Source organism: Barrientosiimonas humi (assembly GCF_006716095.1).
GTDB lineage: Bacteria > Actinomycetota > Actinomycetes > Actinomycetales > Dermatophilaceae > Barrientosiimonas > Barrientosiimonas humi.
The window spans coordinates 2,039,359-2,094,582 of record NZ_VFOK01000001.1; the positions used below are offsets into that span (position 1 = coordinate 2,039,359).

Here is a 55,224-nt window from a genome sequence, read left to right on the forward strand (position 1 = left end):
GTCGACGTCGGGCGGGTCGGGCGGGTTGGCGAGCGCCCGCTCGACGCCGGCCGCGACGACCCTGGCCTGGCGCAGGCCGAGATCGGCGATGTTGCGCCGGATGGTCTCGGCCGCGCGGCGGTCGGACTCCACGAGCAGCACCGAGGCGGCGGCCCGCGAGGCGGCCTCGAGGCCGAGGGCGCCGGACCCGGCGTAGAGGTCGAGCACCCGCGCGCCGTGCAGCACGTCGAGGTGCTCCAGCCGGGAGAACATCGCCTCGCGCACCCGGTCGCTGGTGGGCCGGGTGCCGCGGCCGGGCGGTGTCTGCAGCCGCCGGCCGCCGGCGCTGCCGGCGATGACGCGGGTCATCAGCCCCGCTCCAGGAAGGCGACCTGCTGCTCGTCGAGCCGCTCGGTCACGGCCCGCTCGAGGCCGGGGTAGCGCAGCAGCTCGGGGTCGTCGCCCACCAGCTCGCCGGCGTCGCCGCGGGCCTGCTCGATGAGGTCGGCGTCCTGCTTGAGCCGCAGCATGCGCAGCTGCGAGCGCCGCCCACTCTGCTGGGCGCCGAGCACGTCGCCCTCGCGGCGCAGCGAGAGGTCGAGGTCGGCGAGCCCGAAGCCGTCGGTGGTCTCGGCGACCTTCTGCAGCCGGTTCAGCGCGGCCTCCTCGTTGCGGGTGGCGAGCAGGCACACTCCCCCGGCGTCGCCCCGGCCGACGCGGCCGCGCAGCTGGTGCAGCTGGGAGATGCCGAACCGGTCGGCGTCGAGGATGACCATCGCGGTGGCGTTGGGCACGTCGACGCCCACCTCGACCACGGTCGTCGCGACGAGCACGTCGACCGCGCCGGAGGCGAATGCGGCCATCACGGCGTCCTTCTCGTCGGTGGGCAGCTGCCCGTGCATCGACTCGATGCGCAGCCCGGCGAGCGCCGGCTCCTCGCGCAGCTGGGCGAGCACCTCGTGCACCCCGCGCATGGGTGGCGGCTCCTCGTCGTGCGGCGGCTCCGCGTCGTCGGCACCGTCCTCGACGGTGCCCTCTCGCCAGGCCCGCTCCAGCTCGGCGAGCACCTGGTCGTCCTCGGGCGTCTCCTCGCCGATGCGCGGACAGATGACGTACGCCTGGTGCCCCCGGGCGACCTCCTCGGCCACCCGCTGCCAGGTGCGCTGCATCCAGCGCTCGTTGGTCGAGGGCACGACGAACGTCTCGATGGGCTGACGACCGCGGGGCAGCTCGCGCAGGGTCGAGGTCTCCATGTCGCCGAACACCGTCATGGCGATGCTGCGCGGGATCGGCGTGGCGGTCATGACGAGCAGGTGCGGCGCGCGAACGGCCTTGTCGCGCAACGCATCTCGCTGCTCGACACCGAACCGGTGCTGCTCGTCGACGGCCACGAGCCCGAGGTCGGCGAACATCACCTCGTCCTGGATCAGCGCGTGGGTGCCGATGACGATGCCGACCGGGCCGGTGGTGATGTCGAGGAGGACCTTCTCCTTCTGCCTGCGCGTCATGCTGCCGGTGAGCAGCGCCACCTGGGTGCCCTGGGCTGAGCCGCCGAGCATCCCGCCCTCGGCGAGCGGCCCGAGCATGGCGCGGATCGACCGGGCGTGCTGCTGGGCCAGCACCTCGGTGGGCGCGAGCAGCGCGGCCTGCGCGCCGGAGTCGACGGCCGCGAGCATCGCGCGCAGCGCCACCACCGTCTTGCCCGAGCCGACCTCACCCTGCAGCAGCCGGTGCATCGGCACGTCGCGCGCCATGTCGGCGGCGATCTCGTCGGCGACCTCGCGCTGGCCGGTGGTCAGCTGGAACGGCAGCTGCGCGTCGAAGGCCTCGAGCAGCCCGCCCTTCGGGGCGGTGCGCGGAACCGCTTGCTCCGCAAGGTATTTCGCGCGTCGCTGCGCCAGGACGGTCTGCACGACCAGCGCCTCTTCGTAGCGCAGGCGCTGCTTGGCCGACTCGACCTCGGCGAGGGTGCGCGGCAGGTGCAACCGGCGGTACGCCTCCCGCTCGTCGATCAGCCCGCGCCGCTCGCGCAGGTGGTCGGGCACGGCGTCGGCGCCGACCTCGAGCTGCTCGAGCACCAGCTTGAGCGTCTTGGTGAGACCCATGTCGGTGATGCCCTTGGTGGCCTTGTAGATCGGCACCAGGCCACCGGCGTAGACGTCGAGGTCGCTGCCCTCGGCATCGGCGTCGAGCACGGTGTAGGTCGGGTGGGCCAGCTGCGGGCGCCGCCGGAACTCCCCCAGCTTGCCCCGGGCCAGCACCCGCCGCCCGGGCTGCAGCGCCTGCTCGTGGCCGTAGGGCCGGAAGAAGACCAGGCTGAACTCGTTGTCCTCGGCGTCGACCAGGGTGGCCTCGAACCGGCTGCCGCGGCTGGCCCGGTTGCGGCTGGTGGTGCCCGAGACGACGGTGGCCACGATCGCCACGTGGTCGTCCAGCGCGAAGTCGGTGATCCGCCCGGAGGTCTCGACGTCGATGTATCGGCGCGGGTGGAAGTCGAGCAGGTCGCCGACGGTGACGATGTCGCGCTCGGTCGCGAGCTTCTTGGCGGGCGCACCGACGACCTTGCTCAGCCTGGTCTCGCGGGTGATCGGGTCGGCCATCACTCACATCCCACGGCCAGCGCCGGCTGCGCGGCGCCGCTCTCCAGCACGGTCACCTCGGCATACTCCGCCACGGCACCGACAAGGTCCACGACGGCCCGCAGCTCCTCGGACCGCAGCGCCGCCCCGGCGACCACCGACACCAGCTCGGCGCCGGCGAGCGCGTCGGTGAGCTCGGCGCGGGCGACGGCCAGGTCGAACGGGTCGGGATAGCTCAGCACCGCGATCTCGCCCTCGAGGTCGTCGAGCTGCTGGTCCAGCGGCTTGGCCCGGCGGTCGCGCTCGAGCAGGTCGAGGGCCGCCAGCAGCGTCACCGGGTCGTCGCAACCGACGGTGACCCCCTCGCGCCCGGCCGCCGCCCGCTCGGCCGCGCGGCGCGTCTCGGGCGAGTCGCACACGACCACGACCGGCGGCGCACCCACGACCTCCTCCAGCAGCGCGGAGTCACCGGCCTCGACGGGGGTGCCACCGCGCTGACGCACGCGGTCGGCCAGGCCCGCGCCGGAGACCACGGCCGCGAGACGTACGTCGTCGTCGCCTGCCCGCGGCGCGTCACCCGGGCACGGCTCGGCCCCGAGACCCGGCTGGTCGGCGAAGCGGGTGACCGCGAACCGGTGCGGCCGACCGTTGCTCGCTCCCGCTTCGAGCGCGGCGGCGATGTCGTCAGTGTGCACGTGGACGGAGAACAGCGCGGGCCCGCCGGCGATGACGACCGAGTCGCCGATCGACTCCAGCTGCGCCGACAGCGACCGGGCGCGCTCGTCGTCGGTGTCGTCGAGGAGATACATGACCTCGTACGCCGGCCCCCCGGAGTCCGCGTGCGCGCCCAGCCCCTGGGCCGGCACGGCGCGCGCGGCGCCGGTCGCGGGCAGCCAGGCGGCGGGGCGGTCGGGGTCGGCCAGCCCGTGCTCGCCGCGCACCACCCGCAGCAGCGCCTCGAGCACGAGGAGATATCCGGCGCCGCCCGCGTCGACCACCCCGGCCTCGCGCAGCGTCTCGAGCTGGCGCGGGGTCGACTGCAGCGCCGAGCGGGCCGCGTCGACCGCGCCCTGGGTGACGTCGTCGAGCGACCCGCCACCGACCGCCTCGGCCCCCTCGGCCGCCGCGCGCGCGACGCTGAGGATGGTGCCCTCGACGGGGCGCGCGACGCCCGACCAGGCGAGGTCGCTGGCTGCGCGCAGGGCCGCGGTCAGCGCCGGACCGTCGAGGGGGCGCCCGCCGGTCTCCTCGACGACCGAGGCCAGGCCGCGCACGAGCTGGCTGAGGATGACGCCGCTGTTGCCACGGGCGGAGACGAGCATGGCCCGGGCCAGCACGGCGGCCGCCTCGGTGAGGCTGGTCGCGTCCGCCGCCGCGAGCAGGCGCACGGCCTGCTGCACGGTGACCCGCAGGTTGGTGCCCGTGTCGCCGTCGGGCACCGGGAAGACGTTGAGCCGGTCGAGCGCCGCGGCGTGGGTCGCGAGATCGGTGCGTGCCGCGACGAGCCACCGCCGCAACGCCGCCAGGTCCAGCTCGCTCAGGACCGCCACGACACCTCCGCCTGTTGCTTCGCACATCCGCCGTGCGCGAGGCTAACCGCCCGCGCGTGACTGTGCACGGCACGCCGTACGTCCTCGCGCGGCTGCCGGGTGTCCTGCACGGCCACGGCGGGGCAGCCGGCGGTGAGCGGGGCCGAGGTCTCCGTTTTGGCTTGTGCCAAGGTGCTCGGCTACGCTTGTCCGGTTCCCCCGCGTGGTCCGCTGCCATCAGGCGCGTCCGCATGACGGGCGGGCACCGAGACCAGAGCTTGACCAGAACGACGACGACACCGTCCCGACCTCAGGAGCAACCGTGGCTGCCACTTGCGACGTCTGCGGCAAGAAGCCGAGCTTCGGCCACAACATCTCGCACTCCCACCGCCGCACCAAGCGGCGCTGGAACCCCAACATCCAGCGTGTGCGCGCCAAGGTCGGTGTGAACGGCTCGACCCCGAAGCGCCTCAACGTGTGCACCTCCTGCCTCAAGGCCGGCAAGGTCACCCGCTGACCCTTCGCCCGCGAGGCGAGACACCAGGCCGATCCCCGGGCGCCGGGGGTCGGCCTCGTTGTTTCCTGGGGGTCGTGAGGACGCCCTACACCCACGGCCACGCCGAGAGCGTGCTGCGCTCGCACCGGTGGCGCACCGCCGAGAACTCCTGCGCCTACCTGCTCCCCCGGCTGCGCCCGGGCCTTGACCTGCTCGACGTCGGCGCCGGGCCCGGCACCATCACCGTCGACCTCGCCCGCCGCGTCGCCCCCGGCCAGGTCAGCGCCCTCGAGCTGGGCGAGGCCGCCGCGTCGGTGACGCGCGAGGGGGTGGCCGGCACCGACGTACGCGTCCTGGTCGGCGACGTGCACGCGCTCGCCCTGCCCGAGGCGTCCTTCGACGTGGTCCATGCCCACCAGGTGCTGCAGCACGTGCCCGAGCCGGTGCGGGCGCTGCGCGAGATGGCGCGGGTGACGCGGCCGGGCGGCACGGTCGCGGTGCGAGACACCGACTACTCCGCGTTCACCTGGTGGCCGCGACTGCCCGAGCTCGACACCTGGCTGGACCTGTACGTGCGCGCCGCACGCGCCAACGGCGGCGAGCCCGACGCCGGTCGCCGGCTGCTGTCGTGGGCGCACGCCGCCGGACTGCAGCAGGTCGAGCCGTCGGCCTCGGTGTGGTGCCTGGCCACGCCCGAGGACCGCGCCTGGTGGGGCGGCATGTGGGCCGACCGGATCCGCACCTCGGCGATCGCGACGCAGCTCCTGGACGCCGGCTGGGCGACCCGGGAGGACCTCGAGGGCATCTCGGCCGCGTGGCGCACCTGGGCCGCCGATCCCGACGGCTGGCTGATCGTGCCGCACGGGGAGCTGCTGATCACCGCCTGACGGACGAGACACCCACGCACGATCGAGCGTGTCTCACGGGTGGAAGTGGTCCCAGCCGCCGCCCGAGCGCGGCCGGCCGTCGACCGTCACGCCCTCGCCCGCGCCCACCTGACCGATCCGGCGCCACCCGTCGGGCAGCGCGACCTCGGGCGGGAAGCAGGCCAGCAGCGAGTGCTCCTCTCCCCCGGTGAGCACGCAGCCCAGCGCGGCGTCGTCGTCGAGCACCCCGGTCAGCCGGTCGAGGTCGGCGCGCAGCAGCTCGGTGCTCAGCTCGAGCCGCACCCCCGACGCCGCGGCGACGCGTCCCGCGTCGCGCACCAGGCCGTCGCTCAGGTCGATCATCGCGGTGGCGCCGGCCGATCTCGCCACCGGGCCCTGCTCGTACGGCGGGCGCGGGCGGACGTGCTCGCGCACCAGATCTTCGTCGTCGTCAGCCCGATCCTGTTGCAGCAGAACGAAACCCGCGGCCGAACGACCCAGCGTGCCGGCGACGGCGACCACGTCTCCCCCGCGCGCGCCCGAGCGCAGCACCGGGTCGCCGTCGACGTCGCCGAGCGCGGTGATCGAGACCATCAGCGTGCCCGCGGGCGCGGACGACAGGTCGCCGCCCGCGATCGGGACCTCGATCTCGGCCGCCGCCGCGCCGAGACCCGCGGCGAAGTCGAGCACCCACGCCACGGGGGTCTCCGGGTCGGCCACGAGCGTCACGAGCAGCGCGGTGGCGCGCCCGCCCATCGAGGCGATGTCGGCGACGTTCTGGGCGACGGACTTACCGCCCACGTCGGCGGGCGAGGACCACTCGTCGAGCCAGTCACGCCCGCGCACCATCGTGTCGGTCGTGGCCAGCACGCTGCCGTACGCCGTCCGCACCAGCGCGGTGTCGTCACCCGGCGCGACGACCACCGGGCCGCCGCGGGGCAGCAGCGGGAAGATCTGGGCGAGCAGCTCGTCCTCGCTGACGTCGCGCAGCCGGGGACCCGGCCCGTCCGTCCAACGGTTGGTCACGTGACTCCTCCGGCCTCGGGCATCAGCCCCAGACGGTAGCGTCTGCCCCGACACCACGGCTCCCACCTTGCGGGTGCCGCACCGACCCCGACGACGGAGGCGAGATGGTCCAGGCGTACATCCTCATCCAGACCGACATGGGCAGGGCCGGCGACGTGTCGGCCGCGTGCGCCGAGATCGACGGGGTCGTGAGCGCCGAAGACGTCACCGGCGGCTACGACGTCATCGTCAAGGTCGAGGCCAACACCGTCGACGAGCTCGGCAAGCTCGTGCTGGCCAAGATCCAGAAGGTCCAGGGCATCGTCCGCACCCAGACGTGCACCGTCGTCCACGTCTGACCGCCCTCGCGGTCGCCGCCGCGACCCTCGCCCTCAGCGGCTGCTCGTCGGCCGTCGAGGTCTCCGCCGCACCGAAGGCGTCAGATCCGTTGTGCGCCAAGGCTGCTCAGCAGTGGCCGACCTCCGTCTCCGGTGAGGAGCTGCGCGAGGTCAGCGTCGACTCCCCCACCGTGCGCGCCTGGGGAGACCCGGCGATCATCGCCCGCTGCGGCATGACCTCCCCCGGCCCGACCACCAACGACTGCATCGGCGTCTCCGGGGTCGACTGGGTCGCTCGCAAGCTCAGCGACGGCATGGCGTTCACGACGTACGGCCGCGAGCCCGCCATCGAGGTCCTCGTCCCGAAGGACTACGCGCCCGAACCGTTGGTGCTCGGCGCGTTCACCGAGGCGGCCCAGCAGATCCCCCAGGGCCCACGCCGCTGTTCGTGACTTTTTTGGCCTCAACTCCTCCTCCGGCAGCCCGTCGCACGCTACGGTCTGCCGGCATCGTCGCCGAGGCGTCCGTCCCGGGCAGAACGGGTCGATACCGACCCCACATGACACGCGAACGGCCCGATTCGCGGGCAGAACGGGTCGATATCGACCCCAGACGTACGCCCACCCCGGCCGACCGGGGCGGGCGTCAGCGCAGGCCGGTGCGGCGGTCCAGCGCCAGCTCGATCAGCTCGGTGATCAGCTGCGGGTAGTCCAGGCCGCTGACCTTCCACACCTGCGGGAACATCGAGCTGGGCGTGAAGCCGGGCAGGGTGTTGATCTCGTTGAGCACGAGCCGGCCACCGGGCTGGTAGAACCAGTCGACCCGCGCCAGACCCTCGCAGCCGGCGGCGTCGAACGCCTTGACCGACAGCTCCTTGACCTCGTCCGCGACCTCCGCCGGGATGTCGGCGGGGCAGGTGAGGCGGACGTCCTCGGCGTCGATGTACTTCGCCTCGAAGTCGTAGAAGTCGTGGTTGGAGACGACCTCGATCTCGCCGATCTCGCTGGCCCGCGGGAGGCTGTCGCCGCGGCCCTCGAGCACGCCGCACTCGATCTCGCGACCGTCCACCGCGGCCTCGACGATCACCTTGGGGTCGTGCTCGCGCGCGGCCTCGATCGCCGGCCGCAGGTCGTCGAACCGCTCGACCTTGGAGATCCCGACGCTGGAACCGGCGCGCGCGGGCTTGACGAAGACCGGCCAGCCCAGCGCCGGCACAGCGTCCATCGCGAGCTCGGGGTCGCGGCGCCACTGCTTGTCGGTGATGACGACGTACGGCCCCACCGGCAGCCCGGCCGCGGAGAAGACGACCTTCATGAGGTGCTTGTCCATCATCACCGCCGACGCGGCGACGCCCGAGCCGACGTAACGCACGTCGGCGAGCTCGAGCAGGCCCTGCAGCGTGCCGTCCTCGCCGAACGGTCCGTGCAGCAGCGGCAGCACCACGTCGACGCCCGCGAGCTCGGTCGGCGGCTGCCCCGGCTCGCGCACGATGAGGTTGCGCGGCCCGGACCCCGCCGGCACGACCACGTCGGTGTCGCCGGTGACCTCGGGGCGGTTGGTCGCCGTGAGCCGCAGCGGCTCGGGGTCGTCGGCCATGAGCAGCCAGCGGCCGTCGCGGGCGATGCCGATCGGCACCACCTCGAACCGCTCCCGGTCGATCGCGCGCAGCACGCCGGCCGCGGTCGCGCACGACACGGCGTGCTCGGAGGACCGGCCGCCGAACACGATGGCCACACGGGTCTTGGGTGCGCCCTGCTCGGAGCCCGTCGGGGCCGGCGGTGCGGCGTTGCTCTCAGTCATCGTGGTCGAGGGTAATGCCCGGATCCTGGTGCCCGGCGCAGGCTGCGCCGCGGCCGTGCGACGCTGCGACCATGCCCGACCTGCCCCTGTCCCCCGCCACCCGGCTCGTCGCCGGCGGCCGCCCCGCCCACCAGCCGGGCGCCTCGCTCAACGCGCCGGTCGAGCTGACCTCGACGTACGTCGCCGGCGCCCCCGTCAACTACGCGCGGGTCGACAACCCCACCTGGCGGGCGTTCGAGGACGTCCTCGGCGAGCTCGAGGGAGGGTCCGCGCTGGCGTACGCCTCCGGCATGGCGGCCATCTCGGCCGCCCTCGCCCTGGCGCCGGTCGGGGCGGTGGTGGTGGCGCCGCACCACGCGTACAACGGGACGGGGGCGCTGCTCGCCGAGCTGGCCGAGCAGGGCGTCGTGCAGGTGCGCCGGGTCGACATCGCGGACACCGACGAGGTGCTCGCCGCCCTCGACGGCGCGGCCCTGCTGTGGACCGAGTCGCCGACCAACCCGATGCTCGAGATCGCCGATCTGCCAACGCTTTTCGCTGCTGCTCGCGAGCGCGGCGTGGTGTCGGTCTGCGACAACACCTTCTCCACGCCGCTGCTGCAGCGCCCGCTCGAGCTCGGCGCCGACGTGGTGGTGCACTCGGTCACCAAGTTCCTCTCCGGGCACTCCGACGTGCTGCTCGGCGCCGCGGTCACCGCCGACGATGGCCTGCGCGAGCGGCTGCACACGCACCGCACGCTGCGCGGTGCGATCCCCGGCCCGATGGAGACCTGGCTCGCGCTGCGCGGGCTGCGCACGCTGCACCTGCGCCTGGAGCGCTCGTGCGCCAACGCGGCGGTGCTGGCCGAACGGCTGCGCGAGCACCCGGCGGTCGAGCGGGTGCGTTATCCCGGCACGGGCGCGATCGTGGCGATCGAGCCGGTCGGTGGCCGGGCCGCGGCCGAGCGGGTGGAGCAGGTGGTGCGCGTGTGGACGCCCGCGACCAGCCTCGGCGGCGTGGAGTCGCTGCTCGAGCGCCGTCGCCGCCACCCGGCGGAGCCGCCGACCGTGCCCGAGCAGCTGGTGCGGCTCAGCGTCGGGGTCGAGGACGTCGAGGACCTGTGGCGCGACCTGGACCGGGCGCTGTCCGACTGATCGCGACCGGGCGCTCGGCCCGCGTCAGCTGCGCTCGTGCTTGCGGCTGCGCGACATGAGCTGCTCGACGACGTCGGCGGGACGGCGCCCCTCGAACACCACGGCCGCGACGTTCTCGACGATCGGCACCTCGGCGCCGACGCTGGTGGCCAGCTCGAGGATCGACCGGCACGACTTCACGCCCTCGGCGGTCTGCTTGGTGCTGGCCTGCACCTCCTCCAGCGTCTGCCCCTGGCCGAGCTTGAAGCCGAACGTGTAGTTGCGCGACAGCGGCGAGGCGCACGTCGCCACCAGGTCGCCCACGCCGGCGAGACCGAGGAAGGTCTGCGGGTCGGCGCCGAGCCGGATGCCGAAGCGCGCCGTCTCGGCGAGCCCCCGGGTCAGCAGGCTGGCCATGGTGTTGTCGCCCATCCCCATGCCCTTGGCCATGCCGACGGCGAGCGCGATGACGTTCTTGACCGCACCGCCGATCTCAACGCCCACGACGTCGCCGTTGGTGTAGGGGCGAAAGTACGGCGTGGCCGACGCCTCGGCCACCCTGGCCCGGGCCATCGCGTTGGTGGAGGCGACCACGGCGGCCGCCGGCTGCTTGGCGGCGATCTCGCGCGCCAGGTTGGGCCCCGACACGACCACGATGCGCTCGGGGTCGACCGACGCCGCCTCGGCGATGACCTCGCTCATCCGGCGGGTGGTGCCGAGCTCGATGCCCTTCATCAGCGACACGACATAGGCGTCGTCGCCGATCGCGTCGCCCCACTGCGCGAGGTTGTCGCGCAACGTCTGCGAAGGCACCGCCAGCACCGCGACCTGCGCGCCCTCGGCCGCCTCGCGCGGGTCGGCCGTCGCGCGCACCGCGTCGGGCAGCTGCAGGTCGGGCAGATATCCGCCGTTGCGTCGGGTGCTGTTGATCTCGTCGGCGACCTCGGGCCGGCGGCTCCAGATCGTCACGTCGCACCCGGCGTCGGCCAGGATCGCGGCGTACGCCGTCCCCCAGCTGCCGCTGCCGAAAACCGTTGCGCGGGTCATGATCTCGCCTCTCCGTCCGCGCGTCCGGGGCCGGCCGGGCGGAACCGCTCGGCAGGTGCCCGCTCGCCACGGATCGTCTCGAGCTGGGTGGTGATGGCCGCCATCAGCCGCTCGGTCGCGGTGCGCAGGGTGGCGCTGTCGTACGGCCGCGCCAGGTCGGACAGGTCGACCGGCGGACCCGCCTGGATGCGGATCGTCTTGCGCGGCAACAGCTTCGGGACCTTGCCGCGATAGGGCCACAGCAGGTCCTGGGTCCCCCACATCGCGACGGGGATCAGCGGGCAGTCGGTCTCGAGCGCGATGCGCGCCGCGCCGGTCTTGCCGGCCATCGGCCACAGCCCGGGGTCGCGGGTGAGCGTGCCCTCGGGCATCACCACGACGCAGGCGCCCTCGCGCACGGCCTGGATCGCCGCGGTCAGGGCGTCGACCGCGCGCACGGTGTTGCGATAGACGGGGATCTGCCCGGTGCCGCGGATGACGTGCCCGAGGCCCGGCACGTCGAGCAGGCTGGACTTCGCGAGGTAGTGCGGGGCGCGGCCGTGGTCGACCAGGAAGTGCCCGAGCGTGAGCGGGTCGGTGTAGGAGACGTGGTTGGCGGCGAGCACGAACCCGCCCTCGCGCGGCAGGTGCTCGCCCCCGCTCCACTCCTGGCGCGTGACGCCCTGCATCACCGGGCGCAGACCGCCGATGATGCGTCGGAACAGGGGCGTGATCTCCTCACGCATCGGCTCTCGGGGCACCGGTCTCCTCCACGTGGCGGCGGGGTCCCGGTCATCCTGCCACGCGGCGCGCCGCCGGACCGGCCGCCTCGGACATACCCCTGCGTGTGTGTCGTCGCGGGGCTGTCACCGGGCGATGAGACCATGGCCGCGTGAGCGTCTCACCCCCGACCGCCGCCCGCACCTCGACCTGGCACGTCGTCGTGCCCGTCAAGAGCCGGTTCCGCGCCAAGTCGCGGCTGCACGCGCCCGCCGGCGTCGACAAGCCCGGCCTCGCACTGGCCCTCGCGCTCGACACCCTCGACGCCGTGCTCGACGTCGTGCGCACCGACCGGCTGATCGTCGTCACCGAGGACGACCTGGTCACCGCCCACCTCGCCGAGCGCGACGTGCGCACCGTCCCCGACCCGGCCCGCGGTCTCAACCCGGCCGTCCAGGCGGGTCTCGCCGAGGCCGTCCGGCGCGACGCGGGCCTGCCCACCGCCGTGCTGCTCGGCGACCTCCCGGCGCTGCGCCCGGCCGAGCTGCTCGCGGGGCTGCGCGCGTGCGCCGCGACCGAGAGCGCGCTCGTGCCCGACCACGACGGGCACGGCACCGTGCTGCTGACCCATCACGACCCGCGCGCGCTCGCGCCCCGGTTCGGTCGCGGCTCGGCCGCGCGCCACGCCCGGCGCTGCACGGTGCTCGACCTCGACCTGCCGACGCTGCGGCACGACGTCGACGACCTCGCCTCGCTCGACCGGGCCGCCGAGCTCGGTCTCGGCGAGCACAGCGCCGCGGCGCTCGGTGCCGAGCGACGGAGCGCCTAACGTGCAGGCCACCGTGCACACCTTCGACCTCGACACCGCCTCGGGCTCGGTGCTCATGGACAACGGGCGCGAGCTGCGCTTCGGGCAGACGGCCTTCGCCGCGAGCGGGCTGCGGCACCTGCGCCCCGGCCAGCGGGTCAGCGTCGAGATCGGCTCCGACGGCGGGGTGTCCCGGCTGTGGATCGTCGGCATCGGCGCGGGCCAGATCATCCGCTGACCTGACCTGACCGACCGGGCCGCGTACCCGAAATCACCACCTCGGGCCGCCGGACACGCCACGAGGGCGGCCCCATCGGGAGCCGCCCTCGCTGACGTACGGGGTCTGTGCCGCGCGCTCAGCGCTTGGCGGTGCGCGTGGTCTTCTTCGCCGGGGCCTTCTTGGCCGTGGTGGCGCGCGTCGTCGTCTTCTTCGCGGTGCTGCGCGCCGGGGTGGCCTTGGTCGTGGCCTTCTTGGCGGTCGACTTCTTCGCCGCCGTGGTGCCGGTCGCCTTCTTGGCGGTGGACTTCTTGGCCGCGGTGGACTTCGTCGCTGCACCCGTGGACTTGGCCGCCGACTTCTTCGCCGCGGTGGTGCCGGTCGCCTTCTTGGCGGTCGACTTCTTGGCCGCGGTCTTCTTGGTGGCGGCCTTCTTCGTGGTGGTCGACGAGCCGGCCGCGGTCGCGCGGCCGCCGGCGTTGCCGGTCTTGGGCAGGCTGCGCGGGTCGGCGACGACGGTCTTGAACGCGGTGCCCGGCTTGAACTTCGGGACCGCGGTCTTCTTGATGCGCACGCTCTGACCGGTGCGCGGGTTGCGACCGGTGCGGGCCGCACGGGACACCTTCTCGAAGGTGCCGAAGCCGGTGATGCCCACCTTGTTGCCCTTGGCCACCTCGCGGATGATCACGTCGAAGACCGCCTCGAGGGCGTCGTTGGCCGCCTTCTTGCTGCCGAGGCGACCCTCGAGGTTCGCGATGAGTTCTGCCTTGTTCACGATCCCAACCCTCCGGGGGATTCTGCCGGCGCCACCGCCGGACTCTCACACTGCCGGGCAGGTGCTCGGCTTGACATCAGACGGTATGACCGCGCGAGGCGCACGTCCACTACATCGCGCCGGAGATTCGTTGTGGCCGAACGACTTTGGGCGCTCGAGGCTGGGTGTCGCCCGACGGCAGCCCGCGCACCGACCGGTCCGCGTCGGCCCGACGCCCCCGGCTCCGACCCCGCACCGGCGGCTGCGGCGACGGGCGCGCGGAGGCGGCGAGGGCGTACGGCGGGGGGATGCGAAAGCCCGGGTCCCGTTGCGGCGCTACGGAACCCGGGCTTCGGTGCAGAGTCGGTCAGCCGGCGACCGTGGTGGTCGGCTTCCACGGGTGGCGCTGCGACTCGTAGTCGTCGATGGCGTCGGCGTGACGCAGCGTGAGGCTGATGTCGTCGAGCCCCTCGAGCAGGCGCCACCGCGTGTAGTCGTCGATCTGGAACGGGACGGTGAGGTCGCCGCCGGTGATCACCCGGCCCTTGAGATCGACCGAAAGCGGTGTGCCCGGGTGGTTCTCGAGCAGCTTCCACAGCAGCTCGACGTCCTCCTGGGCGACCTGCGCGGTGAGCAGACCGGCCTTGCCGGAGTTGCCGCGGAAGATGTCGGCGAAGCGCGAGGAGATGACCACGCGGAAGCCGTAGTCCATCAGCGCCCACACCGCGTGCTCGCGCGAGGAGCCGGTGCCGAAGTCGGGTCCGGCGACGAGCACCGACCCCTGGGCGTAGTCGGGGTTGTTGAGCACGAACGACTCGTCGCCCCGCCAGGCGGAGAACAGCCCGTCCTCGAAGCCGGTGCGGGTGATCCGCTTCAGGTAGACCGCGGGGATGATCTGGTCGGTGTCGACGTTGCTGCGCCGCAGCGGGACTCCGACGCCGGTGTGGGTCTCGAACTTGTCCATCGTGGGCTCCTCCTACAGGTCCGCCGGGCTGGACAGCGTGCCGCGCACCGCGGTCGCCGCCGCGACGAGCGGGCTCACCAGGTGGGTGCGGCCGCCCTTGCCCTGGCGGCCCTCGAAGTTGCGGTTCGACGTTGAGGCGCAGCGCTCCCCCGGCGTCAGCTGGTCTGGGTTCATGCCGAGGCACATCGAGCATCCGGCGAGGCGCCACTCGGCGCCCGCGTCGGAGAAGATCCGGTCGAGCCCCTCGTCCTCGGCCTGCAGGCGCACCCGGGCCGACCCGGGGACGACGAGCATGCGCACGCCCTTGGCGACCCGGTGGCCGCGGATGACGTCGGCCGCCGCGCGCAGGTCCTCGATGCGCCCGTTGGTGCACGACCCGAGGAAGACCGTGTCGACCGCGATGTCGCGCAGCGGCGTGCCCGGCTCCAGACCCATGTACGTCAGCGCCCGCTCGGCGTCCTCGCGGTCGCCGTCGTCGCCGAAGGACTCCGGGTCGGGCACCGTCGCGCCGAGCGGCAGGCCCTGGCCGGGGTTGGTGCCCCAGGTGACGTACGGCGTCAGCTGGGTCGCGTCGATGCGCACCTCGTGGTCGAACTCGGCGTCGTCGTCGGTGCGCAGCTCGGTCCAGGCGGCGACGGCGGCGTCCCAGTGCTGCTCGTCGGGAGCGTGCGGGCGGCCCTTGAGGTAGTCGAACGTGGTCTGGTCGGGCGCGATCATGCCGGCGCGGGCGCCGGCCTCGATCGACATGTTGCACACGGTCATCCGCGCCTCCATCGAGAGCGACTCGATGGTGCTGCCCCGATACTCCAGCACGTAGCCCTGGCCGCCGCCGGTGCCGATCTCGGCGATCACCGCGAGGATGATGTCCTTGGCCGTGACGCCCTCGGGCAGCTCGCCGTCGACCGTGATCGCCATGGTGCGGAACGGCTTGAGCGGCAGCGTCTGGGTGGCCAGCACGTGCTCGACCTCGCTGGTGCCGATGCCGAAGGCGAGCGCGCCGAACGCGCCGTGCGTCGAGGTGTGGCTGTCGCCGCAGACGATCGTCATGCCGGGCTGGGTGAGCCCGAGCTGCGGACCGATGATGTGCACGATGCCCTGCTCGGCGTCGCCCATCGGATAGATCGGCACCCCGAACTCCGCGCAGTTCTGGCGCAGCGTCTCGACCTGGGTGCGGCTCACCGGGTCGCTGATCGGCCCGGCCGTGGTCGGGACGTTGTGGTCCTCGGTGGCGAGGGTCAGCTCGGTGTGACGCACCCCGCGACCGGCCAGGCGCAGCCCCTCGAACGCCTGCGGGCTGGTCACCTCGTGGAGCAGGTGGAGATCGATGTAGAGGAGATCCGGCTCGCCCTCGACCCGGCGCACCAGGTGCTCGTCCCAGACCTTCTCGGCCAGTGTGCGTGCCATGACCCCTCCCGGAATCCGCTCTTCGTGCTGCGTCCGCCACATCCTGCGCCGCTGTTTTTGCGGTTGAACTTGCGTCTCGTCCTCTGAGACGGCAGTATCAACTCATGGACAAGTCTAGCGGTGTGGGCGTCCTGGACAAGGCGGCCATCGTTCTCTCGGCCCTGGAAGCGGGTCCCTCGACCCTCGCCCAGCTCGTGGCGTCGACCGGTCTGGCGCGCCCCACGGCGCACCGGCTCGCCGTCGCGCTCGAGCACCACCGACTCGTCGCACGCGACATGCAGGGGCGCTTCGTGCTCGGCCCGCGCCTGGTCGAGCTGGCCTCGGCGGCGGGCGAGGACCGCCTGCTCGCGGCCGCCGGCCCGGTGCTCGGCGCGCTGCGCGACCACACCAACGAGAGCGCCCAGCTCTTCCGCCGGCAGGGCGACCAGCGCATCTGCGTCGCCGCGGCGGACCGCCCGGTCGGCCTGCGCGACTCGATCCCGGTCGGCGCGACCCTGTCGATGCAGGCCGGGTCCGCCGCGCAGATCCTGCTCGCCTGGGAGGAGCCCGAGCGGCTGCACAAGGGGCTGCAGGGCGCGAAGTTCACCGCGACGATGCTGTCGGCCGTGCGCCGCCGCGGCTGGGCGCAGAGCGTCGGCGAGCGCGAGGCCGGCGTCGCGTCGGTGTCCGCCCCGGTGCGCAACCCCGCCGGCAAGGTCATCGCGGCCGTGTCGATCTCGGGCCCCATCGAGCGCGTGTCCCGCCAGCCCGGCCGGCTGCACGCCGCGACCGTGATCGCCGGCGCCAACAAGCTCACCGAGGTGCTCGCCCGCGCCCAGGCCCCGGTCATCCGCCACGAGAGTGCGTGACCCGCGCCCGACGTACGCCATCGGCCGGCACCGCACGCCCGCTCACTCCCGCGGGTCGAACACGTCCTCGATCGTGACGTCGAACTCGCGCGCGATGCGGAAGGCCAGCGGCAGCGAGGGGTCATAGCGCCCCTTCTCCAGCGAGATCACCGTCTGCCGCGAGACGCCCAGCGCCACGGCGAGGGCGGCCTGCGAGAGCCCCCGGTCGCGGCGCAGCTGCGGGATCCGGTTGCGCACTCAGGCCTCCGCGCGCCGGGCCTGGAGGTAGGCCAGGCCGAAGCTCGCCCCGGCGAGCAGCAGCACGTGCACGATCGTCACCGGCGCCAACCAGTCGACGCGCAGCGCCCGGCCCAGACCCTCGAAGAGCAACGCGCCGCCGATCGTGCAGCAGAACGCCGTCGACGCCGCGCGCTCGAACCAGGACCGCTCCACGTCGTCGCGCCCCGCCCGGTCGGTGGCCGCGACCTCGGCCCGCCCGAGCCACAGCATCCACGCCAGCCCGGCGACCGCCGGGCCGCACACGAGCGCGAACACCACCACCCACAGCACGGTCGCGTCGTCGCCGCCGCCACGCACCGCCGCGAGCAGCCCCAGCAGACCGCCGCCCAGCAGCCCGAGGCCGCCGGCCACCGCGACGCGTGCGCTCCGTGTCATGCCCTGGTTCATCGTGCCCCCCGAAGTAGTCAAGCGTGCTTTACGCCGCCACCCTGCACCGCGGGCGCCCGGCATGTCAAGCGTGCTTAACTACGCCGCGAGCACCTCGTCCAGCCGCTCCGGGGTCCACGTGGGTCGCACGCCGGGCGCCGGCAGCAGGTAGTCGCGGATCTGCGGCGTCGACAGGCCGTGCGCCTCGCGCAGGCCGGCCGCGATCATCGCGAGGTAGGCGCCGCTCGGCGCGTTGACGGCCGGCCGGGCGTCGTCGTCGGGGCAGGTGAAGGTGACCACCGGCTCGCCCTCGAGGTCGGCGACGACGGCGAGCGTCTCGTACCGGCCCGGCCCGAGCACCAGCCGCCGGGCGCCGATCAGCTCGTCGACGTCGAGCGCGTCGCCGGGGTCGCGGTGCATCTCCTGCGCGACGACGTCGGCGAGCTGCTCGTGGGTGATGCGGTACGCCCGCACCAGCGCCTCTCCCCCGGCGGCGAGGTCGAGGAACGCAATGCCGCCACCACCCCAGGTCGGCGAGTCCCAGCCGAAGAAGATCTCCCCGGGCACGTGCAGCGCGCGGTCCGCGACCGGCGGCGTGGCGTCGCGCGCCCCGGGGTAGGTCCGGCTCGCCCCGGGCGGGCGGCCGCCGGACAGGTAGAACCCGAACCGGGCGGCCGACAGGTTCGAGCCGTAGGAGGCGTACCAGATGTGGTCGGTGCTCATCAGGGGCAGCATGCCAAAGACACGAAGAAGCCCGGACCCTCCGAGAGGGTCCGGGCTTCTCGCGATACGTAGCCCCGACGGGATTCGAACCCGCGCTACCGCCTTGAGAGGGCGGCGTGCTAGGCCGCTACACAACGGGGCCGCACGTGGTGCTGATCGAGATCAGCGGAGAGAACCATACCGCGAGGAGTGGAACTTCTCCGAATCGCCTGAGCCGGAACGGCTTTCGGCGACTCGCTGGGGTACCAGGACTCGAACCTAGACTAACTGAACCAGAATCAGTCGTGCTGCCAATTACACCATACCCCAAGGGGGTATCACTCCATGCGCGCCGGGAACCGGCCTTCATGGGGTGAACCGAGGAGAAACCTTACCGGCCGCCCCCGCGTGGGCCCAAATCGGGGTGGCCCGTCGAGGCGCGGCTCACAGCTGGTCGCGCAGCGCCCGCAACCGGGTCATGGTCGAGTGCTTGCCGAGGATCTCCATCGACTCGAACAGCGGCGTCGAGATCTTCTGTCCCGCGATCGCGACGCGCAGCGGACCGAACGCGAGCCGCGGCTTGATGCCGAGCCCGTCGATGATCGCCTCGCGCAGCGCGGCCTCGATGCGCGGGGCCAGCCACTCCACCCCGGTGCCGTCGGGGTTGCCGATGCCGCCGTCGATCGGCTCCAGCGCCGCGATGGCCGCGTCGAGCACCTCGGCCGCGCCGTCCTTGAGCGTGGCGCGCGCGTCGTCGGCGATCTCCAGCTCGTCGTCCGCGACGTAGAACGGGCGCACCAGCGGCACGGCGTCCTGCAGCGTCGTGATGCGCGTCTGCACCTGCTCGGCGACCAGCTTGAGGCGCCCCAGCTCGGGCAGCGTCGGGTGCGAGCCGACGAGCCCCTCGGCGTGCAGGAACGGGATGAGCCGGCTCGCGAGGTCGCCCGCGTCGAGCTCACGGATGTAGTGCCCGTTGAGCCAGTTGAGCTTGTCGAGGTTGAACACGGCACCAGCCTTGTTGACCTTGGCCCACTCGAAGCGCTGCGTGAACTCCTCGAACGTGAAGACCTCGCGCTCGGTGCCATCCGCCTCGACGATCGGCGGATACCCCTGCAGCGCAAGGAAGTTCAGCAACGCCTCGGGCAGATAGCCCTGCTCCTGGAACCAGGTGAGCCGGGCGGCGGGGTTCTTGCGCTTGGAGATCTTGGCGCGCTTCTCGTCACGCAGCAGCGGCATGTGCGCGAAGCGCGGCGCCGGCACCTCGAGCCACTTGTAGAGGAGCAGGTGCTTGGGCGTGCTGGAGATCCACTCCTGGCCGCGCACGACGTGGGTGATCGCCATCTCGTGGTCGTCGACGACCACGGCCAGGTGGTACGTCGGGAAGCCGTCGGCCTTGAGGATCACCTGGTCGTCGGGCCGGGGCGCGCTCGTGCGCCCCATGATCAGGTCGTCCCACTCCAGCTCGACGTCGTCGGGGATCAGCATGCGCACGACCGGCTTGTCGCTGAAGCCGGGCAGCGCGGCCCGCTCCTCCTCGGTCTTGCCGTAGCAGAGCCGGTCGTAACCGGTCGGCTGCTTCAGCGCCTGCTGCTTCTCGCGCATCTCCTTCAGCCGTTCCGCGGAGCACCAGCAGTAGTAGGCCTTGCCCTCGGCCAGCAGCTTGTCGACATAGGGCTGGTAGGTATCGAGCCGCTCGGACTGCCGGTACGGCGCGTACGGACCGCCCACGTCGGGCCCCTCGTCGTGGCTCAGCCCGAGCCAGGCGAGGGTGTCGTAGACCTGCTGCTCGCTGCCCTCGACGAACCGCGCGCGGTCGGTGTCCTCGATGCGCAGCACGAACTGGCCGCCGTGCTTGCGGGCGTACGCCAGGTCGAACATCGCCATGTAGGCGGTGCCGACGTGCGGGTCGCCGGTCGGCGACGGCGCGACGCGCAGCCGTGGCGGGGCCACCGGGGCGTCGGGGTCGGGTGAGGAGGCAGCAGCAAGGGTGTCGGACGCGCTCATGATGCGGCGATCGTACCGAGGCGCCGACGGCGCGACCTCAGGAGAACAGCTTGCCCGGGTTCATAACCGCCTGGGGGTCGACGGCTCCCGCGGCGGCGCGCAGCAGCCGGATGCCCAGCTCGCCGACCTCGTCGGGCAGGTAGGCCCGGTGGTCGACGCCGACGGCGTGGTGGTGGGTGATGGTGCCGCCGTGCTCGACGATCGCGCGGCTCGCGGCCTCCTTGGCCCTCCCCCAGCGCCCCAGCGGGTCGTCGCCCGCCTCCCCGATGACGGTGAGATAGAGCGAGGCGCCGGTCTCGTAGACGTGCGACACGTGGGTCTGCACGACGCAGCGGGTGCCGTCGGCGACGAAGGCGTCGCTGATGGCGGTGCGCACCGCGGCGGCGAGCGGCACCAGGTTGCTCCAGCCCGTCGCGGTCTCGAGGGTCTCGACCAGCACACCGCGGCGCAGCAGCTCGTCGCGCAGGTAGGGCGCGCCGAACCGGTGCGCGGCCCAGGCGCGGGCGACGGCGCCGGGCAGCCGGCGGCCGTGGTGGGCGGTGAGCGCGGGCCGGGCGGCGGCGGCGCGCGCGTCGACGGTCTTGCTGTCGGGGCCGTCCCACAGCAGGATCACCAGGCACGGGTCGCCGAGGCGGCGCAGCCGGGTGAGCCCCCGCAGCGCGGCGCCCGACCGGCCCGCCATCCGCAGGGTCACCCGGGTCTCCTCGGCGTCGGAGGCGCGGCAGACGTCGGGCAGGGTGCGCGACTGCGCGAGCTGGCGCAGCGCGGCGGTCGCCTCCTCGAACGACGCGAACGCCCAGGCCTCGTGCCGGGTGGCCGCCGGGCGAGGGCGCGCGCGCACGGTCACGTCGGTGATCACGCCGAGCCGGCCCTCGCTGCCGAGCACCAGGTCCAGCAGCGCCGGCCCGGCCGCGGTGCCGGGGAAGCCGCCGACCCGCAGCTCGCCCTCGGGGGTCACGACGGTCGCGGCGAGCACCATGTCGTCGAAGCGGCCGTAGCCGGAGGACGCCTGGCCCGAGGACCGGGTCGCGGCGAACCCGCCGAGCGTCGCCTGCTCGAAGCTCTGCGGGAAGTGGCCGAGCGTGAGGTCGTGGGCGGCCAGCAGCCGCTCCGCCTCGGGGCCGCGCACGCCAGCCCCGAAGGTCGCGGTGCGCGACACCGGGTCGAGGTCGACGAGGCCGTCGAGGCGGCGCAGGTCGAGCGTGACGACGCCCGCGTGGTCGCCGCGCAGCGCCTGCACGCCACCGACGACGGAGGTGCCGCCGCCGAACGGCACGACGGCCAGGTCGTGCTCGGCGCAGACGCGCAGCACCTGCGCCACCTGGTCCGCGTCGGCCGGGAGCACGACGGCGTCGGGCGCCTCGTCGGCGTCGCCGCCGCGCGCCCGCACCAGGTCGCGATAGCTCTTTCCGCCGGCGTGCTCGACGCGCGCCTCGGCGTCGGTGCGCACGTGCTCCTCGCCGACGACGGCGGTGAGCGCCGCCCGGGCCGACGGCGCGAGCAGACGGTCGGGAAGGCGTACGGCGGGCAGGTCGACCGGCGGCTCGTCGACCGCGTCGACCGGCCGGCCGAGCTCGCGACCGAGCAGCGCCAGCCCGGCGCCGGACAGGCTCCGGTCGGCGTCGGCGGCACCCCAGCCCCACCAGACGGAACGGGGCGGGACGGGAGGCAGCTCAGACGTCATGTGTGACACAGTGTCACATGTTGTAACATCGCCACAACCGAGCTGGAGGTGTCATGGCGAAGCAGGCAGCGCAGGACCCCACGTCCGACGCGCCCGAGGCGCACGCCCCCGAGACGCTGGCTCCGGAGGCCGACGCCTCCGAGGTCGCGGCACCCGACCGCGCCGCGCAGCTGGTGCAGGCCGCGCGCGAGGAGGTGCTGGCCTACGGCGTACGCCGGGCCACCGCCACCTCCATCGCCCGCCGGGCGGGCGTCTCGCGGATGACGGTCTATCGCCACTCCGGCGGCATCGAGCAGCTGGTGCTGGAGGCGCTGTACGGCGAGTTCGAGCAGCTGGTCACCGCCTCCGCCGAGGGCGCCGACCTCGAGGCGTCGGCGCGCCCGCAGATCGTGCGCCGGGTCACCTCGGCGCTGCACCAGATCCGCCGCTCGCCGCTGGTGCAGGCGCTGCGCCAGCACGACCCGGAGCTGCTGCTGCCCTATCTGATCGACCACCTCGGCCGCGGTCAGGAGCTGATGCGCACGTTGCTGCGCGAGGGCATCGAGCTCGGGCAGCGCGACGGGTCGGTGCGCCGCGTCGACCCCGACGTGGCCGCGATCACCCTGCTCATGGCGCTGCAGGGGTTCGTCGTCTCCGCCACCGTCGTGGCCGATCTCGCCGACGAGCGCGCGATCGACGACGAGGTGGCGCTGCTGGTCGACCGCTACCTCGCCCCGAGGCTCGGGGCATGAGCGCGCCGAGCCCGGCCGGCGGGCGCGGCTCGCTCAACCGGACCCAGCGCCGGGGTGCGCTGGAGCGCGCGGCCGAGCGGACGTACGACGTCGTGGTCGTGGGCGGTGGCGTCACCGGCTGCGGGGTGGCGCTCGACGCGGCCAGCCGCGGGCTGAGCGTGCTGCTGGTCGAGCAGCACGACCTCGCCGCGGGCACCAGCCGGTGGAGCTCGAAGCTGGTGCACGGCGGGCTGCGCTACCTCGCGTCGGGGCACGTGGGCGTCGCGCACGAGTCGGCCCGCGAGCGCCACCTGCTGATGTCCCGGATCGCGCCGCACCTGGTCGCGCCGATGCCCACGCTCGTGCCGCTCGGGCGCGACGTCGGCCGGCGCCAGGGGGCGCTGATCCGGTTGGGCGTGACGGCCGGCGACGTGCTGCGGCGCAGCGCGCGCACGCCGTCCTCGCTGCTCCCCCGGCCCCGACGGATCGGCGCCGCCGCCACGCTGCGGCTCGCGCCGGGGCTCGCCGCCGACGGGCTGCGCGGCGGGGTGCTGTCGCACGACGGACGGCTCGAGGACGACGCGCGCCTGGTCGTCACGCTCGCCCGCACGGCCGCCGCGGCCGGGGCCGACGTGGTCACCCGCGCGCGGGTCGACGAGCTCGACGCCGAGCGGGTCATGCTGACCGACACGCTGACCGGCGAGCGCCTCACCGTGCGCGCCCGCACGGTCGTGAATTCCACTGGTGCCTGGGCGGATCGGCACGACGACCGGATCACCGTGCTGCCCAGCCGCGGCTCGCACCTGGTGCTCCCGGCGGCCGCCGTCGGGTCGCCCCGGGCGGCGCTGACCGTGCCGCTACCGGGCAGCACCAGCCGGTTCCTGCTGGTGCTGCCGCGGCCCGACGACCAGGTGCTGGTCGGGCTCACCGACGAGCCGGCGCCCGGTGTCGACCCGTTGGAGCCGCCGGTGCCCGAGGCCGACGAGCAGCTGCTGCTCGAGGGCGTCTCGCGGGCGCTGCGCTCCCCCGTCACCTCGGCCGACGTGGTCGGGCGCTTCGCCGGGCTGCGGCCGCTGGTCGTGCGCGACGACAAGCCGTCCGCCGACGTGTCGCGCGAGCACCTGCTGCTCGACGAGCCGGGACGGCCGCTCACCATCGCGGGCGGCAAGCTGACGACCTATCGCCGGATGGCCCAGGACACCGTCGACGCGGTCGTGCGGCGGCTGGGGCGCGGCGGGGAGTGCCGCACGGCGACGCTGCCCCTGCTCGGTGCGGCCGAGGCGGCCGACCTCGCCCACGTGGCGGCGCCGGCCCGGCTGGTGCGCCGGTTCGGCACGCTCGCGCCCGAGGTGGCCGCCCTGTCGGCGCGCCACCCGTGGCTTGCCGACCCGATCGCTCCGGGGAGCGCGACCACGGGGGCCGAGCTGGCGTACGGCGTGCTGGAGGAGGGTGCGCTGACCGTGGACGACCTGCTGGCCCGGCGCACCCGGACCACGTTCGACCCGGCGGCCGCGGCCGCCGCCGTGCCGGTCGCCGAGCGGGTGCTGGCGACCTTCGACACGGAGGTCACCGCAGCAACGCCTGGGCGACCGACTCCTGGAGCCAGGTGAGCAGGTCGTAGATCATCGCCGCCATGACGGCGGGGTCCTCGAAGTCGTCGGCCTCGGCGACGATCTGCTCCAGGCGGGCGGAGTCCTCGTCGGTGCGCAGGCCGAGGCGCTCGCCCAGCACGAGGCGCACGTCGGACAGGGCCATCATCAGCGCCTGCGCCTGACCGAGGTCGAGCTCGACCTTGTCGGAGGTGGCGCTGTCGAGCGCGGCGATGGCGGCGGTGATCGTGGCGACCTTGCGGCGGCGCAGCGAGTCCTCGGTCAGCGCGCGGAAGTCGCGCGCGAGGTCGTCGTCGTCGCGGCTGGCGGGGGGCAGCAGCCGGCGCAGCGCCGGGTCGCGCTGCTCGACCTCCTCGGGCGTGGCGGTCGGCGCGTCGAGCTCGCGGCGCAGCCGCTCCAGCGGGTCGGCGGTCTCGTCGGTGTCGCCGGTCTCGTCGGCGTCGGGGTCGAGCAGCTCACGGGTGCTGGAGAGCAGCCCGGCGACGATGCCGCGCTCCTGCTCGTCGAGCCGCCCGACCACGCGAGATCCCTTGCGGCGGAATGCCGTTGCCACTCACTCGTCCTTCTGGAAGGTGGCCCACAGGCTGTAGCCGTGCATGGCCTCGGTGTCGCTCTCCATCTTCTCCCGCGTGCCCCGCGAGACCACGGCGGGCCCCTCGTGGTGGACCGCCAGCATCAACTGCTCGGCCTTGTCTCGGGAGTAGCCGAAGTAGCTCTGGAAGACCCAGCTGACGTACGACATGAGGTTGACGGGGTCGTTCCAGACGATCGTCACCCAGGGCTGGTCGAGCTGCTGGGCGAGGTCTTCCTCGAGGCCGACGTCGGTGACGGCATCGGGCGTCGCTTGATCAGGTGGGGCCACGGACACGCCTCAACCTTAGGGTGGCGGCGTGACCTCGCAGAGCCCCTCTCCCGCCGCCACCGCCTCGACCGCGCTGCTGACCGACCACTACGAGCTGACGATGCTGCAGGCGTCGTTGCGCAGCGGCGCCGCGCACCGCCGGTCGGTGTTCGAGCTGTTCGCGCGCCGGCTGCCCGACGGCCGCCGCTACGGCGTGGTCGCCGGCACCGGGCGCTTCCTGGAGTCGCTGCGCCACTTCCGGTTCGAGGAGGCCGAGCTGGAGCGGCTGCGCTCGGCGAAGGTCGTCGACGACGCGACCGTCGACTGGCTCGCCGACTACCGCTTCTCCGGCGACGTGTGGGGCTACGCCGAGGGCGAGGCGTACTTCCCCGGCTCGCCGCTGCTCATCGTGGAGTCCTCGTTCGCCGAGGGCGTGATCCTGGAGACGCTGGCGCTGTCGATCTTCAACCACGACAGCGCCGTCGCGTCGGCCGCGTCGCGGATGACCTCGGCGGCCGACGGGCGCCCGTGCATCGAGATGGGCTCCCGGCGCACCCACGAGTGGGCGGCGGTCGCGAGCGCGCGGGCGGCGTACGTCGCCGGGTTCGCGACGACGTCGAACCTCGAGGCGGGGCGGCGCTACGGCGTGCCGACCGCCGGCACGGCGGCCCACTCGTTCACCCTGCTGCACGACGACGAGCGGGCGGCCTTCACCTCCCAGGTCGAGTCGCTCGGCAAGGACACCACGCTGCTGGTCGACACCTACGACGTGACCGCGGCGGTCGAGCTCGCCGTCGAGATCGCCGGCCCCGAGCTCGGCGGGGTGCGGCTCGACTCCGGCGACCTGCTGGTGCAGGCGAAGGAGGTGCGCCAGCAGCTGGACGAGCTGGGCGCGACCAAGACCCGCATCGTCGTGACCAGCGACCTGGACGAGTACGCCATCGCCGCGCTGCAGGCCGCCCCGGTCGACGTCTACGGGGTGGGCACGAGCCTGGTCACCGGGTCCGGCACGCCGACGGCCGGCATGGTCTACAAGCTGGTCTCCCGCGCCGACGACTCCGGCGAGATGATCGGCGTCGCCAAGGCGAGCAAGGACAAGACCAGCGTCGGCGGGCGCAAGTACGCCCTGCGCAAGATCAGCCCGCGCGGCCTCGCCGAGGCCGAGGTGATCGGCATCGGCGAGCGCCCGTTCGACGACGGCAACGACCGTGAGCTGCTGGTGCCGCTGGTGCGAGACGGCGAGATCGTCGGCGAGGAGCCGCTCGAGGCCGCCCGCGAACGGCACGCCGCCTCGCTCGCCGAACTGCCCCGCAAGGCCCACCAGCTCTCCCGCGGCGAGCCGGTGATCCCCACGGTCTATCTCGACGACCAGCCCTGAGCGTTAGCGTCGGACCATGACGAGCGCACTGGTGATCGTGGACGTGCAGAACGACTTCTGCGAGGGCGGTTCGCTCGCGGTCGAGGGCGGCGCCGAGGTCGCCGGCCGGATCAGCACGTACGTCGGCAGCGGCCTGGGTGGGTACGCCCACGTCGTCGCCACCGCCGACTGGCACGTCGACCCGGGCGACCACTGGTCGGACGAGCCCGACTTCACCGACAGCTGGCCGGTGCACTGCAAGGTCGGGACCGCCGGCGCCGACTTCCACCCCAACCTCGCGCCGGCGCTGGAGCAGGTCGAGACGGTGTTCCGCAAGGGTGAGCACGAGGCGGCCTACTCCGGGTTCGAGGGCGCGGCCGAGGACGGCACCGGCCTCGCCGACTGGCTGCGCGAGCGCGGCGTCGAGTCGGTCGACGTCGTGGGCCTGGCCACCGACTACTGCGTGCGAGCCACCGCCCTGGACGCCGTGCGCGCCGGGCTCAGCACCCGGCTGCTCACCGACCTGGCCGCCGGTGTCGCGCCGGAGACCACGAAGGCTGCGCTGGCGGAGCTGGCCGGCGCGGGCGTACAGGTCACCACCGCGAGCTGACCGCCCGCACGGCGGGCCTAGGCGTCGCGACCGCCCACCCAGCTCCAGGCGTACTTCCCGTCGTCCACGGCGACGCCGGCCTCGCCGAGGTCGAGCGGGCGGAAGGTGTCGACCATGACGGCGGTCTCGTCGAAGTAGTGCACGCCCACCGAGGCCTCGTAGGCGCCGGGCTGCGGGCCGTGCGCGTGCCCGCCCGGGTGCACCGAGATCGAGCCGCGCCCGATGCCCGAGCCCTTGCGCGCCTCGTAGTCGCCGGCGACGTAGAACATGATCTCGTCGCTGTCGACGTTGGAGTGGTAGTACGGCACCGGGATCGACCGCTCGTGGTAGTCGACCTTGCGCGGCACGAAGTTGCAGACCACGAAGTTGTGGCCCTCGAACACCTGGTGCACGGGCGGCGGCTGGTGCACCTTGCCGGTGATCGGCATGTAGTCGGCGATGTTGAAGGCGTAGGGGTAGAGGCAGCCGTCCCAGCCCACGACGTCGAGCGGGTGGTAGGGGTAGGTGTAGATCGTGCCGACCACGCCGCCGGGCCCGTTGCCGCGGTGCTTGATGTAGACCTGGGTCGGCTCGGTCGCGTCGGCGCCGACGTCCTCGGCCAGCAACGGCCCCTGCGGCCCGCGCAGGTCGCGCTCGCAGTACGGCGCGTGCTCCAGCAGCTGCCCGAAGCGGGACAGGTATCGCTTGGGCGGGGTGATGTGCGAGCTCGCCTCGATGCAGTACGCCCGGAGCGGCTCGACGAAGTCGTCGTCGCCCTCGACGAGCGGGAGCCAGCGGTGGGTGGTCGCGCGCGGGACGACCAGGTAGTCGCCCTCGCGCACGTCGAACGCCCCGAACACGGTCTCGACGCGCGCGCCGCCGCGCTCGACGTAGATGCACTCGTCGCCGATCCCGTTGCGGTACCACGGACTTGGCGCGTCGGCCTTGACGTAGAGCAGCCGCACGTCGGCGTTGCCGAGCACGAGGCGACGCCCGGTGACGACGTCGCGTCCGGTCTCGTCGTCGGGGAACAGGTCGTGCAGCTTCAGGTGGCGCGGCACGAGCGGGTGGTTGGGCGTGGTCGCCATCGAGTTGCCGAGGTTCCACACCTGGGCGTCGGTGATCGCCGACGGGAGCCCGCGGTGGTAGAGCAGCGAGGAGTCGGAGGAGAAGCCCTCCTCGCCCATCAGCTCCTCGTAGTAGAGGCCGCCGTCGGGCCGGTCGTGCATCGTGTGCCGGTGCCGGGGCACCGAACCCATCGCCTGGTAGTACGCCATCGCAGCCTCTCCTCGCGAGTGCCGATCCGCGCGCGCCGGGCGTCCGATTTTCGGACGTCGGCGTCTCATCGGCGCGACGAGGATGCAGTAGCGTGACGGGCATGTCAACGCCCTCCAGCGTGCCCCCGCGCGCCCTTTTCGCGGGCCTCATCGATGACGCGGCGGTCTTCCCGCCCGGAAACTTCCCGCTCGACGAGGCGATCTCGCGCCGGGTCGAGCGGCGCGGCAGCTCGATCAGCGACCTGGTCGGTCCGCTGCTGCTGCCGCCCACCCTGGTCAGCGAGGCGGTGGCCGGCTCCACCCCGGTCACGGTGTCGGTCGTCGGCCGCAGCGACGTCACGCTCGACCAGCTGCTCACCGCCGCCCAGCTGCTCGTCGACGCCGACGGCCACTCCCTCGCCGGGCTGGAGCTGACCTACTCCCCCGACTGGCGCGCGGCGCTCGAGCTCGGGGTGCCGGTCGCGGTCGAGGTGACCCCGGAGCAGGCCGTCGACGAGCCGATGGCCGACCTCGCCTCGGAGGGGTCGGAGCAGGTGCGCGCGAAGCTGCGCACCGGGTCGACGCCCAGCAACGCCGTGCCGAGCGCGTCCGCCCTGGGCGGCTTCATCGCCTCGGCGACGGGCCAAGGGCTGTCGTTCAAGCTCACCGGCGGCCTGCACCGCGCGGTCTCCCACCGCACCAGCACCGCCGACGGCGGGGAGGACCAGTTCGGCTTCCTCAACGTGCTGCTCGCGACCGACCAGATCCTGCGCGGGTCCTCGACGGCCCAGGCCGTGACGCTGCTCGAGCAGCGCGACAGCGACGTCATCGCCGGCCTGGTGCGCGAGCTCGACGACCCGCGGATCGCCAGCGTGCGCAACGCTTTTCACTCCTACGGCTGCTGCGACGTGCTCGACCCCATCCATGACCTGTCCGATCTCGGCCTGATCGAGGAGAACCTGTGACGAGCAGCTGGCTCGACCTGCCCGCCGACCACCCGTACGGCATCACCGCGCTCCCCTACGGCGTCTTCTCGGGCGCCGACGGCGTGCGCAGGGTGGGCGTGCGGGTCGGCGACCAGGTGCTCGACCTCGGCGCGGCGGCGGGTTCGACCGGCAGCGGGACCGCGCGGCTGTGGCAGCAGCCGTCGCTGAACGCCCTTCTGGCAGAAGGGAAGCCGGCGTGGGAGTCGGCTCGTGCCTGGGTCGTCGGGCTGCTCTCCGACCCCGAGCTCCGTGCGGCCGTCGAACCGCACCTGCACCACCTGTCCGACGTCACGCTGCACCTGCCCGTCGAGGTCGCCGACTACGTCGACTTCTACGCCAGCGAGCACCACGCCACCAACGTGGGCCGGATCTTCCGACCCGACGGCGACGCCCTCACGCCGAACTGGAAGCACCTGCCGATCGGCTACCACGGTCGCTCCGGCACGGTCGTGGTCAGCGGCACCGACATCCGTCGCCCGGTGGGTCAGCGCAGGCCGCCGACCGAGGACCAGCCGGTCTTCGGCCCCAGCGTGCGCCTCGACATCGAGGCCGAGCTCGGCTTCGTGGTGGCCGGTGGGACCGAGCTCGGCAGCCGCGTCTCGGTCGACGAGGCGAGCGAGCACCTGTTCGGCGTCCTGGCGTTCAACGACTGGAGCGCGCGCGACATCCAGGCCTGGGAGTACGTCCCGCTCGGCCCGTTCCTCGGCAAGTCCTTCGCGTCCTCGGTCGGCGCGTGGGTGACACCCATGGAAGCGCTGCAGGCGGCGAAGACCCCTCTGCCGCAGCAGGATCCGCGCCCGATGGACTACCTGCTGGGCGATGACCTGTTCGGTCTCGACATCGCCATCGAGGTCGAGCTGAACGGCTCGGTCGTGGCGCGCCCGCCGTACTCGACGATGTACTGGTCGCCCAGCCAGATGCTCGCGCACCTGACCGTGAACGGCGCCTCGCTGCGCGACGGCGACCTGTTCGCCTCGGGCACCGTGTCGGGACCGGAGGCCGACCAGCGCGGCAGCCTGCTCGAGCTCACCTGGAGCGGCGAGCAGCCGATCACCCTGCCCAACGGCTCGACGCGCACCTTCCTCGAGGACGGCGACACCGTCACCATCCGCTACTCCGCACCCGGCGCCGACGGCATCCGGATCGGCCTGGGTGAGGTCACCGGCACGATCCTCCCGGCAGACTGATCAGCCGGTGCCCTGCTGACGCGAGCAGGGCCCGGTGAAGATCTGCGCGCACCGCTGCTCGATCACGGCGGAGGCCCGCCGGCGAGCCTCCGCCGAGCCGCGTCCGCGCGCGAGGTAACCCGCTCGCGCCAGGCCGCGGACCGTCGCGACCAGTCCCGCCGCCGCGACGTCGGCGTCGAGCCCGGACTCGACCTCGCCGCACTCCTTCCCGTTCGCGACCGCCTGGCGCACTCGCTCGGTCAGGTGTGCCTCGGAGCCGCGCAGCGCGGCCAGCAGCCGGGGGTTGTCCAGCGCCAGCCCGGTGAACGTCAGGTCCAGATAGACCTCCTCGCGCCGAGCCTTGTCGAGCGGGAGGAGCTGGTGCAGCGCCTCGCCCAGGATGTGCTCGATGCGGGCGTGCTTGCGCTCGGCGCGGGCGATCCCGACGTCGACCCGGGCGTGCATCTGGTCCAGCAGCTGCTCGTAGACCGCGACGACGAGGTCGTCCTTGCTGGCGTAATAGTGCTGCACGAGCCCCACCGAGATGCCGGCTGCCTCCGCCGTGCGCGCGATGGTCACCGCCGCCAGCCCGTCGCTGACCGCGACCTGGCGCACCGCGTCCCGGATGAGTGTGCGACGGGCGTCGTGGTCGGCGGTGCGAGGCATGCCGGCACCCTAGACGACAAGCCTCATTTCCATATGGTTATATGGTTATCGGCATGCGCACCCGCCTGGCCGTCGCCGCGTCCGCACTGCTCGCCCTGCTCGCCACGCTCTGGGTGCCGCCCGCCTGGCCGGCCGCCGACCCGGCTGCCGCGCAGCAACGAGCGGTGCAGCCGCTGCGCGACCTCGACGTCCCGGGCTGGACCGCGGTGGTCGTGCAGGGCGACCGGGTGGTCGCCCGGTTCGCCGAGGGGCGAGCCGGTGGCCGGCCGGTCAGCGGCAGCACGCCGTTCCTCGTCGGGTCGGTGTCGAAGTCGTTCACCGCGACCCTCGTGCTGAACCTCGTGCAGGAGGGACAGCTCGGCCTCGACGACCGGGTGGACCGGCGGCTGCCCGACCTGCGGGGCGCCCCCAACGGCCTCGGTGCGGTCTCGGTGCGCCAGCTGCTCACGCACACCAGCGGCCTCAGCCGCAGCGCGGGACTGGAGCGGGCCGACGTGGTCGACGACCGGCCCGAGACCCTGCGCCGCCTCGCCTCGTCGCTCCGGGAGGTGACGCTCGCGTCCGAGCCCGGGACGACGTACGCCTACTCCGACGCGAACTACCTCCTGCTCGGCGCGATCGTCGAGCAGGTCACCGGCACCGACTTCGGTCGGGCGCTGCGCGAGCGCGTCACCGACCCGCTGGGCATGTCCGGCGCGATCACGACGAGCGCCCAGGCCGACGCGTCCGGCGTCGGGGCCGGGAACCGGCTGCCGTTCGGTCGCGCGCGCCCGTTCGACCGCGGCTACTCCCAGAGCGGGGTGCCCTACGGCTACGTCGGCGCCACCCCCGACGACCTCGTGCGCTACGCCCGGTTCCAGCTCGGCGTCGCCCCGAACACCTCGGTGCTGAGCAGCTCCGGGCTGGCCACGATGCAGCGGGCGCAGGTGCGCACGTCGGCGACACAGTCGTACGGATTCGGTTGGCGCACAACGCAGCTCGACGGTCTCCCCCGCCCCGTCGTCGAGCACACCGGGGCCACCCCGGGCTTCTTCACCCACGTGCTGCTCGACCCGGCGAACGACCGCGCGGTCATCGTGCTGGCGAACGCCTACTCCGAGGCGGCGGCGCCGGCGCTGGCCGGGGTCGGGCCCGACCTGCTGCGCGCCGCGGCCGCAGTCCCGCAGCAACCGATGTCCCCCGACCCGGTCCTGTCCGCCGCGCCGTGGGTCGCGGTGGCGCTGGCCGCGGTGGGTCTGGTCTGCGCCGCGCTCGCGGTGCGCGCCGGGCTGCGTCGCGACCGGCGCCGGCGGGCGGCGCTCACCGCCCTGGCCGTGCTCGGGGTCGTCCTGGCCGCGCTGGCCGCGCTCACCCCGCGGCTGGTCGGCTACGGCTGGCGAGAGGTCCGGCTGTGGGCACCTGACCTGGCGCTCGGCCTGGGCGCGAGCGTGGTCGCCTGGGGCGCTGTCGCTGTCACCGCGGCGGTCGCCGTCGTGGTGCGCACCCGCCGTGGCCGGGCCGCCCCGCCCGGGTAGACGCCGGAGGGTGGACCCGCCGGGCGCGAACTAGATTGGCGTCCATGGCATCTCAGGACCCGCGCGAGGAGCGGGTGCGGCAGGCGTACGACACCGTCGCGACGGAGTACGCCGCGGCCATCCGCGACGAGCTCGCCGGCAAGCCGCTCGACCGCGCGCTCCTGGCCGCCGTCGCGGAGATGGCCGCGGGCGGCACCGTGGCCGACATCGGCTGCGGCCCCGGTCACGTCGCCGCGCACCTGGCCGGGCTCGGCGCCGACGTCGTGGGCATCGACCTGTCGCGCTCGATGGTCGAGATCGCGCGCGCCGACCATCCGCAGGTGCGCTTCGAGGTCGCCTCGATGACCGATCTGCCGCAGGCCGACGGCAGCCTCGCGGCCGCGGTGCTGATGTACTCGATCATCCACCTCGGACCCGCCGACCGGGACCGCACGATCGCCGAGCTGCGCCGGGTGCTGCAGCCGGGCGGCATCGCGCTGCTGGCCTTCCACATCCGCAGCGAGGAGTTCCAGCCCGGCGACGTCAACCGGCTCACGACCTGGTTCGGCCACAGCGTCGACGTGGAGGGCTACTTCCTCGAGCCGGAGGTCGTGCTCGACGACCTCGAGCGGCACGGTCTCGACATCGTCTCGGTCATGACCCGCATGCCGCACCCCCAGGTCGAGCTGCCCAGCGAGCGCGCGTACGTCCTCGCCCAGCGACCCGTGTCGTGAGCCGGTCCGTCGTGCGCCCGTGGGACCAGTTCGCCACGGCCGCAACGTTTCTCACGCGGCTCCCGGTGCCGGCCCGGCCGGCGAAGGACGCCGACGAGCACGCCGCGCGGCTGCACGCCTCGGTCGGCTGGTTCCCGCTCGTCGGTGCCGTGGTGGGCGCCGCCTGCGCCGGCACGTTCTGGCTCGCCGGGCAGGTCTTCCCGCCCCTGGCCGCCGCGGCGCTCGCGGCGGTCGTGGGTGCGCTGGTCACCGGCGCCTTCCACGAGGACGGGCTCGCCGACACCGTCGACGGCCTCTGGGGCGGGTGGAGCCAGGAGCGGCGGCTGGAGATCATGCGCGACAGCCGCATCGGCACCTACGGCACGCTGGCCGTCGTGCTGTCGTCGCTGCTGCTGGTGACGACGCTCGCGTCGCTGCCGATGGCGTACGCCGGGCGCGGGTTGGTCGTCACCCACCTGGTGAGCAGGTTCGTGGTGCTGCCGATGCTCGCGCTGGTCCCGCCGGCACGCGACGACGGGCACGGCGCGTCGGTGGCGCGCCCGCCGACCGCCGCGTCGTGGCTGGTCGCGGCGCTGACGGTCGTGGTGGTCGGCGCGGGCCTGCTCGGGTGGTGGTCGGCGGTCGTGCTGGTCGCGGCGCTGCTCACGGCCGCGGGGGTGTCGGCCGTCGCGCGGCGCAAGGTCGGCGGCGTGACCGGCGATGTGCTGGGCGCGGCCAACCACCTCGCCATGCTGGTGGGGCTGCTCGTCGTGCTGGCCCTGGTCGGGCAGGGCGCGCCGGGCCCGTTCGGCTGAGCCCGTCCGGCTCCCGACGGAGCCCGCGCCTCAGCGCTCGGCCTGGCCGAGCCCCGCCCAGAGCGCCTGCGGGGTGTCGGCGACCACGAGGCTGCCGCGCACCTTCAGGCTGAGGAAGCCGGCGTCGACCATGCCGTCGAGGGCGCGCAGCAGCGGCGTCCAGTAGCCGTGGATGTCGTAGAACGCGACCGGCTTGTCGTGCAGCCCGAGGTGCTGCCAGGTCCAGACCTCGAAGATCTCCTCGAGCGTGCCGATGCCGCCGGGGAGCGCCACGAACGCGTCGGCGCGCTGGGCCATCACGGCCTTGCGCTCGTGCATCGAGTCGACCTCGATCAGCTCGGTCAGGCCCGTGTGCGGGACCTCCTCGGAGAACAGCGAGCGCGGGATGACCCCGACGATCTCGGCCCCCTCCTCGATCGCGATGTCGGCGACCGCGCCCATCAGGCCGACCGACGCGCCGCCGTAGACGATGCCGGCGCCCTGGCGCACGAGGTAGCGGGTGACCTGCGTCGCGGCCTCGTGCCAGCGCTGGTCGGCCCCGTCGGAGGAGCCGGTGAAGATCGCGACCCGCATCACTGCATCCCTCCGTAGGGCGGCTGCGGGTACTGACCCGGGTACTGGCCGGGCGGCGTCGCCGCGGGGGCGCCCTCCGGCGGCCCGACGACCACCAGGCTCTTGCCGACCTTGTCGTGGATGGCCTGCTTGCGCGAGTCACCGAGGGGCCACAGACCGTCGACCAGCGTGAAGATCGTCGCGAGGCCGCCGATCGCGGGAATCACGTTGACGATGCTGGAGATTCCCTTCACGAGGAACCGCTGCGCGGCCTCGGCGAGGGTGAGCTTGCGGGGGGCGTCGACCGACCGCACGCTGATGCCGGTGAGCATCTTGCCGAGCGTGCGACCGCGCCAGACCACCATGGCGATCTCGTAGACCGCGTAGACCAGCGCGACGGCCAGCGCTAGCTGCACCGGCATGACCGCGAGCTCCTCGGGCACCGGCGGCGCCTGGCTCGACCCCGACGCCGCGGCGTCCATCGCGTCGTTCCAGTAGCTGCGGTATCCGGCGAACCAGTCGCTCGCCCACGGCAGCGCCAGCAGCGCGCCCACGACGAACACGACGATGCCGTCGACGAACCACGCGAAGAACCGGCGCCACCAGCCGCTCAGCCGCTGCCCCTCGAGCGTGAACGCACCGCGGGCGACCTGCTGCTGCCAGCCGGGCTGGGCGTACTGCTGCGGGACGGGCTGCCCCGGCCCGCCGTACGTCTGGTGCGGCGGAGTCTGCGCCGGCGGCACTCCCGGGCCCGCGTACGGGTCGCCGGGGTTGCCGAAGCGGGAGCCGCCCACGGTCGTGCCGGGCGCGGCGGCCTGCTGCTGCTCGGCCGGGTCGGGGTAGGCGCTGGGGGTGCCGATGCGCGAGCCGTCGAGGCCGGGCTTGACCTTCGGCGTGCGCCGCTCGGTCCACAAGATCCCGTCCCAGTAGCGCAGCTGGGTCTCGTCGTCGGGATCGTCGTACCACCCGGAGGGCCGTGCCGTCATGGGGCCAACCCTCCCATGCGCGCCTTCAGGACCCGTCGGCGCGGGCAAAGGTCAGCGTCTCGCCGCGCGCCCCGCCCATCCACACGTCCTGGCACGCGGCGACCATCTGCTCGTAGCCGTCGGTGATCTCGGCGAACACGTTGCCGGGCACGTAGCCCTGGTCGCCGTTGATGAGCAGGTTGTTGCGGCCGTAGAAGATCGCCAGGTCCACGATGCGCCCGGCGGCGCGGTGCTCGCCCTCGGCCTCGTAGCCGTACGCCGGGTTGCCGAGGTCGTCGCCGCTGAAGCTGAACCAGCACACGTCGCGCGGGATCGGCGTGATCGTGGTGTTCTCCGGGCCGGGCTCGGCCGCCGCCCAGTCGGTGACGAGGCCGTAGACCTCGTTGCGGGCGTACTTCCCGTGGAAGGCGGGCGCGGTGACCGGCAGCGCGTCCCAGACCGCCGCGCAGGTGCGCGGGGCGACCTCGTCGAGCAGCCGGGCGGTGCACGAGACCTGCCGGCGGTCCAGAGTGATGGTGATGAGGCGGGGCACGGTTCCTCCTGCGCGGGGTCAGCGGGTGCGGGGCGGGTGCTGGGTGTGCCAGGTGGTCGCCTGCTCGAACGCCCGGCCCACGCGCAGCGCCGCGGCGTCGTCGTGCCGCGCGGCCACGACCTGCAGCCCGATCGGCAGCCCGTCGCCGGTGAAGCCGCACGGCACGGTGAGCGCCGGCTGCTGGGTCATGTTGAACGGGTAGGTGTAGGGAGTCCACGAGGTCCACAGCGGCGAGGGCCAGCCGTCGGGGGCGGGCTGACCGGCGGGGAACGCCGCGATCGGCATGGTCGGGGTCAGCAGCGCGGCATACGTCGTGTGCAGCTCCCCCATCACCCGCCCCAGGTCGGCGCGCACCGCCACCGCGTCCAGGTAGTCCGCCGCGGTGGCCCTGTCGCCGAACTCCTCGATGGCAGAACGCAGTCCGGGGTCGATGCGCTCGCGCGCGCCCGGCCCGTACGCGTCGATCACCTTGGCCGCGCCGGTGAACCACAGCGTGTGGAACGCCTCGACCGGGTCGGCGATGCGCAGGTCGATCTCGTCGACCTGCGCGCCCTGCTCGCGCAGCACGTCGACCGCCGCCCGGACGGCGGCCTCGACCTCGGGGTCGTTGCGGCCGGTGCCGAGGTCGGGCGAGAAGGCGATCCTGGTGCCGGAGACGCCGGAGTCGAGCCCGTCGAGGTAGGAGCCGGGGTGGGTGGGCATCGCCGACCAGTCGCGCGGGTCGGGCCGGGCGATGACGTCGAGCAGCAGCGCGCAGTCGGTGACCGAGCGGGTCATCGGGCCGATGTGCGACAGCGTGCCGTAGGGGCTCGCCGGATAGATCGGCACCTGGCCGTAGGTCGGCTTGAGAGCGACCACCCCGCTGAACGCCCCTGGGATCCGGACGGATCCGCCGCCGTCGGTGCCCACCGACCAGGTGCCCATGCCGAGCGCCGTCGCGGCCGCCGCGCCACCGCTCGACCCGCCGGAGGTGCGACCGGGGTCCCACGGGTTGCGGGTGACGCCGTGCCGCAGCGAGTCGGTCACGCCCTTCCACCCGAACTCCGGCGTGGTGTTCTTCCCGAAGATCACCTGCCCCGACTCGCGCAGCCGCGCGACGAACGGTGCGTCGACGTCCCACGGGCCGGTGTCGTCGACGAGGTTGCTGCCGCGATAGGTCGGCCAGCCGCGGGTCGGCACCATGTCCTTGACGGTGAGCGGCACCCCGTCGACCGGGCCCACCGGCTCCCCCGCCCGCCAGCGCCGCGCGGACAGCTCCGCGGCTCCCCGGGCCGCCGGCTCGTCGAGCATCGTGATGGCGTTGACCGCGCCGTCGAGCCGGCGCACCGCGTCGAGCGCCGAGTTCAGCGCGTCGACGGGCGTCCATGTGCCGGAACGGAATCCGGCGACCAGCTCGTGCGCGCCGAGCATCGACAGGTCGGTCATCGCGCACCCGTGGCGACGAACCCGCCCTGCTTGTCGACGGCGTACGGCAGGGGTTCGTCGGCGAGCCACCGCTCGGCGAGGTCCACGAACTGGTCGGCGAGCCGGTCGCGCCAGCCGACGACGTCGCCCGACATGTGGGCCGAGACGTGCACCCCGGGCAGGGTCCACAGCGGGGAGTCGGGCGGCAGCGGCTCGGTCTCGAAGACGTCGAGGGAGGCGGCGGCGACCTGCCCCTGCTCGATCGCTTGCACCAGGTCGACCTCGACCAGGCTGCGCCCGCGTCCGACGTTGACGACGTGGGCGTGCGCGGGCAGCGCGGCGAAGACCGTCGCGTCGAGGATGCCGGTCGTCTGCGGGGTCAGCGGCGCGGCGTTGACCAGGTGGTCGACGTCGCCGACGTGCCGGGCCAGCTCGCCGCTCGCGACGATGCGGTCGAAGTCGTCGTCGCCGTCGCGGGCGGTGCGACCGGCCCCGGTGACCCGCATGCCGACGGCCCGCAGCAGCCGGCCGGTGGCCCGGCCGATCCCGCCGGTGCCGACGACCAGGGCGTGCGACCCGGCGGTCTCGCGCGGCTCGCGGTGGCGCCAGGTGCGCTCGCGCTGCAGGTCGGCCGAGGCGTGCAGCAGCTTGTCCTGGGCGAGCACGCTGGCCAGCACGAACTCGGCGATCGGTCGGTCGAAGACGCCGCGCGCGTTGGTCAGCACCACGTCGGAGTCGCGCAGCCCGTCGAACAGGATCGCGTCGACGCCGGCGGCGGCCACGTGCACCCAGCGCAGCCGGTCGCGCCGCGGCCAGGCGGCCTCGAGCGCCGGGTTGAAGAAGTCCCACAGCAGCAGGGCGTCGGTGCCGGGCAGCGCGTCGGCCAGGCCGTCGCTGTCGCACACCCGGACGTCGAAGCGGCCCGCGAGCCGGTCGAGCCGGTCCGGGGCGTCGCCGCCGGACTCCACGAGAACAGTCAGCACCGGGGCAGCCACGGCGGCCACGCTAGGAACGCGGCCGAGAGATTGTCAACAATCTTTGGGCGCGTAGCCGTCGGGTGGCGGGCGCATCGTTCAGCCCGCGGCCGCCACCTCGCGGACCATGACGCAGTTGCCCTTCCCCTTGGGGCGGTCGTAGACGAAGCCGACGCGCTCGTACATCCGGCGGGTGCCGTTGTAGACGAACGACGCCGACATCCGGCGCCCGTCGAGGTCGTGCGGATATCCCTCGACGACGCCTCCCCCGGCTGCCGCGATCAGCTCGACCGCGCCGCGCAGCGCGAGCTCGGCCACCCCGCGCCGCCGATATCGCCGGTCGACGAAGATGCAGGTCACCCGGAAGTCCGGCGGCTGCTGCTGCTCGGCGAGGTACTGCTTGCGGTGGTGCAGGTTCGGCAGCTCCTCGGGCGGCCCGAACTCGGCCCAGCCGACCGCCTCCTCCCCGTCCAGGACCAGCGCGGCGTGCGTCGCATCCTCCTCGACCCAGCGCTGCTTCAGCGCCCGGTTGCCCTCGTAGGACTGGCGTTTCTCCGGGCAGTCGGGCCCGAAGAAGGTGCACCAGCACCCGCCGAAGATCCCGTTGTGCCGCTCGACCAGGGCGGCGAACTGCGGCCAGGTCGAGACGTCCAGGGCCGCGATGCGCAGCCCGTCGAGGTCGGGCTCGACGGCTGCTCGTGGCTGCTGGCCCCGCTTCTTCCCCGTGTCCTTCTGCTTGGTGCTCATGCGGCCAGCCTGAACCCGGTCCCGGTCGGAACGCGGACGGAACCGGGCGCAACTCGCGATCGGCAAAAGATTGTCAACAATCCACATCGGGATGCACCATGGGCGCATGCTCCCCAGCCACCCCGCCGTGCCCGACCCGGGCGACGTCGGTCTGGACCTGCCCGACGAGGCGCCGGTGGGGTCGGTGGGCATCGGGGTGGTCGCGCCCTACGACTTCGCGCTGGACCGCGAGCTGTGGCGCTGGGTCCCTGAGCAGGCGGCGCTGCTGCTGACCCGCACGCCCTTCTCCTCGCTGCCGGTGAGCGTCGAGCAGGCCACGACGGTGGGTGACCCCGACACGGTCGCCGCGTGCACCTCCAGCCTCATCGCCACCCGTCCCGAGGTGGTCGCCTACGCCTGCACGTCGGGCTCGTTCGTCGGGGGCGTCGCGGGTGAGCACGCCCTGGTCGCCTCGATGCTCGCGTCGGGCACGCCCGCGGCGGTGACCTCCAGCGGCGCGCTGCTGATGGCGCTGCGGCACCTGGGGATCCGGCGCCTCGCGGTGGCCACGCCGTACGACCAGCGCATCACCGACCGGCTGCGCGCCTTCCTGTCCGCCTCGGGCATCACCGTCACCGCGAGCACCCTGCTGCAGCTGCGCGGCCTGATCTGGCGGGTGCCCTACGGCACCACCGTCGAGCTGGTGCGCGAGGCGGTCGCCCGGGACGACTGCGAGGCGGTCTTCATCTCCTGCACCAACCTCCCGACGTACGACCTCATCGCCCCGCTCGAGCGCGAGCTCGGCATCCCCGTGCTCACCGCGAACCAGGTGACGCTGTGGGCCGCGCTGCGGCTGGCGGGCATCGCCGCGATCGGCGAGCAGCAGCGACTGCTCGCCGTGACTCACCACAGGCCGGCCGCGTGACGACGAACACCCTTCGGCCGCAACCGTTTCCGGCCCAGGAGTATGTCGCTCGCCTGCAGGCGGTGCAGCGCCGGATGGCCGAGCGCGACCTCGCCTCGCTGGTGGTCGTCGACCCGGCGAACCTGTACTACCTGACCGGTTACAACGCGTGGTCGTTCTACACCCCGCAGTGCCTGGTCGTCCCGGTCGAGGGGCCGCCCCACCTGTTCGCCCGCGCGATGGACGCCCAGGGTGCGCACCACACGGCGTCGCTGCCGCGGGAGCAGGTGCACGGCTACCCCGAGCGTCTCGTGCACCGGCCCGACGTGCACCCCTACGACTGGATCGCCGCGCGGGCGCTGGAGATCGGCGTGCTGCGCGACGACCCGGGCAGCCAGGTCGCGGCCGAGATCGACGCGCACTACTTCTCCCCGCGCGGCTTCTTCGCGCTGCACGCGCGCCTGCGTCACGCCGCGCTCGTCGACAGCCACGAGCTGGTCAACTGGGTGCGGCTGGTCAAGTCGCCGCTGGAGCAGGAGACGCTGCGCGCGGCCGGCCAGGTGACCGAGCGCGTCATGCGCATCGCGATCGAGCAGATCGAGGTCGGGCGCCGCCAGTGCGACGTGGTCGCCGAGATCCAGCACGCGCAGGCGCTCGGCGCCCACCAGATCGGCGGCGACTACCCCGCGATCGTGCCGATGCTGCCGACCGGCGAGACGGCCGGCACACCCCACCTGACCTGGTCGGACCTGCCCCTCGTCGCCGGCGAGGCGACGACGATCGAGCTGGCGGGCGTACGCCATCGCTACCACGCGCCGCTGGCGCGCACCGTCGTGCTCGGCCGGCCCCCGCACCGGCTGTCGTCGTGCGCCGACGCCGTCAGCGACGGGATGCTCGCCGCGCTGGAGCAGCTGCGACCGGGGCGCACCGGTCGCGAGGTGCACCAAGCGTTCGCCTCCACCATCGCCCGCGCCGGGCTCAGCAAGGAGTCGCGCATCGGCTATTCCATCGGCATCGGCTACCCGCCCGACTGGGGCGAGCGCACGGTGAGCCTGCGCGCCGAGGAGGAGACCGAGCTGCGGGCCGGCATGGCGTTCCACGTGATCCTCGGCATGTGGATGGACGGCTGGGGCTACGAGACCTCCGAGTCGGTGCTGGTGACCGACGACGGACCCGAGCTGCTGGCGCACGTACCCCGCGGACTGACGATCAAGGAGTGAGCGCATGACCACCACCCCGACGACCCCGATCCCGCTCGCGTCGCGAGCCTCGGACCTGGTCGGCTCGGTGATCGACTCCAGCACCTCGCTGCTGGCGCGGCAGACGCACGACATCGTGCGCTTCGCGATGGGTTCGCCTGCGCCAGAAGCGATTCCGACGCACACCTTGGCCCAGGTCGGGATCGCGGCGATGGGCGCGGAGGCACCCGACGCGTTCGACTACGCCGCGACCGAGGGCGACCCCGCGCTGGTCGAGGCGCTGCTCGCGGAGCTGGCCGGCACCACCGACGCCACGACCGCCGAGCGGCTGTTCATCACCTCCGGCGGGATGCAGGGGCTCGACCTGGCGTTCAAGCTGCTCGTCGACCCGGGCGATCTGGTCGTCGTCGAGTCCCCCACGTACACCAACGGATCCGCGACCGCGCTGTCCTACCAGGCCGAGCTGCTGGAGGCCCCGGTCGACGCCGACGGGCTCGACGTCGAGCAGCTGGAGCGGCTGGTCGAGCGCGCGGGGCGCACCCCCAAGGCGCTGTACGTCATCCCCACCTTCCAGAACCCGTCCGGCGCGACCCTGACGCTGGAGCGGCGGCAGCGGCTGCTGGAGCTGGCGCGCCGGTGGGGCAGCGTGGTGATCGACGACGACCCGTACGGCATGCTGCGGTTCGCCGGGGAGCCGGTGCCGTCGCTGCACGAGCTCGCTGGCGGTGACCCGCTGGTCTTCTCGGTGCGCACGTTCTCGAAGATCATCGCGCCGGGTCTGCGGGTGGGGTGGGTCGACGCCGACCCGAGCCTGCAGCCGCTGCTGATCAACGCCAAGCAGGCGATGGACACCTGCACCAACCTGCCGCTGCAGCGCCTCGTGGCCGGCTTCCTGCGCGAGGGTCACCTGCAGGACCACCTCGTGACCCAGCGCGCGTCGTACCGCGTGCGCAAGGAGGCGATGCAGGCCGCGCTCACCGAGCACCTGGGCGACCAGGCCCGCTGGACCGACCCCGAGGGCGGCTTCTTCCTGTGGGTCAGCTTCGACGAGTCCGTCGACACCGAAAGGCTTTTCGAGGTCGCCCTCGCCGAGGGCGTCGCCTACATCCCCGGCAACGCCCTCTCCCCCGGGCGCCGCTTCCCGCACGACCTGCGGCTGTGCTTCGCCTCGATGCCGCCGGAGCGCATCCACGAGGGCGTGCGCCGGCTGGCCCGCGCCGTCGAGCGGGTGCGCCGATGAGCGCGCAGACCGCACCCCCGCTCACGGCGGTCGAGCTGGCGCTGCTCGACCGGATCGACACCGACCGCATCGTCGCCGCGACGCAGCGGCTGGTGCGCGCCCGCGGGGAGAACCCGCCGGGCCAGGAGGCCGAGACCGTCGCCACGCTCGCGGCCGTCTGCCGGGAGCGCGACCTCGACGTGCGCACCGAGACCGCGGAGGCCGGCCGCGACAACCTGTTCGCCCGCACCACCGGCGACGCGGGCGGTCCGGCGCTGCTGCTGCTCGGCCACACCGACGTCGTGCCGGTCGGCGAGGGCTGGACGCGCGACCCGTTCGGCGGCGAGGTCGACGGCGGTCGCGTCTTCGGCCGCGGCACGACCGACATGAAGGGTGGGCTCGCCGCGGCCGTCGAGGCCATGGCGGCGGTGCAGGAGCACGCCCGCGCGACCGGACGCACGCTCACCGGCGGGGTCGAGCTGGCCGCGACGGTGGACGAGGAGCAGGGTGGCGTCGGCATCAGGGCGTGGGTCGCGCAGCAGCCCGCGAAGGCGTACGTCGGGTGCGTGACGGCCGAGCCCACCGACCTGCAGACCGTGATCGCGGCGCGCGGCGACGCCTACCTCGACATCCGGGTGCACGGCACGGCGGCGCACAGCGGGCGGCCCGACGACGGCGCCAACGCGATCTACGGCGCGGCCCGGATCGTCACCGCGCTGCGCGACTGGCACACCGAGCTCGCCGCCGCGCCGCACCCGCTCGCGGGTCCGGCGACCTGGAGCGTCGGCGTCGTCGAGGGCGGCACCGGCACCTCGATCGTGCCGGCCGAGTGCCGGGTGCTGGCCGACCGGCGGCTGCTCCCCGGCGAGGACGCCGAGCAGGTGCTGCGCGAGGTGGTCGCGCGCGTCGACGCGCTCGGGCTGGAGCGCGACGGGCTGCGCGTCGAGATCGACCTGCCGATGTGGATGCCGGGGTTCGAGACCGCCCCGGACAACGCGTTCGTCACCGCGGTCGAGTCGTCGCTCGGCGCGGCCGGCGGCCCGGGCCTCGGGCTCGGCGGCTGGACCGCCGCGTGCGACGGCGGTTTCGTGGCGCGCGACCTCGGCGTGCCGGTGGTCGTGCTCGGCCCCGGGTCGGTCAACGAGCAGGCGCACCGGCCCGACGAGTCGGTCGGTGTCGACGAGCTCACGGTGGCCGCCCGCACGTACGCCCTCGCTGCCTGGCGCCTCCTCGCACCGGACAGCACGGCCGGCGCCGCGCCCGACGCGCCGGACGGCTCCGCGCTCGAGTTCCGTTCTCCCGGCGCAGGATCGGAGGCCTGACCGTGCCCACCGTCGGACTGCTCTACCCCGGCTACAGCGCCGAGGACGACTACCCCCGGTTCGTCGCTCGGCTGCGCGAGGCCGGCGTACGCCCGCCCGACCTGCCCCTGGTGCACACCCGGATGGACGAGGACGCCCACCGCGTCGACGCGCTGCTGGAGATCGGGCGCGCCGACCATCTCGCCGCCGGTGGTCGGGAGCTGGTCGCCGAGCACGGCGCGGAGTCGGTGATGTGGGCGTGCACGTCGGGCTCGTTCGTCTTCGGGTGGGAGGGGGCCCGCGAGCAGGCCGAGCAGCTGGCGGAGGCGGTCGGGCGGCCGGCGTCGTCGACGTCGTTCGCGTTCGTCGACGCCTGCCGGCACCTCGGGATCGAGCGGGTCTCGGTCGCGGCGTCCTACCCGCAGGACATCGCCGAGGCGTTCGTGGCGTTCCTCGGCGCGGCCGGCATCGAGGTGGTCGCGATGGGCAGCCACGGCATCGTCACCGCGGCCGAGGTCGGCACGCTCGGGCGCGAGCAGGTGCTCGCCGTGGTGCGCGGCGCCGACCTGTCCGACCGCGTGCAGGCGGTGCTGGTGCCCGACACCGCGATGCACACGCTGGAGTGGCTCTCCGACGCCGAGGCGGAGACCGGACGGCCCGTCCTCACCGCGAACCAGGTCACGATCTGGAAAGGTCTGCAGCTGTTGGGAGTCCGGCCCTCGCTGCCTGGCTCCGGTCGCCTCTTCGCCCAGGAGCGTTGATCATGTCGAACGTGTCCCGCCTGACACCGCTGGTGCAGGAGTCCACCGCGAGCATGGTCGCGCGCACCGTGCGCGAGGCCATCGCACGGGGCGACATCGGTCCGGGCGAGCAGCTCGGCGAGGTCGAGCTCGCCCGCCAGCTGGGCGTCAGCCGTGGCCCGCTGCGCGAGGGCCTGCAGCGCCTCACCCAGGAGGGACTCGTCGAGTCCTACCGCAACAGAGGGCTTTTCGTCATCGAGATGACGCCCGAGCGGGTGCGCGACACCTACCTCGCCCGGCAGGCCGTCGAGCGCGGCGCGGCCGAGCACCTGCACGACACCGGCACCGCCGCGACGGCCGGCGGCTCGCTGCTGCGCGTCGTCGACACCATGGAGCGCGCGGCCGCCGACGACGACCGCGAGGCCGTGACCGACGCCGACCTCGCCTTCCACGAGCAGCTGGTGCGCGAGTCGGCCAGCCCCCGGCTCGTGTGGATGCACCAGACCCTGCTCACCGAGACCCGCATGTGCCTCAACGCCCTCGAACCGACCTACGACTCCAACGAGGACCGGGTCGCCGAGCACCGTGCCATCGCCGAGGCGCTGCAGGCCGACGACCCGACCGCCACCGACCGGCTGCTGGTCGCCCACATGCGCGACGGCGTACGCCGCCTGGTCCCCGAACCCGTCGAGCCCCCCGCCTGACCAGGCCGCGGCAACCTCGGGTCGATACCGACCCCATCTGCCCGGAAAACCGGCCTGAACCGTGCCGTTCCGGGTCGATACCGACCCCATCTGCCCGGAGCAGCCGTACGCTCGCCGCCCCCGCGTGACCAGGCCGGGCGGGGCAGGTCCGTAGGGCCGTGGACGGGTTCTGGCGGGAGGCCGAGCCTGCGAGGCCGGATGGTTGGCCCGTAGGGCCTGCCCCGCCCGGCCGGACCCAACCGGCCCCGCCCAGCCCGGCGCCCGTCACATCGCGATTCCGACGTACTTGATCTCCAGGAACTCCTCGATCCCGACGCTGCCGCCCTCGCGGCCGAGACCGGACTCCTTGATGCCGCCGAACGGCGCGGCGGGGTTGGACACCACGCCCTGGTTGAGGCCAACCATGCCCGACTCGAGCGCCTCGGCGACGCGCAGCCCGCGCCGCAGGTCGTTCGTGAAGACGTAGGCGACAAGGCCGTACGGCGTGTCGTTGGCGGCGGCGATCACCTCGTCCTCGCTGCTGAACGGGGTGAGCGGCGCGACGGGGCCGAAGATCTCCTCGTGCGCCATGCGCGCCTCGCCGGGCACCCCGGTGAGCACCGTCGGCGGGAAGAACCAGCCGGGCCCGTCGGGGGCCTCGCCGCCGGTCAGCACGGTGGCGCCGCGGCCGGTGGCGTCGGCGAGCAGGTCGATCACCTTGCGGCGACCGGCCTCGTCGACCAGCGGCCCGACCTGCACGCCGTCGTCGGTGCCGCGCCCGACCTCCAGCTGCGCCATCGCGGCCGACAGCTTCTCGCCGAACTGCTGAATCACGTTGTCGTGCACGTAGATTCGGTTGGCGGCGGTGCACGCCTCCCCCATGTTGCGCATCTTCGCCTGCATCGCTCCCGCGACGGCCTCGTCGAGGTCGGCGTCGTCGAACACGATGAACGGCGCGTTGCCGCCGAGCTCCATCGACGTGCGCAGCACCTTGTCGGCGCACTGCTCGAGCAGCACCTTGCCGACCTTGGTGGAGCCGGTGAACGAGAGCTTGCGGGCGTCGCCGGAGCGGATCAGCGGCTCCATCACCCCGCCGGCGTCGCGGCAGGTCACGATGTTGACCACGCCGTCGGGCACGCCGGCGTCCTGCAGCACCTGCCCGAGCGCGAGCATCGACAGCGGCGTCTGGTGCGCGGGCTTGACGACGCTCGTACAGCCGGCAGCCAGGGCCGGGCCGATCTTGCGGGTGCCCATCGCCATCGGAAAGTTCCACGGCGTGATGAGCAGGCACGGGCCGACCGGCTGCTTGGTCACGAGGAACCGCGCGCCACCGGCCGGCGCGGTCTGGTATCCGCCGTCGATGCGCAGCGCCTCGCCCGAGAAGTGCCGGAAAAACTCTGCGGCATAAGCGATCTCGCCCTTCGCCTCCGCGAGCGGCTTGCCCATCTCGAGCGTCATGAGCAGGGCCAGGTCGTCCTGCCGCTCCATCAACAGCTCATGCGCCCGCAGCAGCAGATCTGCCCGCTCACGCGGCGTCGTGCGCGCGAAATCGGCCTGCGCCGCGACCGCGGCGTCGAGCGCCCGCCGTCCGTCGGCCGGGGTCGCGTCGGCGACCGAGGCGATCACCTGCCCGGTCGCGGGGTCGTCGACCTCGAACGTCGCGCCGCCCTCGGCGTCGACCCACCGGCCGCCCACGAGCAGCCTCTTCTCGACCTGGTCGACCACCTGCTGCTCGCGGCCGGAGAGGCCGCCCTCGGTCTGCGTCTGCGCCGTCGCCTGCGTGTCCGTGCTCATCCGCCGGTCATCCCTTCCGGTTGTTCGCGGGCCATGCCCTAGGCTGATTGTCGACAATCTATCAATCATGGATGGAGGCGACGATGGCCCAGCTGTCCCCCGTGCTCAAGCAGGCGACCCCGGTCGTGGCGACCCGCGGCGAGGGCGTCTATCTGTTCGACGCCGACGACCGGCGATATCTCGACTTCACGGCCGGCATCGGCGTGACCAGCACCGGCCACTGCCACCCCACCGTGGTGGCGGCCGCGCAGGAGCAGGTCGGCCGGCTGATCCACGGGCAGTACACGACGGTGCTGCACGAACCGCTGCTGCGGCTGGTCGACCGGATGGGCGAGGTGCTGCCCGAGGGTCTGGACCGGATGTTCTTCACCAACTCCGGCTCCGAGGCCATCGAGGCAGCCCTGCGCCTGGCCCGGCAGGCGACCGGCCGTCCCAACGTGATCACCTTCCACGGCGGGTTCCACGGGCGCACCGTGGCGGCGGCGTCGATGACCAGCTCCGGCACCAAGTTCAAGGCCGGCTTCGCCCCGCTCATGGCCGGCGTGCAGGTCTCGCCGTTCCCCGACCCCGGCCACTTCGGCTGGAGCCAGGACGAGGCGACCGCGTTCGCGCTCAAGCAGCTCGACTACACCCTGCAGACGCTGTCCCAGCCCGACGACACCGCCGCGTTCTTCGTCGAGCCGGTGCTCGGCGAGGGTGGTTACGTCCCGGCCTCCACCGAATTCCTCGCCGGCCTGCGCGAGCGCGCCGACCGCCACGGGATCCTGCTCGTCGTCGACGAGGTGCAGACCGGGTGGGGGCGCACCGGAAAGTTCTGGGGCGGTGAGCATTTCGGCGCCCGGCCCGACATCCTCGTCACGGCCAAGGGACTCGCGTCGGGCTTCCCGCTCTCGGGCATCGCGGCCTCGAACGCCCTGATGGAGAAGGCCTGGCCGGGCTCGCAGGGCGGCACCTACGGCGGCAACGCCGTCGCCTGCGCCGCGGCCGTCGCGACGCTCGACGTCATCGAGTCCGAGGGCCTGGTCGCCAACGCGGAGCAGCGCGGCGCCCAGCTGCGCCAGGCGCTCGAGAAGGTGGCCGGGCAGCACGACGCCATCACCGACGTACGCGGGCTGGGGCTGATGCTCGGCAACGAGTTCCGCGACGCCGAGGGCAAGCCGGACGGCGCGGCGGCCGCGCGGGTGCAGAGCAAGGCGGCCGAGCTCGGGCTGCTGCTGCTCACCTGCGGGCCGTGGAGCCAGGTGGTGCGGTTCATCCCCGCGCTCGTCGTGGGCGAGCAGCAGGTCGACGACGCCGCGCAGCTGTGGGCCGAGGCGGTCGACGCGGCGCTCTGAGCGCCGAATCCCCTTCTGCCGACGACACGTTCGCGCCCACCTCGCGAGAAGCGGGGTGGGCGCGAACGTGTGCGGGGCAGGCCGCTCAGCCCTCGGACTTCGCCAGCGCCTCCTGCTCGCGGTGCGCCTCCTCGGTGCCCGGGATCTCCGTGCCACGCAGCGACTCGCCCTTGGTCTCGATGAGGAAGAACGCGGCGATCAGGCCGATCACGCACGCCCCGACCATGTACCACGCAGGGAACAGGTCGTTGCCCGTCGCGTTGATCATCCGGTCGTTGATCGCACCCGAGGTGCCGCCGAACAGCGACGTCGCCACGTTGTAGCCGATCGCCACGCCGGCGAACCGCACGATGGTCGGGAACATCGCCGGGAAGGTCGCCGAGATCGTCGCCAGCTGCGGCGCGTAGAGGATTCCCAGCACGGCGAAGGCCACGATCGCCATGCCCAGGCTCTGCGACATCAGCTGGTACATCGGGACGCACGCGATCAGCAGCGCCGCGCAGGAGAACAGCCACATCGGTTTGCGTCCGATGCGGTCGGACAGCATCCCGAAGAACGGCAACGACACGGCCATCGCGATCTGCCCGAAGAACGGCACGAGCAGCGCGTCGGACTCCTCCATGTCGAGGTTGTTCTGCAGGTACGTGGGCATGTAGCTCAGCAGCGTGTAGTTCACGACGTTGAGCGCGATGACCAGGCCGAACAGGGTGAGGATCGGCCGGAGGTACTTGGTCAGCAGCTCCTTGTAGACGCCCTTGACCTCGTCCTCGGTCTCGTCGCGGTCCTCCAGCTCGCGGAACACCGGGGTGTCCTCGATGCGCGAGCGCAGGTACATACCGATCAGGCCGAGCGGTGCGGCGATGAGGAACGGGATGCGCCAGCCCCAGCTCTGCAGGTCGTCCGCGCTGAGCACGTTCACCAGGATCAGCGCGATGCCGTTTCCGAGGGTGAACCCGACCAGCGTCCCGACCTCCAGGAAGCTGCCGTAGAACCCGCGCTTGCGGTCGGGCGAGTACTCCGCCATGAAGGTGGCGGCCCCGCCGTACTCGCCACCGGCCGAGAAGCCCTGGACGATGCGCAGCAGGTAGAGGATCACGGGGGCCGCGATGCCGATGGTCTCGTAGCTCGGGATCAGCCCGACGCACAGCGTGGCGGCCGCCATCAGCAGGATCGTCATGGCCAGCACGCGCTTGCGGCCGATCTTGTCGCCCAGCGGGCCCCAGAACATGCTGCCGATGGGCCGGATCAGGAAACTGATCGCGAACCCGACCAGGGTGAAGAACACCGCGTTGTCACCCTCGGGGAACAGCGCCGCCGCGATGTGGGTGGTCATGTAGGCGTACACGCCGTAGTCGAACCACTCGACCGCGTTGCCGATCGCGGAGGCGCCGATCGCCCGATGAAGCACCTTCTTGGGAACTTCGGGCTCTCCGGTGTGCTGTGTCGTCGGACTCGAACTCATCTGCCGGCCTCCCGAGGGGCTTCGATTGGATCGTAGTTTTGTCGACAATCAGACAGGCTACCGCGACGTACGTCGGCGCCGTGCGGAATCAACCTCTATCAGAGCGATCTGTTCAGCGCGAACTCAGCAAACTGCGCACAGCGCCGCGCCCGGCACACCTGGTGGGGTGTGCCGGGCGCGGCGTCGCCGGGGCCGGCGCGTGAGGTCGCGGCGAGCGACTACAGGTTCCCCCTGCGCTCCTGCTCCCGCTCGATCGCCTCGAACAGCGCCTTGAAGTTGCCCTTGCCGAAGCCGAGCGAACCGTGCCGCTCGATCAGCTCGAAGAACACCGTGGGACGGTCACCCAGCGGCTTGGTGAAGATCTGCAGCAGGTAGCCGTCCTCGTCGCGGTCGACCAGGATGCCGCGCTTCTGCAGCTCCTCGACCGGCACCCGCACCTCGCCGATGCGCGCGCGCAGCTCGGGGTCCTCGTAGTAGGAGTCGGGGGTGTCGAGGAACTCGACACCGTTGGCGCGCAACGCATCCACGCTCGCGAGGATGTCGCCGGTCGCGACGGCCAGGTGCTGGGCGCCGGCCCCGCGGTAGAACTCGAGGTACTCGTCGATCTGGCTCTTCTTCTTGGCGATCGCCGGCTCGTTCAGCGGGAACTTCACCCGGTGGTTGCCGTTGGCGACGACCTTGGACATCAGCGCGGAGTAGTCGGTCGCGATGTCGTCGCCGATGAACTCGGCCATGTTCACGAACCCCATGACGCGGTTGTAGAACGAGACCCACTCGTCCATCTTCCCGAGCTCGACGTTGCCGACGATGTGGTCGAGCGCCTGGAAGAGCCGCTTCGGCTGCCCCTCGCGCTTGACCAGCGTGGAGCTCTGCGGGACGTAGCCGGGCAGGTAGGGGCCGGTGTAGCGGCTGCGGTCGACGAGGGTGTGCCGCGTCTCGCCGTACGTCGCGATCGCCGCGATCCGCACGGTCCCGAGCTCGTCGGTCACGTCCTCGGGCTCGCGCACGACCGTCGCCCCCGCACGGCGGGCCTGCTCGATGCACTTGTCGACGTCGGGCACCTCGAGCGCGATGTCGACGACACCGTCACCGTGCTTGCGGTGGTGCTCGACCAGCGGGCTGTCGGGGTCGACCGCGCCGTTGATGACGAATTTGATCGAGCCGGACTTCAGCACGAACGACTTGTGGTCGCGGTTGCCGGTCTCCGGGCCGGAGTAGGCGACCAGCTCCATCCCCCAGGCGGACTGGTAGTACAGCGCCGACTGCGTGGCGTTGCCCGAGACGAAGACGATCGCGTCCCAGCCGGTGACGGGGAACGGGTCCTTGTCGCCGTCGTACTCCACGAGGCCGACCAGCTGCTTGAGCTGATCGAGGTCGAGGTCTGCGTCGCGCTCGGTCTCGGTGAGGTTCACGGTGTCCGTCATACCCGCCACTGTGGCCCCGCTCACGCCACCGGGCAACACGACGCCGTACGTCTGCGCAACCTGTGCAGAGTGCGCGGGCTTGACGCCAGCTCGCCATACACTTTGTCCATGCCCGCGCCGATCGACGACCTGGACTCCCGCCTCCTGGCCCTGCTCACCGAGCGGCCGCAGATCGGCGTGCTCGGCGCCTCGCGCGAGCTCGGCGTCGCGCGCGGCACGGTGCAGGCCCGCCTGGACCGGCTGGTCCGGCGCGGCGTGATCAGCTCGTTCGCCCCCACGGTCGACCCGCACTCGCTGGGCTATCCGGTGACGGCGTTCTGCACCCTCGCCATCCGGCAGCAGGAGGGCCACGAGCCGCTGCTGGAGCACCTGCGCGGCATCCCGGAGGTGCTCGAGGTGCACACGATCACCGGCGACGGCGATCTCATGGTGCGGGTCGTGGCCCGCGACAACCCCGACCTGCAGCGGGTCATCGACTCGGTCGTGAGCACCGGCATGGTGACCCGCACGAGCACCGTCATCGCCCTGGCCGAGCTGCTCCCCCGCCGCACCGGGCCGCTGGTGCAGGCCACCGGCGCCGGTCGCGCCACCCCGGCCCCGGCCGACCGCCGCCCCGGTTAGCGCGAGACCGCTCAGCCACCGGCGGACCCGTCCGACGCCGATTCACTGCAACGCCAACGAGATCCGCTCGGCGGCCGAGGTCACCAGCGGCCCGACGCGCGCCGGGTCGAGCGGGTGCAGCGCCACCACCCCGACCGACGCCTCCAGCCCGGGCGTGCCGCGCACCGGCGCCGCGAGGCCGTGCGCACCGGGCTGCAGCTCGGAGTCGGTGACGACGACGTCCTCCCCCGACCGGTCGGCGCGCCCGAGCAGGATCGCCCGCCCAGCGGCGCCGGCCTCGAGCGGGTGCCTCGACCCCACCCGGTAGGCCACGTGCAGGTCGCTCACCGTCGGCTCGACCACGGCGACGGCCAGCGCCTCGCCGTGCTCGGCCAGCGTGAGGTGGGCGGTGGCGCGCACGGTGTCGGCGAGCCGGCGCAGGTGCGGCACCGCCGCCTCGACGACCAGCGGGCGCACGGACACCGCGAGCCGCAGCAACCCCATGCCCGGCCCGACCCGCCCGTCCGCGCGGCGAGCGACCAGGTCCTCACGGGCCAGCGACGCGAGCAGCCGATAGACCACCGGCCGGCCGACGCCGAGATCGGTGGCCAGCTCGGTGACGGTCGCGCCCTGCGAGCGGGTCGTGGTGAGCAGCCGCAGCAGCGCCAGACCACGGTCCATCGTCTGCGACGTCTCGCCGCCGAGGTCGGCCGGCTCGCTCTCAGGGCTCGGGCTCATGGAGCGCCACGCTAGCGTCGAGGCGGGATCGCTACGGTCGACCCGTGACTCGTGCGGCGCGCCCCGACCTGACCCCCCTGCTGCGGCACGGCTGCCCTCCCGGTCCGCACGACACGATCACCGACGTGGCCGGGGTGCGCGTGGGCCACACCGACGTACGTCTTGGGCCGGCTCCCGACGGCGCGCACGACGTCGTCACCGGGGTCACGGCCGTCGTCTTCGACCAGCTGTCGGGCGAACGTCGTTCCCTCCCAGCCAATCTCGCGGTGGGCAACGGTCACGGCAAGCTCGTCGGCGCCACCCAGCTGGTCGAGCTCGGCGCGCTCGAGACGCCGATCGTGCTGACCTCGACGCTGTCGACGTTCGCCGCCGCCGACGCGCTGGTCGACTGGGTGCTGCGACGGCCCGGCCAGGAGGCCACGACGACGCTCAACCCGCTCGTGGCTGAGTGCAACGACGGGTGGCTGTCCGACATCCGCGCGCGGGCGATCACGGCCGACCACGTGCACGCCGCGCTCGACGGCGCACAGGGCGGTGTCCCGGCCGAGGGGGCGGTGGGCGCGGGCAGCGGCATGGTGTGCCTGGGCTACAAGGGCGGCATCGGCACGTCGTCGCGCACCGCGCGGCTGGGTGACTACGCGGTGACCGTCGGCGCGCTCGCGCTGACCAACTTCTCGGGCGACCTGCGGGTCGGCAGCCTCGACCTCGCGGCCGGCGCGGTGCTGGGTGCGGGCGGCCCCGACGACGCGCACGGCCGAGCATCGGCGGCCACGAAAGAGCCTCACACGCAAGGAAACTCGTGCATCGTGCTGCTCGTCACCGACGCCGCTGTCGATGCGCGCCAGCTGCGCCGCGTCGCGCAGCGGGGGGTGCTTGCGATGGGCAGGGTGGGCGCGGCGTTCACGCACGGCAGCGGCGACTACGGCCTCGCCGTGTCGACGGCACCGCCGGCGCCGGCCCGCCCCGACCACGAGCTCGACCCGCTGCTCGCGGCCTCGCTCGAGGCGGCCGAGGCGGCCCTGGTGCGGTCGCTGCTCGAGGCGACGACGACCCGCGGCCAACGGGGGCGGGTCGCCCACGCGCTGCCCTGGTCGGCCCTCGGCCTCGAGCGCTGAGCGAGGCTGCCCGCCAGCCGCCCCAACCGCCGGCCGTCGTCAACCGCCCGGCCGCGGTCAGCCGCGGAGGTGCGCGACCTCGGCCCAGCCCGGGTCGTCGTCGGTGCGCACCCGCGCGGTGCCGCCCCACCCGCGCACCGCCTGCTCGATGCGCGGCACGGCGTCGGTGGCGGGGTCGACGTACAGGTGCAGCCGGCGTACGCCCGCGCTGGACTCGTGCGCGACGACTCGCCCGTCGGGGCCGGCGGCCCGGCGCAGCTCCTCCTCGAGCTCGCGCAGCTCGGTGAGCGAGGGGTCGAGCGGCAGGCCGGCCTCGTTGCGGTGGCCGTAGGCCGCCTCGACGAGCACGTGCTCGGACAGCGCCGGGTTCATGGCGGCGGCCAGCGGCACCTCGGCGGCGGCGAGAACCGGCCCCAGCGGTCCGCTCCCCTCCATCAACGCCCACGCGGGTTCGCCTGTGTCCGTGGTGAACTCGGCTGCAAGGTCGCGCACGACCGCGCGCAGCCCGGTCAGCCCGAAGCCGTCGAGCGGCGGCACCTCGCTGGCCGTCAGCTCGCCGATCCAGGTCTCGGTCTGCTGCTCGCCCAGGGTGACGTCGAGCATCAGGAACATCACCTGGGTGCGCACCTGCTCGGGCACCTCGGGGAACAGCGGGTGGTGCAGCACGACGTCGACGCGCGACCCGCGCCGCTGCACCCCGACCACGACCTGGCCGCCCTCGAAGCGCCGCTCGTCGATCACCAGCGCGTGGTCCTGCGGGTCGGCGACCGGCGGGCGGGAGTCGGCGTAGGACCAGACCAGGTCGGCCTCCGGCGCGGCGTCCCGCCAGCGGCGCGCGACCGCGCGCAGCTCCGGGTCGCCCTCCGGGCTCACGACCAGCACGTGCATCGACTCCGAGCCGGCCGCGGTCTCCCAGGACAGCCCCGGGTCGATGGCGTGCACCCGGCCGGACAGGTCCTCCACCGCCGCGTCGGGGATGGTGCCCTCACCGACCAGGTTGGCCCAGTCGCGCGACCCCGACTCCTGCCACCACTGCCAGAAGTCCTGGATGGCTCCCGCCTGGCGTCGCCGCGCCTCGCTCCTGCCCTGACCCTTGCCTCTGCCGAAGATGCCCACGGCGCCATTGTGTCGCCCGCCCCCGGGTCTCGATACACCGCTCGTTCCTCGCGGCACTCGACCCGCATGGCCTCGCGGCACTCGACCAGCATGGCCTCGCGGCACTCGACCAGCATGGCCCCGCGGCACTCGACCAGCATGGCCCCGCGGCACTCGACCAGCATGGCCCCGCGGCACTCGACCAGCGCGGTTCAGCGCCGGCCGACGAACCAGTTGCGGATCTTGGCGATCCGGGCGGCGACCTCTTCGCTGCTGGCGCGGTCGAGGGTCGGCCCGCCGCACTGCTGGCGCAGGTCGTTGTGGATCACCGCGTGCGCCTGGCCGCTCTTGCGGGCGTACGCCGCGACCAGCGAGTTCAGCTCCTTGCGCTGCGCGGCCAGCGCGCGGTGGGCGGCGACCGGCTCGTCCTGCCCGCGCCGCTTGCGCCCGCTGCTGGCCTGCTTGGTCTGCCGCTCGCGCAGCAGGTGGCTCACCTGGTCGGGCTCGAGCAACCCCGGCAGCCCGAGGTAGTCCTGCTCGTCCTCGCTGCCGACCTCGGCACCCAGCCCGAACTGCTGGGAGTCGAACAGCACGTGGTCGAACTCGGCGTCGGACTCCAGCGCCTGGAACGACTGCTGCTCCAGCTCGCCCGAGGCCTTCTCCTCGCGGTTGGCCTCGGCGAGCAGCCCCTCCTCCTCGGCCCACACGGCGTCCTCGCCGGCCGGGCCCGGGCGGTCGAGGGCGTGGTCGCGCTGGCGCT

The 55,224-nt window shown here is 73.3% G+C and carries 57 protein-coding genes and 2 tRNA genes (2 of these 59 cut by a window edge); 26 read left to right on the forward strand and 33 right to left on the reverse strand.

The window, feature by feature from the left end; genetic code table 11:
- The 3 genes in view from rsmD to FB554_RS09530 are tightly spaced (each overlapping or abutting the next) and all read right to left on the reverse strand, a layout consistent with a single transcriptional unit that may run on beyond the window.
- On the reverse strand, positions 1 to 348 hold the 5' portion of the coding sequence (rsmD, locus tag FB554_RS09520) for a 16S rRNA (guanine(966)-N(2))-methyltransferase RsmD (RefSeq protein ID WP_142005740.1). The gene continues 225 nt to the left of window position 1, outside the view; only the first 348 of its 573 coding nucleotides appear in the window; its start codon is at positions 346 to 348; its stop codon lies beyond the left edge, outside the window.
- Positions 348 to 2,579: an ATP-dependent DNA helicase RecG gene (gene recG, locus FB554_RS09525; protein WP_142005741.1), complete on the reverse strand. Its 2,232-nt coding sequence runs from the start codon at positions 2,577 to 2,579 to the stop codon at positions 348 to 350. The genes rsmD and recG overlap by 1 nt, the downstream gene beginning before the upstream one ends.
- Positions 2,579 to 4,108, reverse strand: coding sequence for a DAK2 domain-containing protein (locus FB554_RS09530; RefSeq protein ID WP_170206836.1), 1,530 nt, complete (start codon positions 4,106 to 4,108; stop codon positions 2,579 to 2,581). The genes recG and FB554_RS09530 overlap by 1 nt, the downstream gene beginning before the upstream one ends.
- Before the next feature lie 301 nt (positions 4,109 to 4,409).
- Here FB554_RS09530 and rpmB point away from each other — a divergent pair, with 301 nt between their 5' ends.
- Positions 4,410 to 4,604, forward strand: coding sequence for a 50S ribosomal protein L28 (rpmB, locus tag FB554_RS09535; RefSeq protein WP_142005743.1), 195 nt, complete (start codon positions 4,410 to 4,412; stop codon positions 4,602 to 4,604).
- 74 nt (positions 4,605 to 4,678) lie between these two features.
- Positions 4,679 to 5,470 (forward strand): class I SAM-dependent methyltransferase, encoded by a 792-nt coding sequence (locus tag FB554_RS09540; RefSeq protein WP_142005744.1) that lies wholly within the window; start codon positions 4,679 to 4,681, stop codon positions 5,468 to 5,470.
- A gap of 33 nt (positions 5,471 to 5,503) precedes the next feature.
- On the opposite strand, the gene thiL is transcribed toward FB554_RS09540, so the two are convergent.
- A complete protein-coding gene (thiL, locus tag FB554_RS09545) occupies positions 5,504 to 6,475 on the reverse strand; it encodes a thiamine-phosphate kinase (protein WP_142005745.1) in 972 nt (323 codons plus the stop codon).
- A gap of 104 nt (positions 6,476 to 6,579) precedes the next feature.
- Between thiL and FB554_RS09550 the strand changes: the two genes are divergently transcribed.
- Together FB554_RS09550 and FB554_RS09555 are read left to right on the forward strand one after the other, a co-directional pair.
- Positions 6,580 to 6,813 (forward strand): Lrp/AsnC family transcriptional regulator, encoded by a 234-nt coding sequence (locus FB554_RS09550; protein ID WP_142005746.1) that lies wholly within the window; start codon positions 6,580 to 6,582, stop codon positions 6,811 to 6,813.
- A complete protein-coding gene (locus tag FB554_RS09555; protein ID WP_142005747.1) occupies positions 6,792 to 7,244 on the forward strand; it encodes a DUF3515 family protein in 453 nt (150 codons plus the stop codon). Before FB554_RS09550 ends, FB554_RS09555 begins: the two co-directional genes overlap by 22 nt.
- Positions 7,245 to 7,437: 193 nt before the next feature.
- On the opposite strand, the gene FB554_RS09560 is transcribed toward FB554_RS09555, so the two are convergent.
- Positions 7,438 to 8,592 carry a D-alanine--D-alanine ligase family protein gene (locus FB554_RS09560; RefSeq protein WP_142005748.1) on the reverse strand — a complete coding sequence of 385 codons (1,155 nt, stop codon included), beginning with the start codon at positions 8,590 to 8,592 and terminating at the stop codon, positions 7,438 to 7,440.
- Between the two features lie 71 nt (positions 8,593 to 8,663).
- Between FB554_RS09560 and FB554_RS09565 the strand changes: the two genes are divergently transcribed.
- The gene (locus tag FB554_RS09565) at positions 8,664 to 9,725 is read left to right on the forward strand and encodes a trans-sulfuration enzyme family protein (RefSeq protein WP_142005749.1); all 1,062 of its coding nucleotides are present in this window, start codon (positions 8,664 to 8,666) and stop codon (positions 9,723 to 9,725) included.
- Between the two features lie 24 nt (positions 9,726 to 9,749).
- On the opposite strand, the gene FB554_RS09570 is transcribed toward FB554_RS09565, so the two are convergent.
- Entirely contained in the window at positions 9,750 to 10,751 is a 1,002-nt protein-coding gene (locus FB554_RS09570) for an NAD(P)H-dependent glycerol-3-phosphate dehydrogenase (protein ID WP_142005750.1), read from the reverse strand.
- Complete coding sequence (locus FB554_RS09575) at positions 10,748 to 11,491, reverse strand: lysophospholipid acyltransferase family protein (RefSeq protein WP_338070563.1); 744 nt, start codon at positions 11,489 to 11,491, stop codon at positions 10,748 to 10,750. Before FB554_RS09575 ends, FB554_RS09570 begins: the two co-directional genes overlap by 4 nt.
- Before the next feature lie 131 nt (positions 11,492 to 11,622).
- On the opposite strand from FB554_RS09575, the gene cofC reads away from it, so the two are divergent.
- The gene (cofC, locus tag FB554_RS09580; protein WP_142005751.1) at positions 11,623 to 12,279 is read left to right on the forward strand and encodes a 2-phospho-L-lactate guanylyltransferase; all 657 of its coding nucleotides are present in this window, start codon (positions 11,623 to 11,625) and stop codon (positions 12,277 to 12,279) included.
- A gap of 1 nt (position 12,280) precedes the next feature.
- Complete coding sequence (locus tag FB554_RS17355) at positions 12,281 to 12,496, forward strand: cold-shock protein (RefSeq protein WP_142005752.1); 216 nt, start codon at positions 12,281 to 12,283, stop codon at positions 12,494 to 12,496.
- 118 nt (positions 12,497 to 12,614) lie between these two features.
- On the opposite strand, the gene FB554_RS09590 is transcribed toward FB554_RS17355, so the two are convergent.
- The 3 genes from FB554_RS09590 to leuC all read right to left on the reverse strand — a co-directional run bounded on the left by FB554_RS09590 (position 12,615) and on the right by leuC (position 15,597).
- Entirely contained in the window at positions 12,615 to 13,250 is a 636-nt protein-coding gene (locus FB554_RS09590; protein ID WP_142005753.1) for an HU family DNA-binding protein, read from the reverse strand.
- Positions 13,251 to 13,596: 346 nt separating this feature from the next.
- Positions 13,597 to 14,193 (reverse strand): 3-isopropylmalate dehydratase small subunit, encoded by a 597-nt coding sequence (gene leuD, locus FB554_RS09595; protein WP_142005754.1) that lies wholly within the window; start codon positions 14,191 to 14,193, stop codon positions 13,597 to 13,599.
- A 12-nt stretch (positions 14,194 to 14,205) separates the two neighbouring features.
- Positions 14,206 to 15,597 carry a 3-isopropylmalate dehydratase large subunit gene (gene leuC, locus FB554_RS09600; protein WP_142005755.1) on the reverse strand — a complete coding sequence of 464 codons (1,392 nt, stop codon included), beginning with the start codon at positions 15,595 to 15,597 and terminating at the stop codon, positions 14,206 to 14,208.
- A gap of 104 nt (positions 15,598 to 15,701) precedes the next feature.
- On the opposite strand from leuC, the gene FB554_RS09605 reads away from it, so the two are divergent.
- Positions 15,702 to 16,445 (forward strand): IclR family transcriptional regulator, encoded by a 744-nt coding sequence (locus FB554_RS09605; RefSeq protein WP_142005756.1) that lies wholly within the window; start codon positions 15,702 to 15,704, stop codon positions 16,443 to 16,445.
- A gap of 42 nt (positions 16,446 to 16,487) precedes the next feature.
- Here FB554_RS09605 and FB554_RS09610 read toward each other — a convergent pair whose 3' ends face one another.
- The 7 genes from FB554_RS09610 to FB554_RS09640 form a co-directional block, all read right to left on the reverse strand.
- Positions 16,488 to 16,682, reverse strand: coding sequence for a helix-turn-helix transcriptional regulator (locus tag FB554_RS09610; RefSeq protein ID WP_142005757.1), 195 nt, complete (start codon positions 16,680 to 16,682; stop codon positions 16,488 to 16,490).
- The gene (locus FB554_RS09615) at positions 16,683 to 17,099 is read right to left on the reverse strand and encodes a hypothetical protein (RefSeq protein ID WP_142005758.1); all 417 of its coding nucleotides are present in this window, start codon (positions 17,097 to 17,099) and stop codon (positions 16,683 to 16,685) included. It lies immediately after the preceding gene.
- Between the two features lie 90 nt (positions 17,100 to 17,189).
- On the reverse strand, positions 17,190 to 17,813 hold the full coding sequence (locus FB554_RS09620; RefSeq protein ID WP_211344570.1) for a histone deacetylase: 624 nt from the start codon (positions 17,811 to 17,813) through the stop codon (positions 17,190 to 17,192).
- 69 nt (positions 17,814 to 17,882) lie between these two features.
- Positions 17,883 to 17,955, reverse strand: a tRNA-Glu gene (locus FB554_RS09625).
- Between the two features lie 95 nt (positions 17,956 to 18,050).
- A tRNA-Gln gene (locus FB554_RS09630) sits at positions 18,051 to 18,122 on the reverse strand.
- A 114-nt stretch (positions 18,123 to 18,236) separates the two neighbouring features.
- Positions 18,237 to 19,796, reverse strand: a complete 1,560-nt coding sequence (gltX, locus tag FB554_RS09635; protein ID WP_142005759.1) for a glutamate--tRNA ligase — start codon at positions 19,794 to 19,796, stop codon at positions 18,237 to 18,239.
- Between the two features lie 37 nt (positions 19,797 to 19,833).
- Positions 19,834 to 21,480 (reverse strand): FAD-binding oxidoreductase, encoded by a 1,647-nt coding sequence (locus FB554_RS09640; protein WP_142005760.1) that lies wholly within the window; start codon positions 21,478 to 21,480, stop codon positions 19,834 to 19,836.
- Between the two features lie 53 nt (positions 21,481 to 21,533).
- Between FB554_RS09640 and FB554_RS09645 the strand changes: the two genes are divergently transcribed.
- Together FB554_RS09645 and FB554_RS09650 are read left to right on the forward strand one after the other, a co-directional pair.
- Positions 21,534 to 22,211, forward strand: coding sequence for a TetR/AcrR family transcriptional regulator (locus tag FB554_RS09645; protein WP_142005761.1), 678 nt, complete (start codon positions 21,534 to 21,536; stop codon positions 22,209 to 22,211).
- Positions 22,208 to 23,800 carry a glycerol-3-phosphate dehydrogenase/oxidase gene (locus FB554_RS09650; RefSeq protein ID WP_142005762.1) on the forward strand — a complete coding sequence of 531 codons (1,593 nt, stop codon included), beginning with the start codon at positions 22,208 to 22,210 and terminating at the stop codon, positions 23,798 to 23,800. The genes FB554_RS09645 and FB554_RS09650 overlap by 4 nt, the downstream gene beginning before the upstream one ends.
- Here FB554_RS09650 and FB554_RS09655 read toward each other — a convergent pair.
- Both FB554_RS09655 and clpS read right to left on the reverse strand, forming a co-directional pair.
- Complete coding sequence (locus FB554_RS09655; protein WP_142005763.1) at positions 23,757 to 24,353, reverse strand: DUF2017 domain-containing protein; 597 nt, start codon at positions 24,351 to 24,353, stop codon at positions 23,757 to 23,759. The two genes, FB554_RS09650 and FB554_RS09655, sit on opposite strands and share 44 nt — an antisense overlap.
- Positions 24,354 to 24,668, reverse strand: a complete 315-nt coding sequence (gene clpS / locus FB554_RS09660; protein ID WP_142005764.1) for an ATP-dependent Clp protease adapter ClpS — start codon at positions 24,666 to 24,668, stop codon at positions 24,354 to 24,356. It lies immediately after the preceding gene.
- A gap of 22 nt (positions 24,669 to 24,690) precedes the next feature.
- On the opposite strand from clpS, the gene FB554_RS09665 reads away from it, so the two are divergent.
- On the forward strand, positions 24,691 to 26,019 hold the full coding sequence (locus FB554_RS09665; RefSeq protein WP_142005765.1) for a nicotinate phosphoribosyltransferase: 1,329 nt from the start codon (positions 24,691 to 24,693) through the stop codon (positions 26,017 to 26,019).
- A 16-nt stretch (positions 26,020 to 26,035) separates the two neighbouring features.
- Positions 26,036 to 26,608: an isochorismatase family protein gene (locus FB554_RS09670; RefSeq protein ID WP_142005766.1), complete on the forward strand. Its 573-nt coding sequence runs from the start codon at positions 26,036 to 26,038 to the stop codon at positions 26,606 to 26,608.
- A 17-nt stretch (positions 26,609 to 26,625) separates the two neighbouring features.
- On the opposite strand, the gene FB554_RS09675 is transcribed toward FB554_RS09670, so the two are convergent.
- A complete protein-coding gene (locus FB554_RS09675) occupies positions 26,626 to 27,864 on the reverse strand; it encodes a homogentisate 1,2-dioxygenase (RefSeq protein WP_142005767.1) in 1,239 nt (412 codons plus the stop codon).
- 101 nt (positions 27,865 to 27,965) lie between these two features.
- Here FB554_RS09675 and FB554_RS09680 point away from each other — a divergent pair, with 101 nt between their 5' ends.
- On the forward strand, positions 27,966 to 28,808 hold the full coding sequence (locus tag FB554_RS09680) for a hypothetical protein (RefSeq protein WP_142005768.1): 843 nt from the start codon (positions 27,966 to 27,968) through the stop codon (positions 28,806 to 28,808).
- Positions 28,805 to 30,016 carry a fumarylacetoacetase gene (gene fahA / locus FB554_RS09685; protein ID WP_142005769.1) on the forward strand — a complete coding sequence of 404 codons (1,212 nt, stop codon included), beginning with the start codon at positions 28,805 to 28,807 and terminating at the stop codon, positions 30,014 to 30,016. Before FB554_RS09680 ends, fahA begins: the two co-directional genes overlap by 4 nt.
- Here fahA and FB554_RS09690 read toward each other — a convergent pair whose 3' ends face one another.
- Positions 30,017 to 30,661, reverse strand: a complete 645-nt coding sequence (locus FB554_RS09690; RefSeq protein WP_142005770.1) for a TetR/AcrR family transcriptional regulator — start codon at positions 30,659 to 30,661, stop codon at positions 30,017 to 30,019. It lies immediately after the preceding gene.
- A gap of 53 nt (positions 30,662 to 30,714) precedes the next feature.
- On the opposite strand from FB554_RS09690, the gene FB554_RS09695 reads away from it, so the two are divergent.
- From FB554_RS09695 to cobS, 3 genes are read left to right on the forward strand one after another with little or no spacing between them, the layout of a single operon-like run.
- Complete coding sequence (locus tag FB554_RS09695; RefSeq protein WP_170206837.1) at positions 30,715 to 32,175, forward strand: serine hydrolase domain-containing protein; 1,461 nt, start codon at positions 30,715 to 30,717, stop codon at positions 32,173 to 32,175.
- A 44-nt stretch (positions 32,176 to 32,219) separates the two neighbouring features.
- Entirely contained in the window at positions 32,220 to 32,888 is a 669-nt protein-coding gene (locus FB554_RS09700; protein ID WP_142005772.1) for a class I SAM-dependent methyltransferase, read from the forward strand.
- On the forward strand, positions 32,885 to 33,682 hold the full coding sequence (gene cobS / locus FB554_RS09705) for an adenosylcobinamide-GDP ribazoletransferase (RefSeq protein WP_211344571.1): 798 nt from the start codon (positions 32,885 to 32,887) through the stop codon (positions 33,680 to 33,682). The genes FB554_RS09700 and cobS overlap by 4 nt, the downstream gene beginning before the upstream one ends.
- 30 nt (positions 33,683 to 33,712) lie before the next feature.
- Here the strand turns inward: cobS and FB554_RS09710 are convergent, their stop codons facing one another.
- From FB554_RS09710 to FB554_RS09735, 6 genes are all read right to left on the reverse strand, one after another.
- The gene (locus FB554_RS09710; RefSeq protein WP_142005773.1) at positions 33,713 to 34,255 is read right to left on the reverse strand and encodes an LOG family protein; all 543 of its coding nucleotides are present in this window, start codon (positions 34,253 to 34,255) and stop codon (positions 33,713 to 33,715) included.
- Complete coding sequence (locus tag FB554_RS09715) at positions 34,255 to 35,220, reverse strand: RDD family protein (RefSeq protein ID WP_142005774.1); 966 nt, start codon at positions 35,218 to 35,220, stop codon at positions 34,255 to 34,257. Before FB554_RS09715 ends, FB554_RS09710 begins: the two co-directional genes overlap by 1 nt.
- Before the next feature lie 25 nt (positions 35,221 to 35,245).
- Positions 35,246 to 35,752, reverse strand: a complete 507-nt coding sequence (locus FB554_RS09720) for a DUF3830 family protein (protein WP_142005775.1) — start codon at positions 35,750 to 35,752, stop codon at positions 35,246 to 35,248.
- An 18-nt stretch (positions 35,753 to 35,770) separates the two neighbouring features.
- On the reverse strand, positions 35,771 to 37,177 hold the full coding sequence (locus tag FB554_RS09725; RefSeq protein ID WP_142005776.1) for an amidase: 1,407 nt from the start codon (positions 37,175 to 37,177) through the stop codon (positions 35,771 to 35,773).
- A complete protein-coding gene (locus tag FB554_RS09730) occupies positions 37,174 to 38,151 on the reverse strand; it encodes a D-2-hydroxyacid dehydrogenase (protein ID WP_236022357.1) in 978 nt (325 codons plus the stop codon). Before FB554_RS09730 ends, FB554_RS09725 begins: the two co-directional genes overlap by 4 nt.
- A gap of 78 nt (positions 38,152 to 38,229) precedes the next feature.
- A complete protein-coding gene (locus FB554_RS09735) occupies positions 38,230 to 38,877 on the reverse strand; it encodes a GNAT family N-acetyltransferase (protein ID WP_142005778.1) in 648 nt (215 codons plus the stop codon).
- A 106-nt stretch (positions 38,878 to 38,983) separates the two neighbouring features.
- Here FB554_RS09735 and FB554_RS09740 point away from each other — a divergent pair, with 106 nt between their 5' ends.
- From FB554_RS09740 to FB554_RS09765, 6 genes are read left to right on the forward strand one after another with little or no spacing between them, the layout of a single operon-like run.
- Positions 38,984 to 39,781 carry a maleate cis-trans isomerase family protein gene (locus FB554_RS09740; protein WP_211344572.1) on the forward strand — a complete coding sequence of 266 codons (798 nt, stop codon included), beginning with the start codon at positions 38,984 to 38,986 and terminating at the stop codon, positions 39,779 to 39,781.
- Complete coding sequence (locus FB554_RS09745; RefSeq protein WP_142005779.1) at positions 39,778 to 40,980, forward strand: M24 family metallopeptidase; 1,203 nt, start codon at positions 39,778 to 39,780, stop codon at positions 40,978 to 40,980. The genes FB554_RS09740 and FB554_RS09745 overlap by 4 nt, the downstream gene beginning before the upstream one ends.
- Before the next feature lie 4 nt (positions 40,981 to 40,984).
- Complete coding sequence (locus FB554_RS09750) at positions 40,985 to 42,199, forward strand: aminotransferase-like domain-containing protein (RefSeq protein ID WP_142005780.1); 1,215 nt, start codon at positions 40,985 to 40,987, stop codon at positions 42,197 to 42,199.
- Complete coding sequence (locus FB554_RS09755; protein WP_142005781.1) at positions 42,196 to 43,500, forward strand: M20 family metallopeptidase; 1,305 nt, start codon at positions 42,196 to 42,198, stop codon at positions 43,498 to 43,500. Before FB554_RS09750 ends, FB554_RS09755 begins: the two co-directional genes overlap by 4 nt.
- A gap of 2 nt (positions 43,501 to 43,502) precedes the next feature.
- Complete coding sequence (locus tag FB554_RS09760; protein ID WP_236022358.1) at positions 43,503 to 44,240, forward strand: maleate cis-trans isomerase family protein; 738 nt, start codon at positions 43,503 to 43,505, stop codon at positions 44,238 to 44,240.
- 2 nt (positions 44,241 to 44,242) lie between these two features.
- On the forward strand, positions 44,243 to 44,923 hold the full coding sequence (locus FB554_RS09765) for a GntR family transcriptional regulator (RefSeq protein WP_142005782.1): 681 nt from the start codon (positions 44,243 to 44,245) through the stop codon (positions 44,921 to 44,923).
- Positions 44,924 to 45,187: 264 nt separating this feature from the next.
- On the opposite strand, the gene FB554_RS09770 is transcribed toward FB554_RS09765, so the two are convergent.
- Complete coding sequence (locus tag FB554_RS09770; RefSeq protein WP_142005783.1) at positions 45,188 to 46,696, reverse strand: NAD-dependent succinate-semialdehyde dehydrogenase; 1,509 nt, start codon at positions 46,694 to 46,696, stop codon at positions 45,188 to 45,190.
- Between the two features lie 83 nt (positions 46,697 to 46,779).
- Between FB554_RS09770 and FB554_RS09775 the strand changes: the two genes are divergently transcribed.
- Complete coding sequence (locus tag FB554_RS09775) at positions 46,780 to 48,030, forward strand: aspartate aminotransferase family protein (RefSeq protein ID WP_142005784.1); 1,251 nt, start codon at positions 46,780 to 46,782, stop codon at positions 48,028 to 48,030.
- Positions 48,031 to 48,115: 85 nt separating this feature from the next.
- Here the strand turns inward: FB554_RS09775 and FB554_RS09780 are convergent, their stop codons facing one another.
- Positions 48,116 to 49,492, reverse strand: coding sequence for an MFS transporter (locus FB554_RS09780; protein ID WP_142005785.1), 1,377 nt, complete (start codon positions 49,490 to 49,492; stop codon positions 48,116 to 48,118).
- A gap of 218 nt (positions 49,493 to 49,710) precedes the next feature.
- On the reverse strand, positions 49,711 to 50,916 hold the full coding sequence (hppD, locus tag FB554_RS09785; RefSeq protein WP_142005786.1) for a 4-hydroxyphenylpyruvate dioxygenase: 1,206 nt from the start codon (positions 50,914 to 50,916) through the stop codon (positions 49,711 to 49,713).
- Positions 50,917 to 51,024: 108 nt separating this feature from the next.
- On the opposite strand from hppD, the gene FB554_RS09790 reads away from it, so the two are divergent.
- Positions 51,025 to 51,537 (forward strand): Lrp/AsnC family transcriptional regulator, encoded by a 513-nt coding sequence (locus FB554_RS09790; RefSeq protein WP_142005787.1) that lies wholly within the window; start codon positions 51,025 to 51,027, stop codon positions 51,535 to 51,537.
- A gap of 42 nt (positions 51,538 to 51,579) precedes the next feature.
- Here the strand turns inward: FB554_RS09790 and FB554_RS09795 are convergent, their stop codons facing one another.
- Positions 51,580 to 52,254: an IclR family transcriptional regulator gene (locus FB554_RS09795; RefSeq protein WP_142005788.1), complete on the reverse strand. Its 675-nt coding sequence runs from the start codon at positions 52,252 to 52,254 to the stop codon at positions 51,580 to 51,582.
- A gap of 44 nt (positions 52,255 to 52,298) precedes the next feature.
- Between FB554_RS09795 and FB554_RS09800 the strand changes: the two genes are divergently transcribed.
- Complete coding sequence (locus FB554_RS09800) at positions 52,299 to 53,369, forward strand: P1 family peptidase (protein WP_142005789.1); 1,071 nt, start codon at positions 52,299 to 52,301, stop codon at positions 53,367 to 53,369.
- Positions 53,370 to 53,426: 57 nt separating this feature from the next.
- Here the strand turns inward: FB554_RS09800 and FB554_RS09805 are convergent, their stop codons facing one another.
- Together FB554_RS09805 and FB554_RS09810 are read right to left on the reverse strand one after the other, a co-directional pair.
- Positions 53,427 to 54,485, reverse strand: a complete 1,059-nt coding sequence (locus FB554_RS09805; protein ID WP_142005790.1) for a DUF695 domain-containing protein — start codon at positions 54,483 to 54,485, stop codon at positions 53,427 to 53,429.
- Between the two features lie 191 nt (positions 54,486 to 54,676).
- Positions 54,677 to 55,224, reverse strand: partial view of a DEAD/DEAH box helicase gene (locus FB554_RS09810; RefSeq protein WP_142005791.1) — the 3' portion only. 1,210 nt of this gene lie beyond the right edge of the window; only the last 548 of its 1,758 coding nucleotides appear in the window; the start codon falls outside the window, past its right edge; it ends in the stop codon at positions 54,677 to 54,679.

Coding starts and splice junctions, on each gene's coding strand:
- recG (WP_142005741.1), bottom strand. CDS start 2,579: ATGGCCGACCCGATCACCCGCGAGACCAGGCTGAGCAAGGTCGTCGGT.
- FB554_RS09550 (WP_142005746.1), top strand. CDS start 6,580: ATGGTCCAGGCGTACATCCTCATCCAGACCGACATGGGCAGGGCCGGC.
- FB554_RS09560 (WP_142005748.1), bottom strand. CDS start 8,592: ATGACTGAGAGCAACGCCGCACCGCCGGCCCCGACGGGCTCCGAGCAG.
- FB554_RS09565 (WP_142005749.1), top strand. CDS start 8,664: ATGCCCGACCTGCCCCTGTCCCCCGCCACCCGGCTCGTCGCCGGCGGC.
- FB554_RS09570 (WP_142005750.1), bottom strand. CDS start 10,751: ATGACCCGCGCAACGGTTTTCGGCAGCGGCAGCTGGGGGACGGCGTAC.
- leuD (WP_142005754.1), bottom strand. CDS start 14,193: ATGGACAAGTTCGAGACCCACACCGGCGTCGGAGTCCCGCTGCGGCGC.
- leuC (WP_142005755.1), bottom strand. CDS start 15,597: ATGGCACGCACACTGGCCGAGAAGGTCTGGGACGAGCACCTGGTGCGC.
- FB554_RS09605 (WP_142005756.1), top strand. CDS start 15,702: ATGGACAAGTCTAGCGGTGTGGGCGTCCTGGACAAGGCGGCCATCGTT.
- FB554_RS09615 (WP_142005758.1), bottom strand. CDS start 17,099: ATGACACGGAGCGCACGCGTCGCGGTGGCCGGCGGCCTCGGGCTGCTG.
- FB554_RS09620 (WP_211344570.1), bottom strand. CDS start 17,813: ATGAGCACCGACCACATCTGGTACGCCTCCTACGGCTCGAACCTGTCG.
- gltX (WP_142005759.1), bottom strand. CDS start 19,796: ATGAGCGCGTCCGACACCCTTGCTGCTGCCTCCTCACCCGACCCCGAC.
- FB554_RS09640 (WP_142005760.1), bottom strand. CDS start 21,480: ATGACGTCTGAGCTGCCTCCCGTCCCGCCCCGTTCCGTCTGGTGGGGC.
- FB554_RS09645 (WP_142005761.1), top strand. CDS start 21,534: ATGGCGAAGCAGGCAGCGCAGGACCCCACGTCCGACGCGCCCGAGGCG.
- FB554_RS09650 (WP_142005762.1), top strand. CDS start 22,208: ATGAGCGCGCCGAGCCCGGCCGGCGGGCGCGGCTCGCTCAACCGGACC.
- FB554_RS09670 (WP_142005766.1), top strand. CDS start 26,036: ATGACGAGCGCACTGGTGATCGTGGACGTGCAGAACGACTTCTGCGAG.
- FB554_RS09675 (WP_142005767.1), bottom strand. CDS start 27,864: ATGGCGTACTACCAGGCGATGGGTTCGGTGCCCCGGCACCGGCACACG.
- FB554_RS09680 (WP_142005768.1), top strand. CDS start 27,966: ATGTCAACGCCCTCCAGCGTGCCCCCGCGCGCCCTTTTCGCGGGCCTC.
- FB554_RS09690 (WP_142005770.1), bottom strand. CDS start 30,661: ATGCCTCGCACCGCCGACCACGACGCCCGTCGCACACTCATCCGGGAC.
- FB554_RS09695 (WP_170206837.1), top strand. CDS start 30,715: ATGCGCACCCGCCTGGCCGTCGCCGCGTCCGCACTGCTCGCCCTGCTC.
- FB554_RS09700 (WP_142005772.1), top strand. CDS start 32,220: ATGGCATCTCAGGACCCGCGCGAGGAGCGGGTGCGGCAGGCGTACGAC.
- FB554_RS09710 (WP_142005773.1), bottom strand. CDS start 34,255: ATGCGGGTCGCGATCTTCACCGGCTCCTCCGACGGGGCCGACCAGCGC.
- FB554_RS09715 (WP_142005774.1), bottom strand. CDS start 35,220: ATGACGGCACGGCCCTCCGGGTGGTACGACGATCCCGACGACGAGACC.
- FB554_RS09725 (WP_142005776.1), bottom strand. CDS start 37,177: ATGACCGACCTGTCGATGCTCGGCGCGCACGAGCTGGTCGCCGGATTC.
- FB554_RS09735 (WP_142005778.1), bottom strand. CDS start 38,877: ATGAGCACCAAGCAGAAGGACACGGGGAAGAAGCGGGGCCAGCAGCCA.
- FB554_RS09740 (WP_211344572.1), top strand. CDS start 38,984: ATGCTCCCCAGCCACCCCGCCGTGCCCGACCCGGGCGACGTCGGTCTG.
- FB554_RS09750 (WP_142005780.1), top strand. CDS start 40,985: ATGACCACCACCCCGACGACCCCGATCCCGCTCGCGTCGCGAGCCTCG.
- FB554_RS09755 (WP_142005781.1), top strand. CDS start 42,196: ATGAGCGCGCAGACCGCACCCCCGCTCACGGCGGTCGAGCTGGCGCTG.
- FB554_RS09765 (WP_142005782.1), top strand. CDS start 44,243: ATGTCGAACGTGTCCCGCCTGACACCGCTGGTGCAGGAGTCCACCGCG.
- FB554_RS09770 (WP_142005783.1), bottom strand. CDS start 46,696: ATGAGCACGGACACGCAGGCGACGGCGCAGACGCAGACCGAGGGCGGC.
- FB554_RS09775 (WP_142005784.1), top strand. CDS start 46,780: ATGGCCCAGCTGTCCCCCGTGCTCAAGCAGGCGACCCCGGTCGTGGCG.
- FB554_RS09780 (WP_142005785.1), bottom strand. CDS start 49,492: ATGAGTTCGAGTCCGACGACACAGCACACCGGAGAGCCCGAAGTTCCC.
- hppD (WP_142005786.1), bottom strand. CDS start 50,916: ATGACGGACACCGTGAACCTCACCGAGACCGAGCGCGACGCAGACCTC.
- FB554_RS09790 (WP_142005787.1), top strand. CDS start 51,025: ATGCCCGCGCCGATCGACGACCTGGACTCCCGCCTCCTGGCCCTGCTC.
- FB554_RS09795 (WP_142005788.1), bottom strand. CDS start 52,254: ATGAGCCCGAGCCCTGAGAGCGAGCCGGCCGACCTCGGCGGCGAGACG.